The 43,037-nt window shown below is 62.9% G+C and carries 36 protein-coding genes; 26 read left to right on the top strand and 10 right to left on the bottom strand.

Going from position 1 to position 43,037, the window contains the following annotated elements; all coding sequences use genetic code 11:
* The coding region (locus GWP04_04825) for a tyrosine-type recombinase/integrase (protein NIA24873.1) at window positions 1–466 on the top strand (466 nt) is incomplete at its 5' end.
* Window positions 467–761: 295 nt separating this feature from the next.
* On the opposite strand, the gene GWP04_04820 is transcribed toward GWP04_04825, so the two are convergent.
* Complete coding sequence (locus GWP04_04820) at window positions 762–5,174, bottom strand: PKD domain-containing protein (GenBank protein ID NIA24872.1); 4,413 nt, start codon at window positions 5,172–5,174, stop codon at window positions 762–764.
* A gap of 739 nt (window positions 5,175–5,913) precedes the next feature.
* Between GWP04_04820 and GWP04_04815 the strand changes: the two genes are divergently transcribed.
* From GWP04_04815 to GWP04_04805, 3 genes are all read left to right on the top strand, one after another.
* Complete coding sequence (locus GWP04_04815) at window positions 5,914–6,756, top strand: hypothetical protein (protein NIA24871.1); 843 nt, start codon at window positions 5,914–5,916, stop codon at window positions 6,754–6,756.
* Window positions 6,757–7,196: 440 nt separating this feature from the next.
* Window positions 7,197–7,514: a hypothetical protein gene (locus tag GWP04_04810; protein ID NIA24870.1), complete on the top strand. Its 318-nt coding sequence runs from the start codon at window positions 7,197–7,199 to the stop codon at window positions 7,512–7,514.
* Complete coding sequence (locus tag GWP04_04805) at window positions 7,502–8,941, top strand: hypothetical protein (protein ID NIA24869.1); 1,440 nt, start codon at window positions 7,502–7,504, stop codon at window positions 8,939–8,941. The genes GWP04_04810 and GWP04_04805 overlap by 13 nt, the downstream gene beginning before the upstream one ends.
* Before the next feature lie 179 nt (window positions 8,942–9,120).
* On the opposite strand, the gene GWP04_04800 is transcribed toward GWP04_04805, so the two are convergent.
* From GWP04_04800 to GWP04_04780, 5 genes are all read right to left on the bottom strand, one after another.
* On the bottom strand, window positions 9,121–9,969 hold the full coding sequence (locus GWP04_04800; GenBank protein NIA24868.1) for a 3-hydroxybutyryl-CoA dehydrogenase: 849 nt from the start codon (window positions 9,967–9,969) through the stop codon (window positions 9,121–9,123).
* 115 nt (window positions 9,970–10,084) lie between these two features.
* Window positions 10,085–11,899, bottom strand: a complete 1,815-nt coding sequence (locus GWP04_04795; protein NIA24867.1) for an ATP-binding cassette domain-containing protein — start codon at window positions 11,897–11,899, stop codon at window positions 10,085–10,087.
* A gap of 93 nt (window positions 11,900–11,992) precedes the next feature.
* A complete protein-coding gene (locus GWP04_04790; protein NIA24866.1) occupies window positions 11,993–12,328 on the bottom strand; it encodes a hypothetical protein in 336 nt (111 codons plus the stop codon).
* A gap of 25 nt (window positions 12,329–12,353) precedes the next feature.
* Window positions 12,354–14,360, bottom strand: a complete 2,007-nt coding sequence (feoB, locus tag GWP04_04785; protein ID NIA24865.1) for a ferrous iron transport protein B — start codon at window positions 14,358–14,360, stop codon at window positions 12,354–12,356.
* Window positions 14,347–14,808, bottom strand: a complete 462-nt coding sequence (locus GWP04_04780; protein ID NIA24864.1) for a hypothetical protein — start codon at window positions 14,806–14,808, stop codon at window positions 14,347–14,349. Before GWP04_04780 ends, feoB begins: the two co-directional genes overlap by 14 nt.
* A gap of 160 nt (window positions 14,809–14,968) precedes the next feature.
* Between GWP04_04780 and GWP04_04775 the strand changes: the two genes are divergently transcribed.
* Together GWP04_04775 and lgt are read left to right on the top strand one after the other, a co-directional pair.
* Window positions 14,969–17,413 (top strand): leucine--tRNA ligase, encoded by a 2,445-nt coding sequence (locus GWP04_04775; GenBank protein NIA24863.1) that lies wholly within the window; start codon window positions 14,969–14,971, stop codon window positions 17,411–17,413.
* 22 nt (window positions 17,414–17,435) lie between these two features.
* The gene (lgt, locus tag GWP04_04770) at window positions 17,436–18,419 is read left to right on the top strand and encodes a prolipoprotein diacylglyceryl transferase (GenBank protein ID NIA24862.1); all 984 of its coding nucleotides are present in this window, start codon (window positions 17,436–17,438) and stop codon (window positions 18,417–18,419) included.
* Here the strand turns inward: lgt and GWP04_04765 are convergent.
* Together GWP04_04765 and GWP04_04760 are read right to left on the bottom strand one after the other, a co-directional pair.
* On the bottom strand, window positions 18,251–18,979 hold the full coding sequence (locus GWP04_04765; GenBank protein ID NIA24861.1) for an arginase family protein: 729 nt from the start codon (window positions 18,977–18,979) through the stop codon (window positions 18,251–18,253). The genes lgt and GWP04_04765 overlap by 169 nt on opposite strands.
* 138 nt (window positions 18,980–19,117) lie before the next feature.
* Window positions 19,118–19,921, bottom strand: a complete 804-nt coding sequence (locus tag GWP04_04760; GenBank protein ID NIA24860.1) for a polyphosphate kinase 2 family protein — start codon at window positions 19,919–19,921, stop codon at window positions 19,118–19,120.
* A 71-nt stretch (window positions 19,922–19,992) separates the two neighbouring features.
* On the opposite strand from GWP04_04760, the gene GWP04_04755 reads away from it, so the two are divergent.
* Window positions 19,993–20,538, top strand: coding sequence for a ComEA family DNA-binding protein (locus tag GWP04_04755; protein ID NIA24859.1), 546 nt, complete (start codon window positions 19,993–19,995; stop codon window positions 20,536–20,538).
* Entirely contained in the window at window positions 20,535–22,682 is a 2,148-nt protein-coding gene (locus GWP04_04750; GenBank protein ID NIA24858.1) for an MBL fold metallo-hydrolase, read from the top strand. The genes GWP04_04755 and GWP04_04750 overlap by 4 nt, the downstream gene beginning before the upstream one ends.
* A 10-nt stretch (window positions 22,683–22,692) precedes the next feature.
* Here GWP04_04750 and GWP04_04745 read toward each other — a convergent pair whose 3' ends face one another.
* On the bottom strand, window positions 22,693–23,511 hold the full coding sequence (locus tag GWP04_04745; protein ID NIA24857.1) for a hypothetical protein: 819 nt from the start codon (window positions 23,509–23,511) through the stop codon (window positions 22,693–22,695).
* A 275-nt stretch (window positions 23,512–23,786) separates the two neighbouring features.
* Here GWP04_04745 and GWP04_04740 point away from each other — a divergent pair, with 275 nt between their 5' ends.
* The 3 genes from GWP04_04740 (at window position 23,787) to GWP04_04730 (ending at window position 26,196) form a co-directional block, all read left to right on the top strand.
* Window positions 23,787–24,242: a hypothetical protein gene (locus tag GWP04_04740; protein ID NIA24856.1), complete on the top strand. Its 456-nt coding sequence runs from the start codon at window positions 23,787–23,789 to the stop codon at window positions 24,240–24,242.
* A 146-nt stretch (window positions 24,243–24,388) separates the two neighbouring features.
* Window positions 24,389–25,204, top strand: coding sequence for a dihydropteroate synthase (locus GWP04_04735; protein NIA24855.1), 816 nt, complete (start codon window positions 24,389–24,391; stop codon window positions 25,202–25,204).
* The gene (locus GWP04_04730; protein NIA24854.1) at window positions 25,201–26,196 is read left to right on the top strand and encodes a hypothetical protein; all 996 of its coding nucleotides are present in this window, start codon (window positions 25,201–25,203) and stop codon (window positions 26,194–26,196) included. Before GWP04_04735 ends, GWP04_04730 begins: the two co-directional genes overlap by 4 nt.
* Window positions 26,197–26,329: 133 nt before the next feature.
* Here GWP04_04730 and rpsT read toward each other — a convergent pair whose 3' ends face one another.
* Entirely contained in the window at window positions 26,330–26,599 is a 270-nt protein-coding gene (gene rpsT / locus GWP04_04725) for a 30S ribosomal protein S20 (protein NIA24853.1), read from the bottom strand.
* Window positions 26,600–26,697: 98 nt separating this feature from the next.
* Here rpsT and lepA point away from each other — a divergent pair, with 98 nt between their 5' ends.
* The 15 genes from lepA to GWP04_04650 all read left to right on the top strand — a co-directional run bounded on the left by lepA (window position 26,698) and on the right by GWP04_04650 (window position 42,888).
* On the top strand, window positions 26,698–28,485 hold the full coding sequence (gene lepA, locus GWP04_04720; protein NIA24852.1) for an elongation factor 4: 1,788 nt from the start codon (window positions 26,698–26,700) through the stop codon (window positions 28,483–28,485).
* Entirely contained in the window at window positions 28,475–29,644 is a 1,170-nt protein-coding gene (gene hemW / locus GWP04_04715; GenBank protein ID NIA24851.1) for a radical SAM family heme chaperone HemW, read from the top strand. Before lepA ends, hemW begins: the two co-directional genes overlap by 11 nt.
* Window positions 29,645–29,653: 9 nt before the next feature.
* A complete protein-coding gene (hrcA, locus tag GWP04_04710; protein ID NIA24850.1) occupies window positions 29,654–30,652 on the top strand; it encodes a heat-inducible transcription repressor HrcA in 999 nt (332 codons plus the stop codon).
* A gap of 30 nt (window positions 30,653–30,682) precedes the next feature.
* Window positions 30,683–31,753, top strand: a complete 1,071-nt coding sequence (dnaJ, locus tag GWP04_04705) for a molecular chaperone DnaJ (GenBank protein NIA24849.1) — start codon at window positions 30,683–30,685, stop codon at window positions 31,751–31,753.
* Window positions 31,753–32,430, top strand: coding sequence for a hypothetical protein (locus GWP04_04700; GenBank protein NIA24848.1), 678 nt, complete (start codon window positions 31,753–31,755; stop codon window positions 32,428–32,430). Before dnaJ ends, GWP04_04700 begins: the two co-directional genes overlap by 1 nt.
* Window positions 32,431–32,481: 51 nt before the next feature.
* Window positions 32,482–32,958 carry a helix-turn-helix domain-containing protein gene (locus GWP04_04695; GenBank protein NIA24847.1) on the top strand — a complete coding sequence of 159 codons (477 nt, stop codon included), beginning with the start codon at window positions 32,482–32,484 and terminating at the stop codon, window positions 32,956–32,958.
* A 168-nt stretch (window positions 32,959–33,126) separates the two neighbouring features.
* Window positions 33,127–34,407: a MiaB/RimO family radical SAM methylthiotransferase gene (locus GWP04_04690; GenBank protein NIA24846.1), complete on the top strand. Its 1,281-nt coding sequence runs from the start codon at window positions 33,127–33,129 to the stop codon at window positions 34,405–34,407.
* Complete coding sequence (locus GWP04_04685) at window positions 34,376–34,714, top strand: HIT domain-containing protein (GenBank protein NIA24845.1); 339 nt, start codon at window positions 34,376–34,378, stop codon at window positions 34,712–34,714. The genes GWP04_04690 and GWP04_04685 overlap by 32 nt, the downstream gene beginning before the upstream one ends.
* 220 nt (window positions 34,715–34,934) lie before the next feature.
* The gene (locus tag GWP04_04680) at window positions 34,935–35,765 is read left to right on the top strand and encodes an ATP-binding cassette domain-containing protein (protein NIA24844.1); all 831 of its coding nucleotides are present in this window, start codon (window positions 34,935–34,937) and stop codon (window positions 35,763–35,765) included.
* Entirely contained in the window at window positions 35,765–37,702 is a 1,938-nt protein-coding gene (locus GWP04_04675) for an AMP-binding protein (GenBank protein ID NIA24843.1), read from the top strand. The genes GWP04_04680 and GWP04_04675 overlap by 1 nt, the downstream gene beginning before the upstream one ends.
* Entirely contained in the window at window positions 37,699–38,571 is an 873-nt protein-coding gene (locus GWP04_04670) for a branched-chain amino acid ABC transporter permease (GenBank protein NIA24842.1), read from the top strand. The genes GWP04_04675 and GWP04_04670 overlap by 4 nt, the downstream gene beginning before the upstream one ends.
* A 9-nt stretch (window positions 38,572–38,580) precedes the next feature.
* Window positions 38,581–39,624 (top strand): branched-chain amino acid ABC transporter permease, encoded by a 1,044-nt coding sequence (locus tag GWP04_04665; protein ID NIA24841.1) that lies wholly within the window; start codon window positions 38,581–38,583, stop codon window positions 39,622–39,624.
* Window positions 39,625–39,637: 13 nt separating this feature from the next.
* Window positions 39,638–40,813, top strand: coding sequence for an ABC transporter substrate-binding protein (locus GWP04_04660; protein ID NIA24840.1), 1,176 nt, complete (start codon window positions 39,638–39,640; stop codon window positions 40,811–40,813).
* 14 nt (window positions 40,814–40,827) lie between these two features.
* Complete coding sequence (locus GWP04_04655) at window positions 40,828–41,667, top strand: ATP-binding cassette domain-containing protein (protein NIA24839.1); 840 nt, start codon at window positions 40,828–40,830, stop codon at window positions 41,665–41,667.
* An 18-nt stretch (window positions 41,668–41,685) separates the two neighbouring features.
* Window positions 41,686–42,888 (top strand): AMP-binding protein, encoded by a 1,203-nt coding sequence (locus GWP04_04650; GenBank protein NIA24838.1) that lies wholly within the window; start codon window positions 41,686–41,688, stop codon window positions 42,886–42,888.
* Window positions 42,889–43,037 lie beyond the last annotated feature (149 nt).

Below are 43,037 nucleotides of genomic sequence, written 5' to 3'. Positions count from 1 at the left end.
GATGGTTGTGCACCGTTCACTCGAGTGGCATCGAAAGGAGGCCCGGCTCAAATCAACCAAGACGAACCGTTCCCGCACGTTGGCCATCGCCGAGTCCACAGTGAAGGCGCTGCGTCGCCATCACGACGTGCAGGCTGAAGAGAGACGTGTTGCTGGTCCCCTGTGGCCGTCCGAGTGGAGCCAACTGGTGTTCGTTACGCAGAACGGGACTCCGCTACACCCTGCGAATGCCCGCCGGATGGTCTCCACGATGGCTCGGTCGGCGGGGATTGAGGGTCGGGTCACTCCGTATGATCTTCGTCATACGGCAACCTCGGTTCTGTCGGCGAGAGGAGTTGCCCCCGAACTGCTGGCCGACCTGCTCGGGCACGTTGACACGCGGATGGTGTTCCGGCACTATCGGCATCCGATCACACCCACGATTGATGTCGCGGCAGTTCACATCGACGACGCCCTCAATGCTTGAACACCATGGTGCCAATCATGGTGCCTATCGTTCGGTTTTGGTTGGTGGTCGGAGGTCCAGTGGCGACAAGGTGATCTGGCGGCACAGTCACCGAAAGCCCTTGTGGCGTTTGGGTTTCAGGGACGTCAGGGAATCCCCGGGGACCTCGGGAACCACCGCTTTGTTCCCATGGCATGCAAGGGGTCAGGGGTTCAAATCCCCTCAGCTCCACCACTCCTATTCCTGTGACGCTTCACGGGAATAGTCCCATTGAAACGTCACGAGAACGCACCCGGAGAGCCTGCGGCGCCGCCGGTCAGGGCGCCGTCGCCGAGGTGTTGATGAAGCTGTCTACCAGTGCCGTATAGGCGGGCGCGGTGCCGTCGGGGTAATTGCCCGAGAACACTCCTACCGAGGTAACGGTGATCGGCTGCGTGTAGCTCACCTGCTCCGTCCAGGTAGTCCCGTCGGTTGAGGTCGAGTAGGTCCAGACTTGTCCGGTGCGGTTGACACGGAACCACATGGGAGCGACCAGCGGCACTGCCGTGTTGAGCTGGGTGGTGACACTGCTGCCGTCGATGAACGCCGAGAAGGCGTACACGTTTCCTGAGTACGAGTAGACGTCGAAACGCAGGAATCGGGTGGGCGACTCTTCTACCAGGATGCCCTGGCCCTGATAGGTCGACGTGACCGTCGAGTCGAACTTCACTACCACTTCGAAGTCGGTGTCGTTGGCGGCCTGCATGACCCGCACGGTGGTATTGCCGCCCGACCAGGGGTCATGAGCCGGTCCGGCCCCCACCGACAGCTCCAAATGCCCGTCGACTACGGAGATACCACCGTCTCCCAGCGGATCGAAGACGCTCCAGACAGAGGTGTCCAGGGAGGTTCCGTCGAAGTCGTCGGAGACGATTCCCGACGGGTCCGCCCCCAACGGCTGGGTGGTGAACGTGCGATCGAGGGAGGTGGCCGTATTAGCCGATCCGTCGGTGGAGGTGACCCGGTAGTGGTAGGTGGTGTCGGGGTCGAGACCGGTCGCCTGAAGGCCGTGTGCCGTCGTCAGCGTCAGATCCTGCGAAGAGCCCAGTGAGTAATCGCCATTGGCCGGCCCCCATTCGAGCAGGCTGGTGGCTGCTTCGTCGGTGGTCCAGGAGACGGTTGCAGAGATGGCGGTGGTGCTTTCCGTGAGACCGCTGATCACCGGCGGGTCGTTATCGGTGATGGCGGTGACGGTGACGTCGCCGAAGGTGGCGTCGACATGATGGGCGACCAGCAGCACCGACCCGTTCTGTGGATCCGAGAGGGCTTCCTGGTCGGTGAGGTCCCAAGCGGTGGGCTCTGGCTGCAACTGGTCCCAAACCTTGAGGCTGTAGAGCGCACCGGAGGCGTTCGACTCGACCCGCATCTTGTAGATGTAGGTCTCGCCGATGGTGAGGGTGCGGGAGGTGTCCTCGGCTTCGAGCGTTCCCTCATTGCCCATGATCTGCAGCGCCTCGGTTCCGTCGGCCCGCCAGCGCTGCATTCCGAAGGCACCCATCGGGTACCAGCCCCAGGTCGGCTGCGTGCCGTCCCAGTCGTCGTGACCATCCCAGCGCATCAGGATTCCCAGTGCAGGCCCGTAGCTGGGCCCCGTGGACCAGTCGTAGCTGGTGTCCAGTCCGTTGAGGGTGATCGGTACGGTGATTTCATAGTCGGTCCAGGTGACATCGCCGATGTCGATGAGCCTGTCGTAGCCGATCTCCAGCGGCCGGACTCCCTGGGCGGTCAGCTCCCACTTGCCGTCTACTACCTGAGCGACGTCCTGGATGACGGTGGCGGTGGACCAAACGATCGAGTAGGGGAGCGCCCACGTCACCGCGGGGGTCCAGTTCACCGTCACTGTGTCGGTGGCGATGGCGCCGCCGGTGTCGACAGCGGTGATGACGATCGTGTTGTCCCCGGCGGCCAGGTCGTCGGTGGCTATCTGAGCGTTGAAGTCGCCGGGCATGAGAAGGCGGCGGGTGTTGGGTCCCATCGACATGTCCTGGTTGGGACCGCCGTTGAGGCTGAACGTCAGGGTGCTGATGCCGTCCAGATCCTGGACGTTGCCGAGGATGTCGACCCATACCTGGGGTCGCCCCAGGTGCCCGAAGCGCTGATCGGCGCCGTACCAGATGTCGATGACTGGAGCCGAGTCGGCGTCGGTAGTGAACGTGAGGTCGCCGGAGGTGGCCGTATTGGCCGATCCGTCGGTGGAGACGACCCGGTAGTGGTAGGTGGTGGCGGGGTCGAGGCCGGTGGCGTCCAGGCTGTGGGAGGTCTTGAGTGTGAGATCTTCGGCGAAGCCAAGGGTGTAGACGCCGGTGGCGGTACCCCATTCCAGGCGGCTGGTGGCCACTTCGTCTGTGGTCCAGGAGACCGTCGCCGAAGTCACCGTCGTAGTGGCCCCGATTCCGGAGATGACCGGCGGGTCGATGTCGGGGCTGGTGACCGTGATATCGACGGTGGCGGTAGAGGAAGCCCCGAGGTTGTCGGTGACGGTCAGCTGGGCGGTGAAGTCGCCGGGAGAGGTGTAGGTGTAGGTCACCTGGTCGCCGCTGCCGGAGCCCCCATCCCCGAAGTCCCATTCGTAAGAGACGATGCCCCCGTCGTCCGAGGATCCTCGCCCGTCGAAATCGACGGTGAGTGGTACGAGGCCGGTGGTGATGTTGGTGACGATGTCGGCAACGGGCGGGATATTCAGGTCCGGGGTGCCGCTGTTGAGCCACAGATCGACGCGGGGAGTGTCCCAGTTGAAAGGCTTGCCGAAGATGTCGATGTCGCCGTCGTCGTCGAGATCTCCCAGTCTCGATTCGTGATTGCCGAAGCCGGTGGCGACGATCGTGGTCGCGAACCGTCCCGTTCCGTCACCGAGGAACACCCACATGCGCGCCCCCGGGTTTCCGCTGTCGATGCGCATCTCCGCGGAGAAGATGTCCAGGAAACCGTCTCCGTTGATGTCGCCGATGTCGAGGCTGTGGATGTCGGTGAGGCCGGCGAGGAGGTCGTGCTCCTGCCAGGTGGCGCCATCCCATTGGTGCCAGCGCAGACGGCCTGCACCCTGGTGCTCGACCGTGACGACTTCGGGGCGTCCTCCGGGGACCAGTTGGCCGACGGCCACCCGCAGGTTGGGTACCGGATCGATCACGTTGGCCGTGTAGCTGGTACCGCCATCGTGCTTGAACCACATGCCTGCACCGACGATGTCGGCCTTGCCGTCGAGGTCGATGTCGGCCGTGGCGAGCCCATAGTGGGTGGTGCCGGAGTAGGAGTAGATCTGGGTGTGCACCCAGGGTTGGGTGGTGAGCGGGTCGGCGGGAATCTCCGCCAGTTGCAGGGCGGTGCCGCCCTGGTCCCAGAAAGCCATCTCCAGGGCCCCGTCACCATCGAAATCACCGAAGGTCTGATCGTGCAGGTAGGTGAAGCCATCGGAGGAGGCCAGCAGACGTTTGGTCCATCCCACCGCGGGGTCGTAGTCGGGGTAGGGGTTCTCCCACCACCATATCTGGCTGTCGGGTACGTCTCCTCCCATGACGATGTCGAGGTCGCCATCGCCGTCGATGTCGGCGAAGGCGCCGCCGGCTTCGATCATGGTCTCACCGGTGTCGATCACGTACTCGGCCCAGCCGGTGCTGCTGCGCTCGAACCAGACCATCGAAGGGGCCGGGGGACGGGCACCGATCACGAAGTCGAGATCGCCGTCCTTGTCGACGTCCAGGACCAGCGAGGCGGTCTGTGCCGGGGACGTCGACGGTATGGGCAATTCCCCGGTGGCGCTGGAGTAGTGGGTCCAGGAGGGAACCGCGCCGAGGATGGCCACCGTCTCCGCAGAGGAGGTGTTGCCGGCATCGTCGGAGGCCACCACCACGAGTTCGTAGACCGGGTTGGTATTGAAGTCGAGTGGACCCGCCACGGTGATCGCGCCGTCGCTCGCAACGTCGAAGGCACCCGAGCCGCTGCCGCCGGTGATGGTGAAACCGGTGACGCCGACGTTGTCGGTGGCGACGATGGTCCCCACCGGGGTACCGATGGCGGCGTCGCCGGCGACCGCGAACGCCTGGGAGGGGTCGATCACCGGGTCCGCCTCGTCGGGTCCCGTCGGAATGATGCAGCCTGCGTCGTGGTTTTGGGTGACTTGGGTGGGGGTGAGGGCTTGGTCGTAGAGGGCTACGAGGCAGAAGGTGCCTAGCCAGGGGCGATCACCGGTGAGCTCGTTGGCGAGTGCCAGGTGGTAGTTGGGGTCCCAGTTGGAGAAGTCTCCTGCCACGGTGCCGGTGGCGGTGAGGATGCCGTCGATGTAGATGGCGGCGGTTCCTGTGGCGTCGCGGGTGTAGACGACGTGGACCAGCCGGTCGGGCAGTGTTGCGGTGTCGGTGGTGATGGGGGGTTGGCCGCTGGCGTCGGTGCTGGTGGTGCGCAGGCGCGCTTCGATGCGGTCGCCGGTGGTGTCCCACACGCCCTGACCCAACGTCATGTTGCGGTTGTAGAGGTCGAGGGAGATGGTCACGATGCGCGCCGGCCCGTTCTGGGTGAGGTTGGCGGGGTCGACCCATGCTTCGACCGTGATCTCGTTGGAGGCTTGCACGGCATCGATGATCTTGGTGGCCGGCCCCGGCGAGGAGATGATGGTGGATGCGTCGACGGTGAGTCCGTCCGGTCCCCAGGTCACGTTGCCCGTGTCCTGAATCCGTCCCGAAGCCGGAGGTGTCACTCACCAACGATTCGGACCCCTCCCGAAACTCGTACAAGGCGACAAGACCATCAACCACCCGCGGCGAGGCAGAAGCGTTGAGGATGGAGGGGCCGAGAAGAGCAAGCAGCGAAGCAACGAGAGAGAAGACGACGAGGAGGATCAGGGGGCGTCGGGTACCGGAGAGAAAGGCTACCGCCCCTTCACCGGCACGGTGGCGGCCTGCCGTGCGGCTCACGATGCCGTTCCTTGGTGCCGGCACGACGCGCCGAAGCCGATGTGTATCACAGTGTTCATGCGGGCCTCTCGCGCCCTTTGATTCCGTTCCCCCAACGGTCTACCGCAGAACATAGTCGCTTCCATGGACGCGTGAGCCGCAGAGTTGAGGTGTTCGAGAAGAGATTCGATGAGTTCCGTGGAAGCCATAGGGAATCACTCCGCGAGAGGCGACGTGTGTGGGAGGCAAGTGACACGGGCTCGAGCAGGCACGACCTACTCGAGAGGTACCGGTCTTGCCGCTATGGCGGCCTGGGTGACACCGTGAGTCCCGTTCGGTTCCTCCACGCGGTCAGGCGATATTGGGGTGCGTCGATGCTCTCGTCGAGCCAAGTCGTGGAAGATCGTGTCAGTCAAACGGCGCGATGGCGATGTGTGGGAAGAGTGGGCGCGGCGCCTGGTACGACAAATCTTGGTCTGTTCAACGGAGCCGCGGAGGAGGATACTTGGCGTAGTCGTCGAGAAGGCAGGTGTTCCCATAGGCATGAGAAGGCACCGTCTGCTGTTCTTGACGATCGTCGCGCTCGTGGTGGTGTCGGCTGCGTGCGGAGGCACTGGCGAATCGCTACCGATCGGAAGTGGTCCGAACACGGTCGTGCCGCCAGTCTCGACGACCGTTGCCGAGACGGAACCTCCTACATCGGCAGCGTCATCGACCAGCGTCGCGGCCAGCCCTGCGGGCGAGAGCATCCAGGATCTCGTCGCCGACGGCTCCCTCGAGGTCGACGTTGTCTCACCTGAGGGCGGAATCTCCGGGATGATCGTCGAGGTGATGCTCACCAATCGATCCGATGAGGACCTCGATGCCGTGGTTCCCTGTGGTCTCGTGTTCGAACCTGTCCCCGGCGTTCAAGAGCAGCGAATGATGGTGGTCCAACCGGTGGCGGCGAGAGTTCCGCCAGGAGCGTCTGTGATCGTGCGTCCGTTCGTCGCCTGTATCGACAGTGACGAGGAACCTGCAAGTGCCGGTGCCGTCTACGTGCCGGCAAGCGTTGCCGATGGTGACCTGCTCACTTTCGCTCAGTGCTTGTGCCGGAGAGATCTGGATTCCGAACTCGACCCGACGACCGGCGGGATGGATCTGCAGTTCGCCGTCTGGGCCGTTACCGATGGTGACCTGGCGATATGGAGAGGCGATCCGGGCGACCTGACCGGAGCCCTCGGCAATCTGACCGGTGGGAGCCTCGACATCGATGCCGAAGATCTGAAGGAACTCCAGGGCACCAATCTCGATCAGATGATCGCTGCGATGCAGGCGTTCATGGAGCAGATCGGGACGGGTGCACAGCGATGGCTCGACGAATGCGAGATCGACCTGGCCAAGTGAGCAGGACTGGAGCAAGAGTCGCGGTCGTCGGGTGTCGATGACGATCTCGCCAGGTGCCCGCCTCCGTCTCATGGACGTGCGCCCAGAGCACATCGCCTCCGATCCTGAGGCCTTGTCGAAGACGAGGATGACTCGGGGTGTCCGCAGATGGCGAGCCGAGAGCGCTTGGCAGTGAGTGAGACAAAGGCGACCGTACGTCGTCATGCACTGCTCAAGTCGTCGATCTCGAGACGGCATGGGTGTTGCGGAGTCTCCCCTTCGATGTTCCCGTGGTCCGCCGCCCGGTTGTTCATGTGTGGACGATCGGGTTGGCAGCCACCATGGGGAGTCAAATATCTCAGGTGCCGGATCGTGATGGTCGATAAACGACCATGGGAAAAAGACGACGCGGTCCAGGACACCTGGGGAACGGGCGTCTCCTCGGCAGGCGACCAGCGATTGTGGTCTTTGTGGTTGTGGCTGTCCTTTCGGTGATTGCGACCGCGGTAGCGCAACGGCTTGTGGACCGCCAGATCGAGGCCCGGCTCGCAGTGAATAGCGAGGCACTGGTTGCATCAATCCAGGGAGGGGTGGAGGATGTCGAACACTATCTGGCGGCTTTCGGAGGGCTGTTTCGAGCCAACGGAGAAGTGACCGCCGACGAGTACAGGCGGTTCGCGGCAAACATGGGGTTGGTGGCCGGGATGGGTGGGATGGCCTACATGCCGATTTGGATGCGGCAGATCTGGAGGCATTCGAAGAGCGGATGGCGGCGATGATCCCGGGCTATAAGGTGTTCGAGATCGATGCCGACGGGAACCGGGTTCCAGTGCAACCCCGGGACGTGTATTTCCCGGTCCAGTACTTCGAGCCGTCCGATGCCCTCGGCCGGCCGTTGGGCCTCGATGCAGGTTCGCCCCCCGGGCGGCTGCCTTACCTCATGGAGGCCTCCACCAGTGGGCGAACCATCGCCACGCCACTGGTGCCGTTGGCGACGACAGGCCAGGAAGGATTCATCATCTACAGCCCGGTGGTGGGGCCCTCGGGAACCGTCGAAGCGTTGGTCGCCAGCCCAGTGGTGCTCACCGATTTGATGTCACATTGGGTACCACGCGGCCTCGCCAACGTGCTTGAGTGGACGGTACGGGACGTCGCCGAGTATGCGCCGAGCCTGGTTGGGTCAGGCTCGCCGGACCTGCACGCCCAGCTCCTGCCCCCCATCGGGGAAGGCATGGTCCACTCCGACACCATTCAGGTGGCGAGCCGCATCTGGCAAATCGACGCGGTACCCGCCGCCGGCTCATCTCTCCTGGCCGACCGTTATCAGACCCATTGGATTCTCGTCGCCGGCCTGGTGATCGGCATGATGGCCGCTGCCGCCGTCCTCGCGTTCTCGCACAAGGCCGAGGCGATGCGCCAGGTAGAGGCGCTGACTGATGTGCTCGACGCGAAGGACCAGTTCATCGCCTCCGTGTCTCACGAGCTGCGCACTCCGCTAACGAGCGTGTTGGGGTTCGCCGAGGTTCTCCGCGACCAGGCGGGGGGACTCTCCTCCGACGAACGGGCTGAGCTGGTTGCAGCCATAGCTGATGAAGCGTCTGACCTGGCAGCAATGATCGAAGACCTCCTCGTGATGGGAAGGGCAGAGCACGGAACCCTGACGGTGGTCGCGGTGCCGGTCGATCTCCGAGCCCAAGCCATTCGGGTCCTCGAAGCGCTCAACCTCACCAGCAAGATCCCCATCGAGACCGCTTGCCCCGCCGCCCGCGCGCTGGCTGACCGGGGGAGGGTTCGCCAGATCATTCGCAATCTCGTCACCAACGCGGTTGCCCATGGCGGCGGCAATATCCGGGTGGTCATCAAGCCGGTCGAGGAGATGCTCGCCGTCGAAGTCATCGACGACGGAGCCGGGGTGCCACCCGAAGACTCGGAGAAGATCTTTCAGCCGTACTACCGCTCTCATACCGTTGTAGGCAAACCGGGCTCGATCGGACTCGGTCTGAGCGTCTCGCGAACGCTGGCACGGCGCATGGGCGGAGACCTCTCCCACCGGGTGGTCGACGGTGAGAACACCTTCCAGCTCACCCTGCCCGTCGCAGTGTCAAAACGGGACGATCCGAACTCCACCGTCGCCACACACACTCCGAAGATCCGCAAACCACCAGCCCGATCCGCCTCTGTGCGGCCGCGAACCCACCAATCGTGAGCTTCCCCATGGCCTCGAGCGATCCCCACAACGGGCTCGGTGAGTAAGCAGTACCTGTAGCTGGTTCGAGGTCGGGGTTCCCGGCCGTGTGGGGAGTCGACGCACTGGCCGTCAGTTGCACCACTCGCGGTGTCGTGACGCTTCGGTGGGACTTTCCCGTGAAGCGTCACGAGAATGGGTCAGGAGTAGTCGTAGAAGCCCTTTCCGCTCTTCTTGCCCAGCAGGCCCGCCTCCACCATTCGCACCAGCAGTGGTGGGGCTGCATACGAGGGATTCTTGAACTCCTCGTAGAGCACATCGGCGACATACTTGGTCGTGTCGAGACCCACGAAGTCGGTCAGCGTCAATGGGCCCATCGGGTGACGGAGGCCTTCGACTACGCCGACGTCGATCTCTTCGGGTGTGGCGAGACCCGACTCGACCATACGGATGGCGTTGAGCAGCATCGGAATCAGCAGCGCATTCACGATGAAGCCCGCCTGGTCCTTGGCGTGAATGACCTTCTTTCCCAGCACGTCCCCGGCGAACGCGTCGGCTCCGGCGATGGTCTCCTTGGAGGTCAGGATCGAAGGGATCACCTCGACGAGTTTCATCACCGGGACCGGGTTGAAGAAGTGGATGCCAATCACCGACTCGGGTCGCTTGGTGGCCCGACCGAGCCGTGCAATCGGAATCGACGATGTGTTCGATGCCAGGATCGCGTCGGTCGCCTCGACGATTTTGTCGAGCGCCGAGAAGATACCCAGTTTGGTGGGCTCGTGTTCGGTGGCGGCCTCGATCACGATCTGCCGATCGTTCATGTCTGCCAGGTCGGTGCTGAAGCGGATCTTGGTTAGAGCAGTGTCTCGATCTGCCGCCTCCAGTTTGCCTCGCTCAACCGCTCTGTCCAGAGAGCGCTCGATACGGGCGCGACCCTTCGTGATGAGCTCGTCGCTGACCTCCGATATGACGACGTCGAGGCCTGCGCGGGCACACGCCTCCGCGATCCCGGATCCCATCAGCCCTGAACCGACGATCCCAACCTTCATGTCCTGCCTCCTGCGTCGTGTTTCTCGCATTGTCGCAGGAAGCCGAGAGCAGGCGGTAGGTGAGTGCCGATCGCCCCTTTTCGTGACGCTTGTGTGAGCCCGTCCCCGTCAAACGTCACGAGAACGGGTGCGTGGGACTGTCGACATGCCAGGCGACTGCTTGTCCGGTCTGTACCTTCCACAAGGATGCGTAGAGTCCGTCGATCGCGATGAGGTCATCGTGAGAACCGTCCTCCACGACCTTCCCACGGTCGAGGAGATGGATCCGATCGGCGTGACGGATCGTCGAGAGCCGATGAGCGATCGCGATCGTCGTTCGGTTTCGCGTGATCAACTCGAGAGATCGTTGGATGGCTGCTTCCGTTTCGTTGTCAACCGACGATGTCGCCTCGTCGAGGATGAGGACTGGCGGGTCGGCCAGAACGGCTCTGGCGATGGAGATCCGCTGACGTTGGCCACCGGACAACTTCTGCCCGCGTTCGCCGACGATCGATTCATACCCTCCGGGGAGTTCGAGGATGAAACCGTGGGCTTCGGCGATCTTGGCGGCAGCGATGACTTCATCGAGCGGCGCATCCGGTTTCCCATATGCGATGTTCTCGCGCACCGTGCCGTGGAACAGGTACACATCCTGGCTGACCAAACCTATGGCCTGGCGCAAGGACGTCAGGGAGAGTTCACGAATGTCGTGGTCTTCGAGGCGGATCGAACCTCCGGTGACGTCATAGAACCTGAGGAGGAGCTTGATGAGTGTCGTCTTGCCCGATCCGGTTGCGCCGACAATCGCGGTCGTCCGACCGGCGGGGATCGTGATGCTCAGATCCTCGATGACCGGAAACCCGGGGTCGTAGGAGAACTCGACGTGGTCGAACTCGATGTGGCCCTGAATCGATTTCGACGGCAGCGATGTCGGACCGTCGATGATCGACGCCCGGCTGTCGAGAAGGTCGAGTACTCGGTTGGTGGATGCCATCGCTCTCTGGTACAGATCGAAGGTCTGTCCGAGACGGGTGAGCGGCCAGAGCAGCCGTTGGGTCAGGAACACCATCACGCTGTAGGCCCCGACTTCGATTCCGCCCTGCAGGGTGAGGAAGCCGCCGGCGATCAGTGTGGCGGTGAACCCGATGAGGATGACGATCCGGATCAGAGGGGAGAACGCGGAGCTGAGCCTGATCGCCCGCTGGTTGGCCTCCTGATAGCGCAGGCTGGCCTCAGCGATGCGCTCCTCTTCCCGCGCCTCTGCGGTGAAGCTCTTGATCGTGGTGATGCCGGTGAGGTTGTTGGAGAGCTGCTGGTTGATCATCCCCGCGTATTCGCGCACGTCCGCGTACCGTGGTGCGATGCGTTGCTGGAATCGGAACGATCCCCAAATGATGAACGGGATCGGCAGAAAGGCCATCCAGGCGACGGTCGGGGCGAGAGCGAAGAACATGGCGCCGATGAGCACTACCGTCGTGAGCACCTGAAGCATGTCGTTGGCACCGCCATCGAGGAACCGTTCCAACTGGTTGATGTCGTTGTTGAGGATCGCCATGAGGCCGCCTGTGGAGTGGTCTTCGAAGTAGGCGAGGTCCAGTGTCTGCACGTGCGCATACCCGTCGACACGCAGGTCATGTTGGATGGATTGAGCGAGGTTGCGCCAGGTCACGGCATACGCGTACTCGAAGGCGGATTCGAGTGCCCAGATGACGAATGTCAAGATCGCCAGCACGACCAACTGTTCCCGGGTGTCCGGAAAGCCGAATCGGGAGAGAAAGGAATCCTGGCGTCGAACGACGACATCGATGGCCATACCGATCAGGACGGGTGGAGCGAGGTCGAATGCCTTGTTCAGAATCGAGAATGCCGTCGCTGCGATGATGCGCGGTCGGTGGGCGATGGCGTAGCGCCAGAGACGCGTCAGCGGGCGGTGATCGACGGGGCCTGTCATCGGCAGGACACTACTGCTTGGCAGAAGTCACGATCCGGCTGGGACGCTACGCGTCGGATCTGTGGGCGTGGCTGAGCCGTTCGGCCTGGCGACTCAGTCGCCCAGTGTCGATTTCGGAGTGATCAGGGCTCCCAGCCCGGTGAACACCGCAGCGAGGAAAAAGAGCAACCCGATGCTGAACATGCCGACGACTCCGACGATTCCGAACGCCGCCGTGGCACCGAGCAAGAGCTTGCGAGCACGGTGCGGGTTGTCGACGGAGCGCAGTGCCGCGAATGCTCCGGCGAGAATTATCGCAACGAACATCAGCGCCGCCGGTGGGAAGGCACCCTGGTTGAAGAGCAGACCGATGTAGTAGCCGAGCGACGCGAGGCCGATGATCGCACCTGTCCTGGCAAGCGTGCGAGCTCTACGGAGTCTCAGGAACATGCTTCGAGCCTACCGGTCCTTCCGGCTATGAGAAGCCGAGCAGATGGCCACCCTGGTAGACGGCGAATGCCGCCAGCCAAGCGATGACGAGTCCCAGTCCAAGTGCGCCGGCGGCGACCTTCCACGAGTGGGCTTCGGCCCGGATGGCTGCAATCGTTGCTATGCACGGTATGTAGAGCAACGTGAACACCATGAAGGAGAGGCCCTGAAGAGCGGAGATGTTGGAGGAGATCTGTGTGGTGAGATCGCCGGCATAGATGAGGGCGAAGGCTCCGATGACGACCTCTTTGGCGATGAGACCGAAGAGCAGGGCCACGGTCTCCTGCCATCCGATGCCGAGCGGATGGAAGATCGGCTCGAATACCCGACCGAGGATACCCGCGTAGCTTGCCGGCCCTGCAACGTCGGCGCCCGGAGGAAGGTTCGTCAGCAGCCAGACGACGACGACTCCGATGGCGATCATGGTCCCGGCCCGGTACAGGAAGTCCTTGACCTCGTACCAGGCACGGAGGCCGACCGTTCGCGTCGTCGGGAGGCGATACGGGGGGATCTCCATGATGAACGGTTCCGGCGGCCCGGCGATCTGTAACGCCTTGAGGAGCAGGCCGACTCCGATGAGCGCAGCGAAGCTGGCGAGATACAGGCCGAACACCACCCATGGCGCGACGACCGGCGAGAACAGAATGGCGGAGAGGAACACGAAGACCTGCAGCCGGGCACTACACAGCGTGAACGGGATCAGCAGCATCGCTCGGATCCGGTTGTGCTTTCCCGACAGGACCCGAGTGCCCATCACCGCGGGGACGTTGCACCCGTAGCCGAGCAGCAAGTTGATGAACGCCTTGCCGTCGAGGCCGAGACGGTGCATGAGCCGGTCCATCAGGAACGCCGCACGGGCCATGTAACCGGAGTCTTCGATGATGGACATGAATAGGAAGAAGAGCAAGATGATCGGGAAGAAAGAAGCGACGGTCGCGAGCCCCTCCCAGAGGCCGTCGACGACGAACGACCGCACGAGCTGGGGGAATCCGGACATCAGCTGGGACAGTCCGTCTCCGATGAGAGCGAACAACGTGGCGAGCCATGACTGCAGTGGGGCTCCGAGGGCGTAGACACCCTGAAAGACGGCCAGCATGATGACTGCGAAGAGGGGGAGGCCGAGCCGCCGGTGCAGCAACACGCGGTCCAACTTCTCGCTCAGAGCGTCTGGTAATGGAGGTTTGCGGTTCGTTGCCTCGAGAACCAGGCCCCGCGCAGAGTTGAACCGGCACTGCGCGCAGACCGCCGGGATGCCGGCGCCGGTGGTCTCCTCGATGCGATTGCGCCATTCGTCCGCACTCGCTCGAATCTGGGCCATCGCCGGGTGATTCTCGAGGGGCGCGACGGTGTCACCTTCCAGGACGCGCAGAGCGAGGAAGCCTTCGTCGAGATCGGTCGGCCCCGCTTTGCGTTCGATCTCGCGAGCGAGATCGGCGACTGCCGCTTCCACCACCGGCGGCCACGACACGTGGGGTGGACGGCCCTGGTCCGGGCGCCGGATCGTCTCATACAGCGCCTGCCTGAGCGAGGGGATGCCCTCGCCGGTCCTGGCGACGACCGGGATGACCGGACAGCCGAGATGCTCTGCGAGGATCTCCAGATCGAGGTCGAGTCCGGCACGCCTCGCTTCATCCATCATGTTGACGGCCACCACCATCGGGAGGCCGCTGTGGCTCATCTGGAGGGTGAATCCCAGCCCCCGGTACAGGTTGCGGGCATCGAGGATGTTGAGGATCACTCCAGGAGGATCGTTGAGGAAGAAGTCACGGACGATGCGCTCCTCTTCCGAGGTCGGGGTGATCGAGTAGGCACCAGGAAGGTCGATGAGCTCGACTTCATATTCGCCGAGAGTGAAGTGTCCGACCGCCTTCTGAATGGACACTCCCGGCCAGTTACCGACCTTCTGGTTCGAGCCGGTCAGGCGGTTGAACAGTGTTGTCTTGCCGGTGTTCGGAATCGCTGCGAGTGCGACAGATACCTCACGGTCGGCCATCGGAGGCCTCTTCGACCACGATCTTGTCAGCCTCGCCTCGACCCAGTCGAACCGGCTCGCCAGTCACTCGCACCAGGACCGCGGGGGACGTTGCCAATACCTCGACAGGGGCATCTTCGGTCAGGCCAAGTTCCTCCATGCGTCTTCGGAAACCGTTGCCTCCCGCCAATGACACGACTCGGTAGCGTCCTTTTCTGACGGCCACGGAGGTGAGCGGCATGGCAATGATGTCGCACTCCATCGCCGCGATCTCATCTGAGCGGAGGGCTACGAGGTCACCGTGATCAAGGGCGACTTCGACCGTACCGCCGAAGGGGCCGGTGCGTACGATCTGTAGTTCCATGCCGGGGAGGATCCCCATTTGGGCGAGCCGGGAGGAGGTGCCGTTGTCTTTTCCCAGGGACCGGATGCGGCAGGCGGTCAGTGGCTGTATGAGATCGGGACTCATCGGAATTGTCAATGGTAGAAGACCGCTGGAATGGCGGGTAATTGACGCCATGTCAGATACTTGAGGGTTCGGGGTGCGGTCGACGCCGTGAGTTGCCGCAGACCGGGCAGGGCAGCGGGAAGCCCGCTCACTGGTACGCTGCCTGCTTCGGAGGAGTGAGATGGCGTCGTACGACTTCACAGCAATCGAACGCAAGTGGCAGGAACGGTGGGAGAAGGACCGGGTCTTCACTGCCGACGAGGATGATCCGAGGCCTAAGTTCTATAACGTGCAGATGTACCCGTACCCTTCGGGGGATCTCCACATGGGGCATCTGCGGAACTACACCTACACCGACCTGCTGACGCGCTACCAGAAGATGCGTGGGCGCAACGTCCTCGCTCCAATGGGTTGGGATTCGTTCGGGCTGCCGGCGGAGAACGCCGCCATCCAGACGGGGGTTCATCCACGGGTATTCACCGAACAGCGGATCGTGAAGATGTCCGAGCAGCTCAAGCGTCTTGGCGCGGTCTACGACTGGGACCGGGAGGTCGCCGCTCACACACCCGAGTACTACCGATGGACCCAATGGCTGTTCCTCCGCTTCTTCGAACAGGGTCTTGCCTACAAGAAGAATGCACCGGTCAACTGGTGCCCGAAAGATCAGACGGTGCTGGCCAACGAACAAGTCGTCGACGGGGAGTGCGAACGTTGCGGCACCCCGGTCGAACATCGTGACCTGGATCAATGGTTCTTCAAGATCACCGACTATGCACAGCGTCTGCTCGACGACCTGGCGACACTCGATCGATGGCCGGAGCGTGTCCGGACCATGCAGGAGAACTGGATCGGGCGGTCCGAGGGGGCCGAGTTCACCATGCAGGTTGCGGGGCGACCCGACCTGACGTTCTCCGTGTACACGACTCGACCGGACACGGTCTTCGGGATGACGTTCGTCGTGGTTGCCCCGGAGCACCCGCTCGTCGAGGAACTGGCGCGGGGCACGGAGCATGAAGCGGAGGTACGTGCGTTCGTCGATCACGTTCGGCGCGAAAGTGAAGTGGAGCGCCTCTCGAAGGATGGTGAGAAGCGAGGCATATTCGTGGGTGCCAGCGCGATCAATCCGGCCAACGGCCAGAAGGTGCCGATCTTCATCGCCGACTACGTTCTCATGTCCTACGGTACCGGGGCGATCATGGCGGTCCCCGCCCACGACACCCGTGACTTCGCTTTCGCCAAGGTGCACGGTCTCCCGATCCCTGTCGTGATCGCACCGCCCGAGTGGGACGGCTCTGATCTCGACGAGGCCTACACGGGTGATGGCGTCATGGTCAACAGCGGGCCGTTCAACGGACTGCGTGCTCCCGAGGAGGGCAAACCGGCCGTCACCGCGTGGTTGGAGGAGCAAGGCATTGGCAAGGCGTCCGTGCAACTTCGCCTGCGCGATTGGCTGATCAGCCGGCAGCGGTACTGGGGGGCACCCATCCCGATCGTCCACTGCCCATCCTGCGGCACCGTGCCCGTACCGGACGAGCAGCTGCCGGTGCTCCTGCCCGACATCGAGGACTACGCACCCAAAGGCCGGTCGCCGCTGGCCGCCGACCCCGACTTCGTGAATACGACTTGTCCATCCTGTGGCGGCCCTGCGGAGCGAGAGACGGACACGATGGACACGTTCGTCGATTCATCCTGGTATTTCCTCCGTTTCACCGATCCGCACAACGACGAGCTGCCATTCGCCCGCGACAAAGTGGATTACTGGATGCCGATCGACCAGTACATCGGTGGGGTCGAGCATGCCGTGCTGCACCTGCTCTACGCCCGGTTCTTCACGAAGGTGCTGTACGACCTCGGCATGGTCGGATTCCAGGAGCCGTTCACGGCCTTGTTCACCCAGGGGATGCTCACCAAAGACGGCGCCAAGATGTCCAAATCGAAAGGGAACGTCGTCGCTCCCGACCCGTACTACGAACGGTACGGCGCCGACGCAATCCGCCTGTACGAGCTGTTCATCGGACCGCCGACCGACGACGCGGTGTGGAACGATCGAGGCGTCGAGGGGACTGCCCGGTTCCTCGACCGGGTGTGGCGTCTCGGCACCGAGACTGCTTCCTTCGAAACCCGGGAACCGGCACCGGCCGACCTGGCAATCCGCCAGACCGCCCACCGTACGCTGGCCAAGGTCACCGGCGATATCGAAAGGTTCGCGTTCAACACGGGTGTGGCGGCGCTCATGGAGTTCAACAACGCTCTTCTCGCCTACGTTCGCTCGGGGGCGCGGAAAGAGACCTTCGATGACGTCTACGGGTTGCTGCTGCAGATGCTCGCACCGATGGCTCCGCACGTCGCCCACGAGTTGTGGGAGTTGACCGGACACGAGACGATGCTCGCCACCGAGCCGTGGCCACGGTTCGATCCTGCGCTGATCGTCGAGGACGTCATCACCATGGTCATCCAGGTGAACGGCAAGGTTCGGGACCGTGTTCGAGTGCCTGCAGACATCACCCAGGATGATGCCGAGGAGATTGCCCTGACGTCGGAGCGGATTCGCTCCTGGACCGACGGCAAGACGATTCGGAAGGTGATCTCTCGGCCGCCGAGGCTCGTCAACATCGTGGTTGGCTGACAAGGGCGGTAGCCTCATGCCGATGTTCGCGTCGATTCCCTCCCCATCAACCAACACGCTGTCGATCGGCCCTCTGACGATTCACTACTACGGGCTGCTCATCGGCATCGGCGTGCTCGTCGCGATCTGGGTGACCATGCGGCGGTTCGCGCGCTACGGCGGAGACCCACACCTCGCCGAGACCGTGTCCATATGGGCGGTCATCGGAGGGTTGCTCGGGGCCAGGGCTGCGTATGTGATCCCTCGCTGGGCCGAGGTGACCTCTGGGGGTCTGTGGCACGCTTTTGCGATTTGGGAAGGTGGTTTGGCCTTCTTCGGTGGACTGACCGTCGGAGCGATCGTCGGCGTCGTCCTCATGCTCGTCCACAAGACTCCGGGCAAGGGGCGGTTCTGGAACGTCGCCGCGTTCGCGGATGCGGCGACGATCGGCCTGCCTGCCGCCCAGGCGATTGGACGCTGGGGCAACTACGTGAACCAGGAGCTGTTCGGTACCCCGTCCAACCTTCCATGGGCAGTGCAGATCGCCCCAGAGTTCCGACCTGCCCAGTATGCCGACGTGGCCACCTTCCATCCGACATTTCTCTACGAGTCGGCATGGAACGCGCTGCTCGTGATCCCGCTGCTGCTATGGATCGAGAAACGGTACAAGATCGCCAGAGGCAACATGATCATGGGGTATCTGGTGTTCTACGGTCTCGGTCGTTTCCTCTTCGAGTTCATCCGCACCGACTCCGCCACGCACGTGCTCGGGTTTCGGGCCAATCAGCTCGTTGCCGCACTGGTGGTAGTGGTTGCGTTCGCCATATTCGTGGTTCGACAGGTGTCGGCTGCGCGCGGCTACGCCAACGCGTCGACGAGTGTCTCGGTTGCAGCCGCCGCAGTCTCCGCTTCCGGGAGCGCAGGATTCCAGGACGAGATCGAGCAGGCGACTACCCGGCCTGTCGACGCAATCGACCGCAACGACGACGCTACGGCTTCCAGCGACGGGCCGCCGGGCGACGGGTAGTTCACGGCCGGCATGTCGGTAGGGTCGACTACGTCGACATCGATGTGCACGTAGAGCGGGGCATCTTCGGGAAGCAGTCCCTGCAGTTCGTCGACGGATACGTGAAGGAGTTCCGACGAGTCGACCGGCTCACCCGGGTCGAGGTCACGGCCGTCGACCAGGATCGCCTGGTGCTCGTCGATCGGCGTCGCACCGGCTCCGGCCATGATCGTGCGCTCGCCTCGACCGACCAGCATCGCCAGCGGCATTCCACCGAGGAACCCTGAGGGGGTCGTTTCCCAGGTGTGGAAATCACCGTGTGCGTCGAACCAGACCACGGTGGGGGAGACGCCTCTCCGCTGGAGACCGGCAAGGACCCCGATCGTTGCCAGGCAATCTCCGGCGTACACGCACGGACGATCGATGCGGGCGACTTCGTCGGCGAGGGCACGGTAGAGGACGGCCATACGCTGCTGAGGAGGGCTTTGCGGAAGGGTCGGGTTGATCGTGCGATGAGGCTCGGGAATCCGGAAGCCCCGCATCGGTTCACCGATGAAGAACGGGACGGCGATGCGTTCCATGGTGACGACCTTATCTCTCTCCCGTTTCTGGTCAATGCTGGCGTCGCTATCCGACGCTGCCATTGACAGGAAAATCACCTCCGCTTTCTGGTCAATGCTGGCGTCGCTATCCGACGCTGCCATTGACAGGAAAACCGTTCAGGTGATCACTACCTGGTCGAGACCCTCCTCCGCCTCCGGGTACCGCATGTCGAGACGTTCGAGCGTGTCGACCAGCACCTCGGACACGACCAGGTTGCGGTACCACTTTCGGTCTGCAGGAACCACGTACCACGGTGCCCAGAGCGTGGACGTTTTTGACAGGACGGCCTCGTACGCCTCCGTGTAGGCGTCCCAACGTTTCCGCTCGGCGAGGTCGTTCCGGGAGAACTTCCAGTGTTTCGTCGGTTCGTCCAGGCGGGCTTGCAGCCGTCGACGCTGCTCCTCCTTGGAGATGTGCAGGAAGAACTTGAGGATCGTCGTGCCCTCATCGGCGAGTCTCTTTTCGAAGGCATTGATCTGGTCGTAGCGCCGACTCCAGATGTCGGGCGGAACGAGGTTGTGCACTCTGACGACGAGGACGTCCTCGTAGTGGGAACGGTTGAAGATGACGATCTCGCCGTTGCCCGGCGTGTGCGGGTGGACCCGCCACAGGTAGTCGTGGGCCAGCTCCTGTGGCGTTGGTTTCTTGAACGAGGCGACCTTGACACCCTGTGGGTTCGTGCCGTCGAAGACATGCTGGATCGTTCCATCCTTGCCGCCGGTGTCCATCGCCTGCAGCACGACGAGGAGCCGGTGTTTGCCTTCCGCGTAGAGCAGTTCCTGGAGTTTCTCCAATCTGCGATTCAGCGCCTCGGCTTTCTTGCGTCCCGCGTTCTTGCCGCCGGCAAACGCCGTGGCATCCGCTGGATCCCGGTCGGAGAGGCGGACGGCGGTTTCGGGTTCGACGCGATGGCAGTTCATGGGCCTCCTTGGTCGAGCACAACCTACTTCACCCGGCGTCAACAGGGTGATACAAGAGCAGCGAGGAATCCTTGACTCGATTTTCCGCTCTCATCGCAGCAGGGGCGCTCGCGCTCGCCGCGGCGGCCGGCCTTTGGTTCGGCAGGCCGAGCGTGGCCACGGCTCCTGTAGAGACCCCACCGGTGATTCGCCCAGAGGACGTGGTCGACATGGTGACCGTCTACGTGTCGGGGGCGGTGCTCCATCCGGGCCTCGTTGAGATCGAGGCGCCGGCGCGCGTGGCCGACGCCATCGCAGGAGCAGGCGGAGCCCTTCCCTTCGCGCGACTGAGCAGCATCAATCTCGCCGCACCGATCTCTGATGGGCAGCAAGTCGATGTGCCCGCGATCGATGCCGAGGGGTCGTCGACGGCCGTGGACTCAGGCAAAGTGGCGATCAATCGTGCCGACGCCCAGGAGTTGGAGTCCCTGCCCGGAGTGGGACCGGTTCTCGCCAAGCGGATATTCGACTACCGGGAGCTCAACGGGCCGTTTGAGACCGTCGAGGATCTGCTGGATGTCCCCGGCATCGGTGAAGGAAAGCTCGCGGCGCTTCGTGATGCGGTGATCGTGCCGTGACACGACTGCGACCGCCCGGCGTTGCCGGACGGTGGACTCTGGGTGCTGGAGCGCTCGTGTGGAGTGCCGTGGCTGTCGGCAGGCTCGCGGGCACGTTCGCGGTCGCCGGGGCAGTGGTCGCCGGAGGCACGATTCTGATCGCTGTCCGTCGAAACTGGGCGGTCGTCGCCGCTGCGCTGGTCGTGGCCGGTTCGCTCTCCGGCTCGCTGTCTGCGGCAAGGGAGTCTTCGGTGCTCACTGCTCCTTCGGTCGACGGTCCTGTCAGGCTCGCCGGTTGGGCAATCGATGACCTCCGTCCTGGCAGATCCGGCGAGTGGTTCCTCTTCCAACCGACTCACATCGAGCGTGACCGCACGTGGCAGGTCTGGGATGGGGCTCCCATCCTCGTCGCGGTCGATAGGTCAGCTGACATTGCTGCTCGGGATCACGTGATCGTGCGAGGTACCGCCCGGACGCAGGCCGGGAGGGCACGTGGCGATCCGTACGCAGGCGTCATCCGGGGTGCGAGTGTGACGATCGTGTCTTCGGCTACCGACCCTCTGTTCTTGGTCGGGAATGCCGTGCGGCGAAGGATCGCGGTAGGGCTGGACGCTCACGGCGAGGACGCCGCGGAAGCGCTGCTCTCCGGGTTCCTGATCGGTGATGTGCGCCGGCTGCCGCCGGTGGCGTCCGACCAGCTTCGCAGGTCGGGACTGTCGCATTTCGTAGCGGTCTCCGGGTCCAACGTTGCACTGTTCCTTCTGCTCTGGTGGGTCATTGTCGGACCGTTCGCCTTCGGACCTCGCCGGAGGGCGGTCGTCGGACTGGTCGGCCTGGCCGTGTTCGTGGTCGTGACCCGCTGGGAGCCTTCGGTCCTTCGTGCCGCGGGCATGGCCGGTCTCCTGCTGGTGGCTCGCGCCGTCGGAATCGCCCTCACCCCATGGGTCGCACTCGGCATGTCGGTTTCGACGTTGTTGCTGGTGTCGGGCGAACTTGGTGGAGATATCGGATTCCAACTCTCCGTAGCCGCGACGGTCGGGGTCATGGCGGGCGCCGATCTCTTCAAGGACCGGCTTCCCCGCTGGGTCGGTGCACCCTTGGGAGTGACCGTCGCAGCGCAGATCGCAGTTGCTCCGGTTCTTCTTGCCCACTTCGGTACATTGCCGCTGCTCTCGCCGCTGGCCAATCTCGTTGCGTCGCCATTGGTGATGATCTCGACGGCATCCGGAGGAATCGGACTCCTCACAGGAGCGCGGCTCCTGACCGAAGTCGGGGTGTGTGCCGCGGGCGCCGTGTTGTTCATAGCGAAGGCTGCCTCGAGTTGGCCACAGATCGGGCCGATGGCGGCACTCCTGATTGCTGCAGGCGGCTTCCTCGCCCGATCGCGCAGCTTGCGCCCCTTGCTCGCCGTGGTTGCAGGGGCGATCGTGCTGGCCACGGTCGTCGTCCCCGCACATCGGGTGACCGGCGCGTCGACCGTATTCCTGGATGTCGGACAAGGGGACTCGGAACTCCTCATCGGTTCGGGCGGTGAAACGGTTCTGATCGACGGGGGGCCGGATCCCGTGCTGATACTGCACAAGCTCACGGAGTACGGAGTCCGCAGCATCGATCTCATGGTGCTGTCACATCCACATGATGATCACGCGGCAGGACTCCTGGCCGTTATCGAACATCTCCCTGTTGGAGCCCTGTGGCACTCCGGATATCTGGACGGCGGGCCTGCCGCCGCCGAGCTGCTCTCCGAGGCCGAGCGGCGAGGAATTCCGGTCCTGGTGCCATCGATCGGAGAGCGGGCGGCCATCGGGGACCTCGACATCAGCGTGGTGGGGCCTTTGCGGCGCTATGCATCGCCGAACGATCAGTCGCTCGTGCTCGTCGTGGAGAGTCACGAGACGACGATGCTCTTCCCTGGTGATGTGGAAAGGATCGCTCAGTCCGAACTCGGACCCATCTCCACCGACGTGCTGAAAGTACCCCACCAGGGAGCCGACACTTCGGATGTCGGATGGCTCCTCTCGACGAGACCGATCCAGGCGATCGTCAGTGTCGGGTCGAACACGTTCGGACATCCATCTCTCGAGGTCATCAGGGCTTTCGAGTCCGTCGGCATCATCGTGCGGCGCACGGACGAAGAAGGAGATATCGTCATCCCCTTCCGATGACGCACCGTGATCAGTCAGGGAACTCCTGCTGCGCGATCGCTTGCAGTCGTACCTCGATGTCGTCGACGGCGTCATCGGGGAACGTAACGAGACTCCCGACGATCCCATCCGGGGAGGCGCCGCGATTCCGCAAGCCTTCCGCGAGGCGGAGCCGAAGCGTATCCAAGAAGCTCTGGGCTCCCTGACGGCCCGTCTCCGGGAGAACGACGGTGATCAAATGCCGGTCTGCCTCCAGCGCATGCCCGCAGCGATCGGCAGCCCTGATGCTTGCCGCCAGATCTCGGCCGATCTCCTTGAGTGCGGTGTCGCGCTTGCGCCGTCGCAATGACTCGAACACCGATGTGGGGATCTCGACGAGTACTACCGAAAAGACCTTTTCGTATCGCAGGGCGCGGCTACGTTCCATGTCGATCGTCTGCATGACCGCTCTGGCGTTGAGCAGGCCCGTTGCATCGTCGATCTGGTCGTACAGGCCGAGCTTGTCGATCGAAACACGTAACTGATCCGCTGCCCAGCCGCCGACCGCTCCGAACGCCAGGTATCCGGCCGCTCTGCCGAGGATCAGTCCGGTGAATCGACCGGCGCCAACGGCTGCGATCGCAGGCGAGCGAATGGCGGCGTACGAGACCGCGGCGACCAACCCGACGATCACACCACCGCGAAGGCCCCAGAACATCAAGCCGAGGAAGACGGGGATGAAGAGCAGGGTTCCGACTACTTCGATGGGATCGACGCTGCGCACATACATGATCAGCGCAACGAGACTGAGCACGATCAGCCCGACGCCGGTGAGAAGGACGCGTATACGTCGGTAGGGAATGTTCGTCACAGCTTGGATGGTAGTTCCTTGCCAGGCGACGTTCGTGGTGTGGATGTTGGGTCAAGGCCGTCGCTCGGAAGACTGCACAACGAAGAAGTACCCGCTGTGGTGTCGAGGCGGAGAACGCCGCGAGTGGCGTTTCTGGCGGGCAGAACGGCACATTGGTTGTGTGTCGAGGCACTAGTTCCCACCGGTCCGCTTCCGCCGTCCAGCCATGAGTCTCGGCCTTTGATGGGAGCGCTTCCTGCTGGAAGCCGGCAGGTGACACGTCGTACACTGGCGGCATGCCATCGATCCTCAAATCGCGGATTGCGATCGTGTTGATTCTCGGGGTCTTCCTGATCCCGATTGCCGCATCATCACTTCGCGGCCTCACTCACGTGCTGACCTGTGAGGAGAACGTGGCAGCACCATTCGGCGTCATCGTTGCCGAAGACGGCAGTGCCGTCGTCACCAGTTCGGCGACGGGACAAGCCGGGGAAGAGTCCGGCCTTTGCGGCGGCCTGGCTGTGGACCTGAAAGCCAAAGCCAAACCGGAGGGTCGGCTCGACCTCACGGTCCGTGTCACGAACAACTCGGCATATCCATGGCAGGGCACGGTTGATCTGTCGTTGAACCGTACGGTGATCCCAGTGGCGATCGGTCGTATCGACCCCGCGGAGACGGGAACCGACACGGTGACGTTCCATCTCGATCCCGGGGCTCACGAGCTGACGGGCTCGCTGCTCGTCGGACCGTAGGTCAGTTTTCGGTTTTCGGTCATCGGTTTTCGGTCATCAGTCATCAGTCATCAGTAATCAGTTTTCAGTAGTTGACGTGGTGTGCTCTTGTTGGGAACGCGTTGACGACTGACGACTGACGACCGGCCTCCGCTACGCTCCGTCTCGTGAGCGCCTTCAGTTTTGAGGCCGGGAATCGATGCTTCGATTTCACTGGCGATCGGACCTACGTCATGGGTGTCATCAATCTCTCGCCCGAGTCCAACAACCGTCACACGGTGGCCGACTCGCCGCACGAGGCGCTGGCGATGGCCGGCAGGTACCGGGACCATGGCGCGGCGATCATCGATCTGGGAGGCCAGTCCTCTCACTTCGACAATGAGGAACTGTCGCCGGAAGAAGAGCTTGAACGCCTTTTGCCGGCACTCGATCTCCTCACGGCCGACGGTTTCGTCGTTTCGGTTGACACCTGGAAGCCCGAGGTCGCTCGCAGGGCCATCGATGCCGGAGCGGCAATCGTCAATGACACGGGGGGCATGCGGAGTGAAAGCATGGTCGAGGTTGTCCGGTCGGCCTCGGTGCCTGCGGTCGTCACCTACGTGGAAGGCGAGGATCCCCTCTCGGTCGGCAACCTCGAGTTCATCCAGGACAAGGCTGCTCAGGTGGCCGAACGGTTTGCGCCGCGCCTCGACGATCTGCGGGCACTGGGGGTCACAGATCTGATCCTCGATCCGGGCCTTTCCATCAACTACCCGAGTGACTACGAGGAGTACACGCGTCAACAACTGCGGGTCATCCGGCATCTGGACGTGATTCGCAAGCTCGGGCATCCGGTCCTGATCCCCGTACCACGCAAACGTGAACTGGCGAGAGTGATGGCCTATACGGCGCTCGCTCTCGAGTACGGGGCCGACATCATTCGTGTCCACGATGTCGAGCAGGCGTGTGACCTCGTTCGTCTCTTCGGAAGAGACGGCTCGTGAAAGCGATCATCGCCGTACAAGGCCCTTCCGGCGCGGCGCCCGGTGAGCGTCAGCAAATGCTCGAACGCTCCCGTCGCCTCTTTGAGCAGGCCGGTGTCTCGGATACCGTACGTATCGACGTTCCGGCGCGAGGTGCCGAGGAGGTCGGTGAGGGGGGAGTGCTCCGTGCCGGAGTCGAGCCGATCGTCCCGGCGTTGCAGTCCGGATCGTTGTTCGGCGACCGACTCGGCGTCGAAGTCGTCGACGCGCAGTCTCTGCAGAGGACAGAAGCCGAAGTCGTCACAGAGTTACTGGACCGGATGGATCCGGAGGCGGTGCTGGTCGTCTTTGTGGCGGCAGGAAGTCTCCCGAGTTCGGTGGCGAAGAAGGTGAAAGCCGACGGCGAGGTCATCACCGTCAAGAAGATCCGGGAACAGGACGCGAACGACTGGCTCTTCGCCCAGATCAAGAGCCGAAACTTGCGGGTCCGTCCCGATGCAGTGGCAGCGCTGCTCAGGAAATTCGGCTCCGATGTGGCTTCCATGGCTCAAGCACTCGATCAGCTCACGGGCCTGGACGAGGTCACCATCGACGACGTGAACGTCAGATTCGCCAACCGTCCGGACGAACCGATCTGGCACTACGCCGATGCCGTCTCCGCTGGAGACGTCGGTCAGGCTTTGCGCCGGCTGTCCGACTTTCTCGTACACGGGCATCCGCTGCAGCTCCTCGGATTCCTCGAGAACGACCTCCGCCGTCGTTCCATGGCAGCATCTGCGCCGAACCTCGAGACACTCGCAGAGTGGCTTGGCCAACCATCGTCATCGTTTCCGGTCAGAAAGGCCTGGCAGGGGCGTTCGAAGAGTTCTGATTCGGCTCTGCAACGAGCCCTCGGTGCGCTCGCACGTGCAGACAGGATCCTGAAGACGAGTCCTGCGGAGACACATCAGCTCACGTTGGAACGGTTGACCGTCGCGCTCTGCCGTTGGTATGGAGGACCGCGAAGGGCTTGACCGGGCGACCGCGCAATGTACGACTGTGCCCTGCCCACCCGAGCCCTCATACCCGCCCCGCGGTCTTGCGTCGATGCTACGTCGCGGTACCGAGTACCAGGTAGAGCGAGCGAAGCGAGCTTGCGAGCTCGGCTCAGCCTTCCAGCAGGCTTCTGACTCGCTTGACGAGTCGTGACTTTCTGCGAGCGGCCGTGTTCTTGTGGATCAGGCCTCTTGTCGCAGCCATGTCGATACGCTTCTGGGCGTTGAGGAGTGCCTCTTCGGCAGCCGCCGCGTCACCGGTTGCGGCTGCGGCCTCCGCCAGCTTCGCACGAGTCTTCAGCTCGGAACGCATTGCCTTGTTGGCGACACGGCGCTTCTCGTTCTGACGATTTCGTTTGATCTGTGATTTGATGTTGGCCATGCGTAAATCTTCGTGTTGAGGACAGTGACGGGCAGAGCTGCTCCGTCGAGCGAGGGGAGCCTAGCAGCGCAGGTGCACCGGTACAATGCAGCGTTCTCGTGATACGCAACTTCAGCATCATCGCGCACATCGACCATGGCAAGTCGACGCTCGCCGATCGTTTTCTCGAACGAACGGGGGCGATGAGCGCGCGCGACATGCGGGACCAAGTGCTCGATTCGATGGACTTGGAGCGAGAGCGCGGGATCACGATCAAAGCACAGGCGGTCCGGCTTCGATATGAACACCCGAACGGTCAGACCTATACGCTGAATCTGATCGATACTCCGGGTCACGTCGATTTCAACTACGAAGTCTCCCGTTCGTTGGCGGCGTGTGAGGGAGCCGTGCTCCTCGTCGACGCCGCCCAGGGGGTGCAGGCGCAAACGCTTGCCAATGCCTACCTGGCCATCAACGCAGGCCTCGAAATCATCCCTGTCATCAACAAGATCGATCTACCGGCCGCGGATCCAGACCGGGTGGCGGGGGAGATCGTCTCGCTGTTGGGGGTCGATCCGGCTCACATCTTGCGGGTCTCGTCCAAGACCGGTGAGGGTATCGATGAACTCCTGGAGAGGATCGTGGAGGAGATACCGCCGCCCATGGGCGACGCGGACGCTTCGTTGCGGGCACTCGTGTTCGATTCCTACTACGACGCGTATCGGGGAGTCGTGTGTTACATCCGGGTCGTCGACGGGGAGTTGAGTGAAGGTGAGAGCGTCATGTTCACCGCGACCCACGAACGTCACGCGGTTGCAGAAGTCGGCGTGCTTACGCCGCGAGCCGAACCGGTGTTGGAACTGCGCGCCGGGGAGGTCGGGTACCTGATCACCGGCGTCAAGGACATCGGTCGCATCCGGGTCGGCGACACGGTAACACTCGATGCGAAGACCGAGCCGCTTCCCGGCTATGCGGAGCCCAAACCGATGGTGTTCTCCGGCTTGTTCCCCTCCGACGGGGAAGACTTCGAACGTCTCCGCGAGGCGCTCGACAAGCTGCGGCTGAATGACGCCGCGTTGGTGTATGAACCGGAGACCTCGAGGGCGCTGGGGTTTGGCTTCCGCTGCGGGTTCCTCGGATTGCTCCATATGGAGATCGTTCGCGAGCGCCTGGAACGTGAATATGGGCTCGATCTGGTGGCAACGTCCCCATCGGTCGCATATCGGGTTCACCTCGTCGACGGCTCCACGGTCGAGATCCGGTCTCCAGCCGACCTGCCCGATCCTGGACGCATCGATCACCTCGACGAGCCGGTGATCAATGCCCTGGTCGTGGTCCCCACCGAGTATGTCGGTACGGTCATGGATCTCGCTCAGAGCCGCAGGGGAATCATGCAGCACATGCACTATCTCACGCCGGAGCGAGTCGAACTCACCTACGCGATCCCGCTTGCAGAGGTGGTGTTCGACTTCTTCGATGCACTCAAGTCGCGCACTCGAGGGTATGCATCTCTCGACTACGAGCCGGCCGGATACCGTACCGCCGCGCTCGTCAAGGTCGATATCCTCCTCAACGGCCAAAAGGTCGACGCGTTCTCGGCCATTGTTCACAAGGATGAGGGTTACCGCTACGGACGCCGGATGGTTGCCCGGCTTCGAACGCTGATTCCCCGGCAGCTCTTCGATGTTCCGATCCAGGCTGCCATCGGAAGCAAGATCATCGCTCGTGAGACCGTGAAGGCGAAGCGTAAGGACGTGATCGCCAAGTGCTACGGCGGTGATGTCACCCGCAAGCGAAAGCTCCTCGAACGCCAGAAGGAGGGCAAGAAGCGGCTCAAGATGGTCGGCAGTGTCGAAGTTCCCCCGGAGGCGTTCATCTCCGCCCTGCGGCTCGACGATGACGATTGACGAGCCGCTGCGTCCGGATTCCCCTGTGCTGGCCGATGCCGCATCCTCGCTGGCGGCAGCGTATGTGCATGTTCCTTTCTGTGCCCGTCTTTGTCCCTACTGTGATTTCAACGTGGTCGCCGGCAGGGACGATCTGATCGAGCGTTACATCTCGGCCGTCATTTCCGAGATAGAGATGGAGCCGGCGTGGAAGCGACTCGATGCGGTCTATGTGGGTGGTGGGACCCCGTCACGCGTGCCGCCCGTGCTCCTTGCGGGCATCGTCGATGCCTTGGATCGGCGATTTGGGATCGTTCCCGGTGCCGAGATCAGCCTCGAGGCGAATCCCGAAGACTGGACCCCCGTAGTGGAAGCCGGCCTTCGCGAAGCCGGATTCACGCGTGTTTCGTTCGGCGTCCAGAGCTTCGATGGTGAAGTGTTGAAGACCCTGGGTCGGACGCACACTCCCGAACAGGCTGAGGTGGCGGTGAGCACCGCCCGACTGGCAGGCTTTTCGGTCAACGTCGACCTCATCTTCGGGACGCCCGGTGAGAGTGAGGCGGACTGGGTCAGTGGGGTTGCACGGGCTCTCTCGCTGATTCCTGACCACTTGTCCGCGTACGGGTTGACGGTCGAGCGGGGGACTGCACTCAGCCGGGCTGTCGCAGCCGGAGCACCGGCGCCTGACGCCGACCTGCAAGCCGACGAGTACGAGGCCCTCGAAGAGGCGGCCGCGGCGGCAGGCCTGGTGCGCTACGAGGTCTCCAACTACGCGCGGCCGGGGCACACATGTGTCTACAACCTGGTCACCTGGGCACAAGGCGACTACTTGGCTTTCGGGGCCGGCGCCCATGGCCATCGCAACGGTGAGCGTGCCCGCAACGTTCATCGGATCGACGCCTACCTGAACCGGGTCGAAGCCGGGATCCGACCTGTGCAGAGCGTTGAGCGGCTCGACTCCTGGGGACGCGAGCAGGAACGCCTTTTCCTCGGACTTCGTAGGACCGCCGGGGTCGAGGCTGGTCACGGCGGTGTTCGTCTCCTCGAATCCGTGTGGGGGACTCGTCTGCAGCATGCCGGTGTGATCGAGCGGCAGGGCAGCCGGATTCGTGTTCGTCGCCCCCTGCTGACCGATGAGGTGAGTAGAGCGGTTTTAGCACTCGCGGGGTGCGACTGCTAACCTATCAGTATGCTCAGCGAGCGGAAGTCCCAGGTCTTGCGGGCGCTCGTCGAGGAGTACATTCGCACCGGCGAACCGGTGTCATCGAAGGCCGTGCTCGACCTGTCCGGTTTGAACGTCTCTTCGGCGACGATTCGCAATGATCTGTCCGCGCTCGAATCGGATGGTTTCGTCGTCCAGCCACACACGTCTGCCGGACGCGCCCCGACGGGCAAGGGGTACCGCTACTACGTGGACCACTGTGCGCCAGTGCGCCTTCGCTCACAGACTCGGCTCAGGATCCAGTCCTTCTTCTCGTCGTTTCATCAGGGTCTCTCGGACCTGCTCAAGTCCACGACGGAACTTCTCAGCGATATCACGCACTACCCGGCGATTGTGGCCGGTCCCGGTGTCGCCATGGAGCGTGTTTGCGGCGTTCACTTGGTGCCGCTCGCTCCTCAGGTGCTGTTGCTCGTGCTCGTTTCCAATCGGGGCCGTGTGACCCAGGAATTGATCAGGCTCGAGAAGCCTGTCGATCCGCGTGAAGTGACCGCGGCCGAGCGGGCCCTGGGCGACGTGTTCGAGCGCGGGTCTGTCGATGAGGCACTTGCGGAAGGTGTTGAGCAGTCGTTGCACCTGCCAGGCCCCGTTGCCGGATTGGTCCGCGAGGTAATGAGTGCTGTCGGAAGGATCGAGCGTGGATCAAGAGAGATCTACATCTCCGGAACCGCGCAGATGACAGATGTGTGGGAGGACCTGGTGGCGGTTCGCAGCATCCTCGAACTGCTCGAGCGTGAAGCGATGGTGCTCTCGATCTTGTCGAAGAGAGGCACCGGCATCCAGATCGGTGATGAGCTCGATATCGGCGATGACCTGAACCTCGCCGTGGTCTCGACGACGTTCAAGCTCGGTGAATCCGGTGAGGGCAGTGTTGGAGTTCTCGGACCAATGCGTATGGACTATCGTCGGGCGATCTCCGCCGTGGAAGAAGTCGGCGAGACACTCGAGGAGAGTCTGGGCTCCTCGTGAACAACATCGGATCACTGCACTGAGAATTCCATGCGTAAGGACTACTACTCCATCCTGGGTGTTTCCCAGGACGCCGACCAGGACGAGATCAAGAGAGCATTCCGGCGCCTGGCCAGGGAGACGCATCCCGACGCCAATCCGGGCGATCCGAGTGCCGACGCCCACTTTCGTGAGGTGGCCGAAGCGTACGAAGTGCTGTCCGATCCGGGTCGACGCCGGGCGTTCGACCACGGAGAAACGGTCGACCTCGGCGACTTGCTGATGGGAGGGTTCGACGATCTGCTCCGATCGGTCTTTGGGACCGGTGGCCCCTTCGGCTTTGGAGGACAACGCAGACCGGCCCGAGGCAGGGACGTCGCCGTAGAGGCGCGCGTCAGCCTGGCCGATGCCGCCTTCGGGACGACATCGGAGCTGAAGTTTCGTGCGCTGTCGGAGTGTCGGCAGTGTGCCGGGTCCGGCGCCGCTCCCGGGTCGTCGGTGGAGACCTGCCGCCAGTGCGGCGGCACGGGCTCGATGCAGGTTGCCAGACGTTCCATCTTCGGTCAGATGATGACGCTGACGACCTGCAGCCTCTGCCAGGGCGGCGGTCGTCTCGTGTCCGAGCCGTGTGATAGGTGTGGAGGTCAGGGAGTCGTGCGGGAGGAACGCACCGTGAGTGTCGAGATTCCCCAGGGGGTGTCGACCGGGACTCGACTGCGGCTGGCGGGACGCGGTGAAGCGGCTCCTCGTGGCGCTCAGGCGGGTGACCTCTACGTTGAGATCCGGGTCCAGCCCGACCAAAGGTTCGTCAGAGATGGCGACGATCTCATCTATGTCGTTCCTATCGACATCGCGCAGGCTGCGCTCGGTACCGAGGTGTCGATCCCGCTCATCGAAGGCGAATCGATGAACCTGACGATTCCACCGGGAACACAGCCAGGGCAGACGATCCCGATTCCCGGCGAGGGGATGGGGCGGTTGGGAAGACGGGGACGAGGCAACCTCAACGTCGTGGTCGAGGTCGTCGTTCCGGAGCGTCTCTCCAAAGAGGAAGAGCATGCGCTCCGGGAATTCGCGGAGCTTCGTGGGGATACGGTCCGCGCCAAGCGACGCTTTTGGTGATGCGACACGTGCCGCACCTGTACTTGGAGCCACCGTGGGGCGGCTCGGCGGTTCCGATGTCCGAAGCGGTGCAGCACCACCTGTACGACGTGCTGCGGCTCACGGATGGGGCAACGGTCTCCTACACCGACGGGAGGGGAAGGACCGGTGAGGGGACCCTCTCGAGCGGCATGGTCCAGAGAGGCGACGAGGTCTGCGTCACCCCTCCGGTTGCCGCGGTCGCCATCGCCGTTGCACCACCGCGTTCGAGCGAGCGGACGAGATTCCTGGTCGAGAAGCTCGGCGAGCTGGGTATCGAACGACTGGTCTGGCTTCGCACCGTGCACGGGAATACCCGAGTGCCCCGAGCGGACAAGGTTCACTCGTGGGCCCGGTCTGCTCTCGAACAGAGCCGGGGAGCTTGGCTGATGGAGGTCCGGGACGGCCTCTTCGACGCCGAAGACTTGGAGGGCAGACTCCTCGTGGCAGATCCCGGCGGTGCCCCGATTGTGTCTGCTCAGAGCGACGTGACCCTGTTGATCGGGCCCGAAGGGGGGTTCGCTGCCGGGGAGGTTCCTGGGTCTCCGGTCAGTCTCGGTGACCGGATCTTGAGAGTCGAAACGGCGGCCATTGTCGGCGCAGTGCTTCTCCGAGGAAACACCACGCAGAGGGGTGACAAGAGCGCCTCCTCCAGGTAGAGTATCACTGTGAGTGACGCTTCGGGGTGTCGCACGGAGGGAGTCGGGCTGATGACGGAGGCGACGTACAACCAGTCTGTTGGTCGAAGGCTGAGGGCGATTCGTCGCCAGAAGAGGCTTTCCCTTCAGGATGTCGAAGAGATGTCTGCATTCGAGTTCAAAGCATCCGTTCTCGGCGCCTACGAGCGCGGTGAGCGGAGTCTGTCGCTTCCGCGTATGCACCGACTGGCGGCCGTCTACGGCGTTCCCATCGAACAACTCCTACCGGAGGCGGAGCGAACCGGAGCGACATCGTGGAGCAGCGGGGGCATCACGATCGACCTGGAGAAGGTCGAACGCTCGGACGGACAGACCGGGGACATCGTCGATCGTTTCCTTCGTACCATTCAATTGATGCGCCAGGACTTCAACGGGCGGGTCCTGACGCTGCGTCGCAGCGACCTTCAGATCCTCGCCGGGCTTCTCGAAGAGACCGAAGACGGGGTAGCACGCGTCCTCGCCGAACTCGGGCTGGGGGATTCGGTCTAGCCGCCGGCTTCCGGCTGCCGGCTGCCGGTTTTCAGCGGCCGGCATCCAGCAGTCGGCAAGAGCCGCGACGTTCGCCCTACGACAGCGGGCACACATACGGCCGCGACACGAAATGTGAAATACCGCGTACGCTCGCGAAGCGAGCTACGCGAGTACCCTCGCCACCTCATGGGACGAACTGGCGTGCTCAGGACGCTCGGGTGTCGGCTCAACCAGGCGGAGAGTGACCAGATCCTTCTCGCTCTGGCAGACCGCGGTATCGGCACCGGGGGCTCGGCGCCGGACGTCGTCGTGGTCAACACCTGCGCGGTCACCTCGGAGGCGTCGTCCGCATCCCGCAAGTTGATCCGACGTTCGGTTCGAGAGTTCCCGGACGCCACCGTGGTCGTCACCGGCTGCTACGCGGTCGCCCAGTCGACGGATGTTGCCGCCATGGAGGGGGTTGATGCGGTTCTGCCGATCAAAGACGGCCTCGCAGGCCGTGTCGCCGAGTACATCGGTGCCGGTGTGCCCGTTCCCGTCCTCTTTCCGAGCCCGCGCAGGAACCTCAAGGTACAGACCGGATGCGATGAACGCTGCACGTTCTGCATCGTTCCCCGGACCAGGGGGACGCTGCACAGCACGGACCGTGACGAAATCCTGTCACGCGCTCGCAGGCTGGTGGACTTGGGAGTTCGGGAACTGACTGTGACGGGTGTGCATCTGGGCAAGTATGGGCATGACGTCGGCAGGCCGGGAGCGCTGGGGTCGCTTCTCGGCGACCTCGCCGAACTCACCGGACTGGAGCGGATTCGTCTCTCCTCCATTGAGGCATCACAGGTGGACGATGTCCTGCTCGACATGATCGCAACGGAGCCGAAGCTCTGCCGACACATCCATATCCCCTTGCAGACGGGGGATCCAAACCTGTGGCAGGTGATGCGGCGGCCAGGAACGCTGGATCGTCTTCTGGAGGTTGTGGAAACGGCGCGTTCGCGAATACAGGGTGTGGCACTCACCACCGACGTGATGGTCGCGTTTCCTGGCGAGGATGATGCGGCCTTCTCCAGGACCCTTCAGGTCGTCAAAGCCGTGGGGTTCGAAAAACTGCACGTGTTCCGCTTCTCGCCGAGAGTGGGGACGCCTGCAGCGGACGACCCCCACCAGCTCGACGCTTCGATCAAGCAAGAACGATCCCGCACCCTACGGGCGGTCGGCGCCGACATCCGACGGCGTTGGCTCGCGGCTCACCACGGCCAGACCGTGCAAGTGCTCGTCGAGAAGGCCGTACCGGCAGAAACGACCGGAACGGCCGGCTTGAGCGGATACACCGACACGTACGCGCGGGTGACGTTCCAAGGCGCTGCGAGTCTCGTCGGCCGAGTGGTGGACGTGTTGGTAGCCTCGACCAAGAAGGACTACATGGAAGGAGTGCTCGTTGAAGGACTGCCTTTTCTGCAAGATCGTTGAAGGCTCGATCCCTGCCGATGTCGTCACGGAAACCGAGCATGTTCTGGCCTTCAACGACATCAACCCCGTGGCACCGACGCACGTGTTGATCATCCCGAAGGAGCATGTCGCCGACTCCGTGGCGGAGATCACGGGTGCCGAAGGCGGCCTCCTCGCGGAGATCTTCGGCACGGCGGCAGCCATTGCTCGCGAGAGGCGCCTCGATCAGGGGTGGCGGGTCGTCACCAACGTCGGCGCCGCAGCCGGGCAGACGGTTTTCCATCTGCATTTCCATCTCATGGGCGGATGGGCCGAGCCGCAACGTTGAGTGGTTCCGGGTCCTGATAAGGGGCACTCGGTACCTGGTACTTCGTACTTCGTATCGCAGCCTCAGGTCGATGCGAGACCGCGGGGCGAGCGCAGGGTCGTTGCCGGCTGCCGACTGACCGGCTGCCTGGGTCTCTGCATATCCCATTTCTTGGCATTGATATTTATCGTGGTTCCACCGACATCGGGGGTAATCGTCTTGGTACGCTCTCTACCTTGCTATGTCGAGAACGTATCGATTCACACTGAATGGCAGCCGGCTTTCACCGGGAACACTGCAGCTGGAGATTGACGATGTGAGCCTCGCTTTTGGCGGTGTGCAGGCCTTGCGCGACGTCTCGGACAGCATCCGTCAGGGAGAGATTCATGCCATCATCGGGCCCAACGGTGCAGGCAAGACCTCCCTGCTGAACTGCATCAGTGGCCTGTATCGTCCGCAGCGGGGGAGTATCACCCTCAACGACGGTGAGGCGCTACACGAGTTGACCAAAGCCCCCCCGAGCGCGACGGCGCGCTGGGGTGTCGCTCGTACGTTCCAGAACATCGAGCTCTTTCAGCACATGACGGTGCTCGAAAACCTCATGCTCGGACGACACGTGCACATGCGCCATAGCGTTTGGCGATCCATGCTGTTCGTCGGACCTGCCCTGCGGCAGGAGATCGAACACAGAGAGCTTGTCGAGGAGGTCATCGATCTACTCGAGATCCAATCGGTGCGGTCCCAGGCTGTCGGCTCACTTGCATACGGCTTCCAGAAACGTGTCGAATTGGGGCGTGCATTGGCCATGCAGCCTGCGCTCCTGCTGCTGGACGAGCCGATGGCCGGTATGAACGCAGAAGAGAAGGAGGACATGGCCCGTTACATTCTCGATGTGAATCAGCTTGCCGGCATCAGCACCATTCTCATCGAACATGACATGGGCGTCGTCATGGACATCTCGGACTCGGTCAGTGTTCTCGATTTCGGTCAGCTCGTAGCCTCCGGGTCTCCGGCGGAAGTTTCGAGGGATCCGGCCGTGATCGAGGCGTACCTCGGGGAGGACCAGAGTTGATGCCGGACACGTTCCCCAAGATACTTCGGAACATGGCGGCAACTGCGGGTGATCGAATCGCCTTGCAGGAGAAACGCTACGGAATCTGGCAGGCGGAGGGTTGGGCGGAGTTCAACGCGCGGGTTCGGGCCTTTGCGCAGGGGCTTTCGACGATGGGGGTCCGTCGAGGAGATGTCATCGCCATACTCGGCGACAACCGTCCGGAATGGCTGATCGCCGAACTCGCCGTCCAGTCGCTGGGGGGCATGTCGGTGGGAATCTATCCAACCTCCATCGGCGAGGAGATCGTCCACATCATCACGCATGCAGGAATCAGAGTGATCGTTGCCGAAGATCAGGAGCAGGTCGACAAGCTGATCGATCTTCCCTCGACGATCGAGAAGATCATCTACTACGACCCGCAGGGCCTCGAACTCTACGACGATCCCAAGTTGATCGAGTTCACCGACGTCGAAGAGCTCGGGAGGGCATTCGAGGCCGAGCATCCGGATTGGATGGACGAGCAGATCGACCTGGGTTCGGGTGAGGACACGGCCGTGCTGTGCACGACCAGCGGCACGACCGGCCTGCCCAAGTTGGCGATGCTGAGTCATCGCAACCTTCTTTCCATGGGGCGGAACCTCATGGAGGCAGACCCGCTCGAGGCGGACGACCGCTTCGTGAGTTTCCTTCCGTTTGCGTGGGTGGGTGAGCAGATGATGGCGTTGGCCTGCGGATTCCAGGCCGGGTTCACCATCAGCTTTCCCGAGGAGGCCGCAACGGTCCAGTCCGACATGCGTGAGATAGGAGCGAACGTCATGTTTGCTCCGCCGCGCATCTGGGAGTCGATGCTGTCAACGGTGCAGGTGCGTATCGGTGAAGCCGGCTGGCTCAAGAAGAGCGTCTTCTCGTGGGGATTCGATGTCGGGGAGGAAGCAGCGGAACTCCTCGTGCGAGGAAGACAGCTTCCTTTGGGTTTGCGGTTCCGGCTGGCGATCGCGGAGGTGGTCGCGATGAGACCCGTGCGCGACCAGCTCGGTCTCACTCGCATCAAACGTGCCTACACGGGGGGTGCGCCGCTCGGACCCGATGTGTTCCGTTTCTTTCACTCGATCGGAGTGAACCTCAAACAGATCTACGGACAGACGGAGATCTGTGGTATCGCCGTCGTTCACCGGGATGGAGACATCAAGTTCAACACGGTGGGCACCCCGATTGCCGGAACAGAGATGCGCATTGAAGACGACGGAGAGATCCTGTTGCGCTCTCCGGCAGTGTTCCAGGGGTACTACCGTAACCCGGAAGCGACCAAGAGCGCCCTTGAATCCGATGGATGGCTGCACACGGGCGACGCCGGCTTCATCGACGAGGAGGGACAACTGGTTGTCATCGACCGGGCGAAAGACGTCATGCACCTTCCTGACGGCACGGCGTTCTCACCCGCATTCATTGAGAACAAGCTGAAGTTCTCACAGTTTGTCGAAGAGGCGGTGACCTTTGGCGGAGACCACCCATATATCGCGGCCATTGTCACCATCGATGGTCAGACGGTAGGTGCATGGGCAGAGCGAGAGCACCTGGCATATACGACCTACACGGACCTGTCGCAGATGGATGAGGTGTACACACTGGTCGCAGAGGACGTCGCCAAGGCGAATCAGGACCTGCCGGTCAGCGCCCGCGTGCAGCGGTTCCTCATTCTGCACAAGCAGTTCGATCCGGACGACGACGAGATCACCCGGACCCGCAAGGTCCGCCGTGGAACGATCGGCACCCGGTACGCGGACCTCATCGAGGCGCTGTACACGCCGGAGAGGGATGGGGTCACGATCACCAGCACGATCACCTATCAGGATGGGACGACGGTTGATCGTGAGGTCGGTCTGCGGATCTTCGACATGGAGACGTTTACACCCTCCGGCAAACGCCGTCGTTATGCATGGAGCACCGGGCGATGAGTACCTTCATTCAGCTGACGATCAACGGTCTGGCAAACGGGGCGATCCTCGCCCTTGCAGCGCTGGGGTTCGTCCTGATCTTCAAAGCGACGGGTGTCATCAACTTTGCGCAGGGGGAGTTTCTGCTCATCGGCGCCTACGTGGTCTGGGCCGGGATGGTGACCCTCGGGCTGCCATGGCCCCTGGCAGTGCTCCTGGGAGTTGTCGTAGCGGTCGCCATGGGGGTGGCCATCGAACGAACCGTGCTTCGGCCGATGGTCGGGGAGTCCGCGATTGCGGTGATCATGGTCACGATCGGCCTTTCGGCGGTGCTCAGGTCACTCGTGCAGGGGATCTGGGGGACCAACCTGCGCAAGATGCCGACGATTATCCCGGACGTCTCTGTCGTCCTCTTCGGTGCGCCGCTTCCACAGAACCGGCTGTGGGCAATCGGTATTGCCCTTGTCGCTTTGGCGGCCTTCGCTCTCTTCTTCCGCAGGTCCCACTTCGGTGTGGCGATGCGCGCAGTTGCAGACGATCAGCAGGCAGCGATGGTGATGGGAATCAGTGTCCGCAGGATCTTCGCATTGTCATGGGCGTTGGCTGCCGTCAGCGCGGTCTTCGGCGGCGTCCTCGTGGCGATCATGATCGGCGTTTCCGTCGGCGTAGCTTCGTTCGGGTTGCTGGTCTTCGCGGTCGTAATCGTCGGGGGCCTGGATTCGATCCCGGGTGCTCTCATTGGAGGGCTCATCATCGGACTCACTCGTCAGTACGTTGCGGGCTACGTGAGCGCCGGACTCGGCGAGGTCGTCCCGTACCTGGTGCTCGTCCTGGTGCTGCTCATCAAGCCGTACGGAATGTTCGGCGAAGTGCGGATCGAGAGGGTGTAAGCGATGGCAATTGCCACGGGCATCTACCACACCAAGTACCGTCAAGATCTGGCGCTTCGTCAGACCAAGGCGGACTGGGTCCGGCTGATGCTGCTCGTCGCTTTTCTCGGAGTGGCTCCGTTTGTGGCCTCCTCCTACTGGCTCACAATTCTCAATCTGGTCGGTATCGCCGCAATCGGGGCCATCGGGCTGAACATCCTGACCGGTTTCACCGGTTTGATCAGTCTCGGGCAGGGAGGGTTCCTTGCCGTCGGGGCGTATACGTCTGGCATCCTGATCGCGCGGCTGCACTGGCCGACACCCCTGGCGATTATCACGGCGGTGTTCGTCACCGCGGCGGTTGGAGCGGTGATCGGCCTTCCGGCAGTTCGGCTCAAAGGGCTCTATCTGGCGATCGCCACTTTGGCCGCGCAAGTGATCATCATCTACGTCGTTCGAACGTGGGATGTGGTCACCGGTGGTGTCGAATCGCTCGTGGTCCCCCGACCGGTCATGTTCGGAGAGAAGATCAAGTCTGAGTTCATCTGGTATTGGATCATCCTGGTGGTTGTCGTTCTCGTGACGCTGGCAGCGCTCAATCTGTTTCGGACCGGTCTCGGCAGATCATTCGTGGCCATTCGAGACCAGGACATCGCCGCGGATGTGATCGGGGTCACGGTCTGGAAGTACAAGCTGTGGTCGTTCGCCATCTCTTCCGGGTTCGTCGGTCTTGCCGGGGCTCTGCTCGCCTCCTATCGCAGCATCGTCACCTGGGAGCGCTTCACCTTTGATGTATCGATCACCTACTTGGCGATGATCATCGTCGGTGGGCTCGGCAGTGTCGCCGGGGCAATCTACGGAGCCGGATTCATGACGTTGGTCCCCGCGCTGATCCAGCGTGCAGGTCAGTCCATCCAAGGGGTACTCCCGGGCCTGTCCCAACAGCTTCCCGCGATCCAGCTCGGCGTATTCGGGCTCGTCATCATTCTGTTCCTGATCTTCGAGCCCCGCGGGCTCGCCCGGATATGGGAACGTATCCGTGACTACTTCCGTCTGTGGCCATTCAGATACTGAGAGGAGGAAGGCCATGAAGAGAACCGCAATCTACCTTGCCTTAGGGTTGGTGCTGGCCCTGCTGGTAGCCGCCTGTGGAGGTGGTGGCTCGAGCAGCAGTGAACCGATCAAGGTGGGCGCGATCTTCGACCTGACCGGACCAACCGGAGATGTGGGGACGCCGTACGCCAACGGTGTGCGCGGCTACGTCGACTGGTTGAACGGACAGGGTGGGATCGACGGACGCCAGATCGACCTCAAGTGGCAGGACTACCAGTACAAGGTGGACACCGCAGAGCAGCTGTACTCGCAGTATGTCTCGGAGGGAATCGTCGCGTTCATGGGCTGGGGCACCGGTGACACGGAAGCTCTGAGGACCCGGATCACCGAAGACGAGATCCCATTCATGTCCGCTTCCTACTCGGAGGCGCTCACGAACGCGGCCGAGACGCCGTACAACTTCGTTGTGGCGACCAGCTACTCGGATCAGATGCGAATCGCGCTGAAATGGATCAGTGAGAACTACAGCGGTCATGCAGAGATCGCCGTGTTCCACCATGACAGCCCGTTTGGGCTCTCGCCGGTTGCCGACGGTGCTGCGTATATCCAGTCAAAGGGACTGGATATGGGATACGCGGACTATGCGATGCCTGGTGGTGCCACCGATTACCTCGCCGAGCTGACGCAGGCGAAGTCTCAGGGCGTGACCCACATCATCGTGCAGAACGTATCGAGCCCTGCGGCGCTGCTGGCCCGTGACGTCAAAGGTCAAGGGTTGGATGTCACCATGATCTGCCTGAACTGGTGTGCCGACGAAGGATTCGTGAACTTGGCCGGTGACGCTGCAGAAGGCGTCATGGGTGTCCTGCCATGGGCATCTGTGCAGTCGAACGACCCCGGTTTCAAGACACCGAGCGAGTACCTCGCTTCGAAGGGTGACTCTCTGGCTGACGAGGGTCTGCACTACACGCAGGGTTGGTACACGATGGCTGCGATGGCTCAGGCCATCAAGAATGTCGTCGACGCTGGTGACGAGGTGACGGGTCCGGCGATCAAGGCCGCTCTCGAGGCGATGAGTAGCTTCGATACCGGCGGCGTCAGTGCGACCATCGGATTCTCTCCCACCAGCCATAAGGGGATGCCGGGTGCCGGTATCTACCAGGTGGAAAACGGAATCTGGACACGTGTCATTGGGGAGATGACCCCGTAGTGACGACTATGGCCATGGACGATCCGGCAGGGGCGGCTGAAACCGCCCCTGCCGCCGGCGTGCTTCTCGACGTCAACAACGTCGAGGTGATCTACGACGAGGTGATCCTCGTGTTACGCGGCCTGTCCTTACAGGTAGAACGTGGCGATCTCATCGCCCTGCTCGGAGCGAACGGAGCCGGCAAGTCCACGACCCTCAAAGCGATCATGGGCTTGCTGCCGTCTGAAGACGGCGAGATCAGCGAAGGGCACATCAGCTTCGATGGTACGGAGATCACCGAGTTCGATCCGGCCCACATCGTCCGATCGGGGATCTCGCTCGTCATGGAGGGAAGGAGGGTCTTCGAACATCTGACCGTGCACGAGAACCTGATCGCTGCAGCCTATTCTCGCTGGCGGGTAGGCAACGTGTCCGACGAGTTCAGCTTGGTGTATGAGTACTTCCCGCGTCTCGAGGAGCGGTCCAATCAGGTGGCCGGCTACCTGTCCGGCGGTGAGCAGCAGATGCTGGCGATGGGGCGTGCCCTCATGCAGCGACCGAAGCTGCTCATGCTCGACGAGCCGTCGCTCGGGCTCGCCCCAATCCTCGTGCGAGAGATCTTTGCCATCATCCAGAGGCTGCATCGAGATCTCGGGACGACGGTTCTGCTCGTCGAGCAGAACGCCAAGCTGGCATTGAACATCGCCGATCACGGTTACATCATGGAGAATGGCCGAATCGTGCTCGAAGGGCCGGCCGGTGAACTGGCCGAGAACCCCGACGTGCAAGAGTTCTACCTGGGAATCAGCGAGTCGGGTGAACGCAAGAGCTACCGCGACGTCAAGCATTACAAACGGCGGAAGCGCTGGCTCTGAGGCTCGAGGAGACAACCGATGACACCTGAGGAATACGGCCGCGGCTTCGATCCGGCGGTCGGTGCATTCGTGGAAGCTGCGGCGGCGAAATCGCTTGCGTTTGCCGAGCGGCTCGAGAGCGCAGGCCTCGTGGCCGGAGAGATGCTCACCGTTCGGGATCTGAGCCGGCTCCCCGTGCTCTCCAAGGACGACCTCCTGCAGCTACAGATCATGAAACGTCCCTTCGGGGGCTTGCTTGCCGAAGGCGCCGTGGTGCGCCGGTTCTTCCAGTCGCCGGGACCTCTCTACGAGCCTGAACTGGATCGGACCGATCCGTGGCGGTGGGCGTCGGCGCTCCGCGCCGCCGGTTTCGGACCTGACGACGTCGTCCTCAACGCGTTCGGCTATCACCTGTCTCCGGCAGGAGCGATGTTCGAAGAGGGTGCGCGCGCCGTGGGATGTGCGGTTCTGCCCGGGGGAGTCGGAAACATGGACCTACAGGTGCAGGCATGCGCCGACCTGGGGGTCACGGCGTTCATAGGACTTCCGAGCTACCTCAAGGCGCTGCTCGAGAAAGCCGAGGTGAGCGGTGTCGATCTGCAGATCCAACACGCTTTCGTGACCGCCGAGCCGCTTCCGCCCTCTTTGCGGTCCTGGCTGGAAGAACGGGTGTCGTCTGTGCGACAGGGATATGGAACGGCCGAGGCGGGAAACCTCGGTTACGAGTGCGAACGGGCCGAGGGTCTCCACGTCCCGGACGACGCGCTCGTGCAGGTCTGCGATCCCATCAGCGGTGAGCCGCTGTGGAATGGAGAAGAGGGGCAAGTCGTGGTCACCCTGTTCGAGGAGGACTACCCGCTGGTCCGGTTCGGGACGGGAGATCTCTCCAAGTTCATCGTTACACCCTGTGCCTGTGGACATCCGACACCGCGTCTCGCCGGGTGGCTGGGTCGTGTCGGTGACGCCGTGAAGGTTCGGGGGATGTTCCTGCACCCGGCTCAGGCCAAACGGGCGCTCGCGGAGACTCCCGGCCTGGACTCATTCAGGTTTGTGATCGATCGGGTCGAGCATCGTGACGAGTTGAGCTGCCACATCGTTCCCGAGGAGGGAGTCGACGAGTCAGCCCTCTCCGAAGCAGTCAAAGAGAAGATCAGGTCGGCGCTGCGTTTTCGTGTCGACGTGCAGGTCGTCGATGGTCTGCTCGGCGATGACATCATCGACGACCGCCGTACCTGGGAGTGAGACGGTCATCGGTAATCAGTTTTCGATCATCAGTTTTCAGTAGTTGACGTGGTGTGCTCTTGTTGGGAACGCTTTGACGGCTGACGGCTGACGGCTGACGGCTGACGGCTGACGGCTGACGGCTGACGGCTGACGGCTGACGGCTGACG

Source organism: Gammaproteobacteria bacterium, assembly GCA_011682695.1.
Lineage (GTDB): Bacteria > Actinomycetota > Acidimicrobiia > Spongiisociales > UBA4744 > BMS3Bbin01.
This window is presented reverse-complemented; position numbering and strand designations above follow the sequence as displayed.

What these genes read in the sequence shown, in the direction of transcription:
- GWP04_04780 (NIA24864.1), bottom strand. Translation starts at nt 14,808, where the DNA reads ATGAGTCCCGATCTCATACAGCCACTGACCGCCTGCCGCATCCGGTCC.
- rpsT (NIA24853.1), bottom strand. Translation starts at nt 26,599, where the DNA reads ATGGCCAACATCAAATCACAGATCAAACGAAATCGTCAGAACGAGAAG.
- feoB (NIA24865.1), bottom strand. Translation starts at nt 14,360, where the DNA reads ATGGCCGACCGTGAGGTATCTGTCGCACTCGCAGCGATTCCGAACACC.
- dnaJ (NIA24849.1), top strand. Translation starts at nt 30,683, where the DNA reads ATGCGTAAGGACTACTACTCCATCCTGGGTGTTTCCCAGGACGCCGAC.
- GWP04_04695 (NIA24847.1), top strand. Translation starts at nt 32,482, where the DNA reads ATGACGGAGGCGACGTACAACCAGTCTGTTGGTCGAAGGCTGAGGGCG.
- GWP04_04680 (NIA24844.1), top strand. Translation starts at nt 34,935, where the DNA reads ATGTCGAGAACGTATCGATTCACACTGAATGGCAGCCGGCTTTCACCG.
- GWP04_04790 (NIA24866.1), bottom strand. Translation starts at nt 12,328, where the DNA reads ATGTTCCTGAGACTCCGTAGAGCTCGCACGCTTGCCAGGACAGGTGCG.
- GWP04_04690 (NIA24846.1), top strand. Translation starts at nt 33,127, where the DNA reads ATGGGACGAACTGGCGTGCTCAGGACGCTCGGGTGTCGGCTCAACCAG.
- GWP04_04650 (NIA24838.1), top strand. Translation starts at nt 41,686, where the DNA reads ATGACACCTGAGGAATACGGCCGCGGCTTCGATCCGGCGGTCGGTGCA.
- GWP04_04700 (NIA24848.1), top strand. Translation starts at nt 31,753, where the DNA reads ATGCGACACGTGCCGCACCTGTACTTGGAGCCACCGTGGGGCGGCTCG.
- GWP04_04765 (NIA24861.1), bottom strand. Translation starts at nt 18,979, where the DNA reads ATGGAACGCATCGCCGTCCCGTTCTTCATCGGTGAACCGATGCGGGGC.
- hemW (NIA24851.1), top strand. Translation starts at nt 28,475, where the DNA reads ATGACGATTGACGAGCCGCTGCGTCCGGATTCCCCTGTGCTGGCCGAT.
- GWP04_04775 (NIA24863.1), top strand. Translation starts at nt 14,969, where the DNA reads ATGGCGTCGTACGACTTCACAGCAATCGAACGCAAGTGGCAGGAACGG.
- GWP04_04795 (NIA24867.1), bottom strand. Translation starts at nt 11,899, where the DNA reads ATGACAGGCCCCGTCGATCACCGCCCGCTGACGCGTCTCTGGCGCTAC.
- GWP04_04800 (NIA24868.1), bottom strand. Translation starts at nt 9,969, where the DNA reads ATGAAGGTTGGGATCGTCGGTTCAGGGCTGATGGGATCCGGGATCGCG.
- hrcA (NIA24850.1), top strand. Translation starts at nt 29,654, where the DNA reads ATGCTCAGCGAGCGGAAGTCCCAGGTCTTGCGGGCGCTCGTCGAGGAG.
- GWP04_04675 (NIA24843.1), top strand. Translation starts at nt 35,765, where the DNA reads ATGCCGGACACGTTCCCCAAGATACTTCGGAACATGGCGGCAACTGCG.
- GWP04_04740 (NIA24856.1), top strand. Translation starts at nt 23,787, where the DNA reads ATGCCATCGATCCTCAAATCGCGGATTGCGATCGTGTTGATTCTCGGG.
- GWP04_04805 (NIA24869.1), top strand. Translation starts at nt 7,502, where the DNA reads ATGGCGGCGATGATCCCGGGCTATAAGGTGTTCGAGATCGATGCCGAC.
- GWP04_04760 (NIA24860.1), bottom strand. Translation starts at nt 19,921, where the DNA reads ATGAACTGCCATCGCGTCGAACCCGAAACCGCCGTCCGCCTCTCCGAC.
- GWP04_04660 (NIA24840.1), top strand. Translation starts at nt 39,638, where the DNA reads ATGAAGAGAACCGCAATCTACCTTGCCTTAGGGTTGGTGCTGGCCCTG.
- lgt (NIA24862.1), top strand. Translation starts at nt 17,436, where the DNA reads ATGTTCGCGTCGATTCCCTCCCCATCAACCAACACGCTGTCGATCGGC.
- GWP04_04815 (NIA24871.1), top strand. Translation starts at nt 5,914, where the DNA reads ATGAGAAGGCACCGTCTGCTGTTCTTGACGATCGTCGCGCTCGTGGTG.
- GWP04_04670 (NIA24842.1), top strand. Translation starts at nt 37,699, where the DNA reads ATGAGTACCTTCATTCAGCTGACGATCAACGGTCTGGCAAACGGGGCG.
- GWP04_04655 (NIA24839.1), top strand. Translation starts at nt 40,828, where the DNA reads ATGGACGATCCGGCAGGGGCGGCTGAAACCGCCCCTGCCGCCGGCGTG.